The 45,092-nt window shown below is 72.8% G+C and carries 40 protein-coding genes and 1 CRISPR repeat array; of the genes, 19 read left to right on the forward strand and 21 right to left on the reverse strand.

Translation table 11 applies throughout. The annotated features are described in order from the left end of the window. Positions 1-44: 44 nt before the first annotated feature. Positions 45-865: direct repeats of the CRISPR family, unit length 28 nt; unit sequence GTCGGCCCCGCGCTCGCGGGGATTGCTC. A gap of 124 nt (positions 866-989) precedes the next feature. Both ACFVU9_RS34855 and ACFVU9_RS34860 read right to left on the reverse strand, forming a co-directional pair. Next, complete coding sequence (locus ACFVU9_RS34855; protein ID WP_387600464.1) at positions 990-1,529, reverse strand: hypothetical protein; 540 nt, start codon at positions 1,527-1,529, stop codon at positions 990-992. Then, complete coding sequence (locus ACFVU9_RS34860; RefSeq protein ID WP_387600467.1) at positions 1,526-2,686, reverse strand: helix-turn-helix domain-containing protein; 1,161 nt, start codon at positions 2,684-2,686, stop codon at positions 1,526-1,528. Before ACFVU9_RS34860 ends, ACFVU9_RS34855 begins: the two co-directional genes overlap by 4 nt. A 1,230-nt stretch (positions 2,687-3,916) precedes the next feature. On the opposite strand from ACFVU9_RS34860, the gene ACFVU9_RS34865 reads away from it, so the two are divergent. Together ACFVU9_RS34865 and ACFVU9_RS34870 are read left to right on the forward strand one after the other, a co-directional pair. Further along, positions 3,917-4,468: a MarR family winged helix-turn-helix transcriptional regulator gene (locus ACFVU9_RS34865; protein ID WP_387600470.1), complete on the forward strand. Its 552-nt coding sequence runs from the start codon at positions 3,917-3,919 to the stop codon at positions 4,466-4,468. A gap of 51 nt (positions 4,469-4,519) precedes the next feature. Continuing rightward, complete coding sequence (locus tag ACFVU9_RS34870; protein ID WP_387600472.1) at positions 4,520-5,608, forward strand: BTAD domain-containing putative transcriptional regulator; 1,089 nt, start codon at positions 4,520-4,522, stop codon at positions 5,606-5,608. 31 nt (positions 5,609-5,639) lie between these two features. On the opposite strand, the gene ACFVU9_RS34875 is transcribed toward ACFVU9_RS34870, so the two are convergent. The 11 genes from ACFVU9_RS34875 to ACFVU9_RS34925 all read right to left on the reverse strand — a co-directional run bounded on the left by ACFVU9_RS34875 (position 5,640) and on the right by ACFVU9_RS34925 (position 16,787). After that, entirely contained in the window at positions 5,640-6,692 is a 1,053-nt protein-coding gene (locus ACFVU9_RS34875) for an alpha/beta hydrolase (RefSeq protein ID WP_387600563.1), read from the reverse strand. A gap of 97 nt (positions 6,693-6,789) precedes the next feature. Continuing rightward, positions 6,790-9,324 (reverse strand): penicillin acylase family protein, encoded by a 2,535-nt coding sequence (locus tag ACFVU9_RS34880; RefSeq protein ID WP_387600475.1) that lies wholly within the window; start codon positions 9,322-9,324, stop codon positions 6,790-6,792. Between the two features lie 146 nt (positions 9,325-9,470). Next, positions 9,471-10,145 (reverse strand): cutinase family protein, encoded by a 675-nt coding sequence (locus tag ACFVU9_RS34885; protein WP_387600478.1) that lies wholly within the window; start codon positions 10,143-10,145, stop codon positions 9,471-9,473. 206 nt (positions 10,146-10,351) lie between these two features. Next, the gene (locus ACFVU9_RS34890; protein WP_387600481.1) at positions 10,352-11,692 is read right to left on the reverse strand and encodes a hypothetical protein; all 1,341 of its coding nucleotides are present in this window, start codon (positions 11,690-11,692) and stop codon (positions 10,352-10,354) included. 166 nt (positions 11,693-11,858) lie between these two features. Next, complete coding sequence (locus tag ACFVU9_RS34895) at positions 11,859-12,377, reverse strand: universal stress protein (protein WP_380440413.1); 519 nt, start codon at positions 12,375-12,377, stop codon at positions 11,859-11,861. 122 nt (positions 12,378-12,499) lie between these two features. Next, positions 12,500-13,081 carry a hypothetical protein gene (locus tag ACFVU9_RS34900; protein WP_387600483.1) on the reverse strand — a complete coding sequence of 194 codons (582 nt, stop codon included), beginning with the start codon at positions 13,079-13,081 and terminating at the stop codon, positions 12,500-12,502. A 22-nt stretch (positions 13,082-13,103) separates the two neighbouring features. Next, the gene (locus ACFVU9_RS34905) at positions 13,104-13,313 is read right to left on the reverse strand and encodes a carboxymuconolactone decarboxylase family protein (RefSeq protein WP_387600486.1); all 210 of its coding nucleotides are present in this window, start codon (positions 13,311-13,313) and stop codon (positions 13,104-13,106) included. Positions 13,314-13,414: 101 nt separating this feature from the next. After that, on the reverse strand, positions 13,415-14,095 hold the full coding sequence (locus ACFVU9_RS34910) for a CBS domain-containing protein (RefSeq protein ID WP_387600489.1): 681 nt from the start codon (positions 14,093-14,095) through the stop codon (positions 13,415-13,417). Positions 14,096-14,383: 288 nt separating this feature from the next. After that, a complete protein-coding gene (locus ACFVU9_RS34915; RefSeq protein WP_387600492.1) occupies positions 14,384-14,710 on the reverse strand; it encodes a DUF6313 family protein in 327 nt (108 codons plus the stop codon). A 545-nt stretch (positions 14,711-15,255) separates the two neighbouring features. Then, the gene (locus ACFVU9_RS34920) at positions 15,256-15,819 is read right to left on the reverse strand and encodes a peptide deformylase (RefSeq protein WP_387600495.1); all 564 of its coding nucleotides are present in this window, start codon (positions 15,817-15,819) and stop codon (positions 15,256-15,258) included. Beyond that, positions 15,816-16,787 carry a helix-turn-helix domain-containing protein gene (locus ACFVU9_RS34925; RefSeq protein WP_387600498.1) on the reverse strand — a complete coding sequence of 324 codons (972 nt, stop codon included), beginning with the start codon at positions 16,785-16,787 and terminating at the stop codon, positions 15,816-15,818. Before ACFVU9_RS34925 ends, ACFVU9_RS34920 begins: the two co-directional genes overlap by 4 nt. A 160-nt stretch (positions 16,788-16,947) precedes the next feature. On the opposite strand from ACFVU9_RS34925, the gene ACFVU9_RS34930 reads away from it, so the two are divergent. Beyond that, on the forward strand, positions 16,948-17,142 hold the full coding sequence (locus ACFVU9_RS34930; RefSeq protein WP_387600501.1) for a hypothetical protein: 195 nt from the start codon (positions 16,948-16,950) through the stop codon (positions 17,140-17,142). Between the two features lie 54 nt (positions 17,143-17,196). Continuing rightward, complete coding sequence (gene murC / locus ACFVU9_RS34935; protein ID WP_387600504.1) at positions 17,197-18,624, forward strand: UDP-N-acetylmuramate--L-alanine ligase; 1,428 nt, start codon at positions 17,197-17,199, stop codon at positions 18,622-18,624. Here murC and murF read toward each other — a convergent pair whose 3' ends face one another. After that, positions 18,625-20,013, reverse strand: a complete 1,389-nt coding sequence (gene murF / locus ACFVU9_RS34940; RefSeq protein WP_387600507.1) for a UDP-N-acetylmuramoyl-tripeptide--D-alanyl-D-alanine ligase — start codon at positions 20,011-20,013, stop codon at positions 18,625-18,627. Positions 20,014-20,524: 511 nt separating this feature from the next. Beyond that, positions 20,525-21,355: a carboxymuconolactone decarboxylase family protein gene (locus ACFVU9_RS34945; protein ID WP_387600510.1), complete on the reverse strand. Its 831-nt coding sequence runs from the start codon at positions 21,353-21,355 to the stop codon at positions 20,525-20,527. Between the two features lie 124 nt (positions 21,356-21,479). On the opposite strand from ACFVU9_RS34945, the gene ACFVU9_RS34950 reads away from it, so the two are divergent. From ACFVU9_RS34950 to ACFVU9_RS35000, 11 genes are all read left to right on the forward strand, one after another. Further along, positions 21,480-22,061: a TetR/AcrR family transcriptional regulator gene (locus ACFVU9_RS34950; protein WP_380495899.1), complete on the forward strand. Its 582-nt coding sequence runs from the start codon at positions 21,480-21,482 to the stop codon at positions 22,059-22,061. A gap of 23 nt (positions 22,062-22,084) precedes the next feature. Further along, the gene (locus tag ACFVU9_RS34955; RefSeq protein WP_387600513.1) at positions 22,085-22,528 is read left to right on the forward strand and encodes an SRPBCC family protein; all 444 of its coding nucleotides are present in this window, start codon (positions 22,085-22,087) and stop codon (positions 22,526-22,528) included. 194 nt (positions 22,529-22,722) lie between these two features. Continuing rightward, positions 22,723-23,643 carry a hypothetical protein gene (locus tag ACFVU9_RS34960; protein ID WP_387600516.1) on the forward strand — a complete coding sequence of 307 codons (921 nt, stop codon included), beginning with the start codon at positions 22,723-22,725 and terminating at the stop codon, positions 23,641-23,643. A gap of 13 nt (positions 23,644-23,656) precedes the next feature. Beyond that, positions 23,657-24,010 (forward strand): hypothetical protein, encoded by a 354-nt coding sequence (locus tag ACFVU9_RS34965; RefSeq protein ID WP_387600518.1) that lies wholly within the window; start codon positions 23,657-23,659, stop codon positions 24,008-24,010. A 390-nt stretch (positions 24,011-24,400) separates the two neighbouring features. Continuing rightward, the gene (locus ACFVU9_RS34970) at positions 24,401-25,450 is read left to right on the forward strand and encodes a 3-oxoacyl-ACP synthase III family protein (RefSeq protein WP_387600521.1); all 1,050 of its coding nucleotides are present in this window, start codon (positions 24,401-24,403) and stop codon (positions 25,448-25,450) included. Positions 25,451-25,454: 4 nt separating this feature from the next. Continuing rightward, positions 25,455-26,492, forward strand: coding sequence for a hypothetical protein (locus ACFVU9_RS34975; protein WP_387600523.1), 1,038 nt, complete (start codon positions 25,455-25,457; stop codon positions 26,490-26,492). After that, a complete protein-coding gene (locus ACFVU9_RS34980; protein WP_387600526.1) occupies positions 26,489-28,498 on the forward strand; it encodes a fatty acid CoA ligase family protein in 2,010 nt (669 codons plus the stop codon). The genes ACFVU9_RS34975 and ACFVU9_RS34980 overlap by 4 nt, the downstream gene beginning before the upstream one ends. After that, positions 28,495-29,532: an NAD-dependent epimerase/dehydratase family protein gene (locus ACFVU9_RS34985; RefSeq protein WP_387600529.1), complete on the forward strand. Its 1,038-nt coding sequence runs from the start codon at positions 28,495-28,497 to the stop codon at positions 29,530-29,532. Before ACFVU9_RS34980 ends, ACFVU9_RS34985 begins: the two co-directional genes overlap by 4 nt. A 2-nt stretch (positions 29,533-29,534) precedes the next feature. Beyond that, entirely contained in the window at positions 29,535-32,636 is a 3,102-nt protein-coding gene (locus ACFVU9_RS34990; protein ID WP_387600566.1) for a non-ribosomal peptide synthetase, read from the forward strand. After that, positions 32,633-33,316 (forward strand): formyltransferase family protein, encoded by a 684-nt coding sequence (locus ACFVU9_RS34995; RefSeq protein ID WP_387600532.1) that lies wholly within the window; start codon positions 32,633-32,635, stop codon positions 33,314-33,316. The genes ACFVU9_RS34990 and ACFVU9_RS34995 overlap by 4 nt, the downstream gene beginning before the upstream one ends. Positions 33,317-33,445: 129 nt before the next feature. Continuing rightward, complete coding sequence (locus tag ACFVU9_RS35000) at positions 33,446-34,096, forward strand: hypothetical protein (protein WP_387600535.1); 651 nt, start codon at positions 33,446-33,448, stop codon at positions 34,094-34,096. Between the two features lie 7 nt (positions 34,097-34,103). On the opposite strand, the gene ACFVU9_RS35005 is transcribed toward ACFVU9_RS35000, so the two are convergent. After that, positions 34,104-34,595, reverse strand: a complete 492-nt coding sequence (locus ACFVU9_RS35005; protein WP_380440464.1) for a hypothetical protein — start codon at positions 34,593-34,595, stop codon at positions 34,104-34,106. Between the two features lie 211 nt (positions 34,596-34,806). Then, positions 34,807-35,637, reverse strand: coding sequence for an SAM-dependent methyltransferase (locus ACFVU9_RS35010; protein ID WP_387600537.1), 831 nt, complete (start codon positions 35,635-35,637; stop codon positions 34,807-34,809). A gap of 137 nt (positions 35,638-35,774) precedes the next feature. Between ACFVU9_RS35010 and ACFVU9_RS35015 the strand changes: the two genes are divergently transcribed. Further along, a complete protein-coding gene (locus tag ACFVU9_RS35015; protein ID WP_387600540.1) occupies positions 35,775-36,635 on the forward strand; it encodes a DUF1906 domain-containing protein in 861 nt (286 codons plus the stop codon). Between the two features lie 46 nt (positions 36,636-36,681). Then, entirely contained in the window at positions 36,682-37,359 is a 678-nt protein-coding gene (locus tag ACFVU9_RS35020) for a CPCC family cysteine-rich protein (protein ID WP_387600542.1), read from the forward strand. An 8-nt stretch (positions 37,360-37,367) separates the two neighbouring features. Here the strand turns inward: ACFVU9_RS35020 and ACFVU9_RS35025 are convergent, their stop codons facing one another. Further along, positions 37,368-38,423: a CU044_5270 family protein gene (locus tag ACFVU9_RS35025; protein WP_387600545.1), complete on the reverse strand. Its 1,056-nt coding sequence runs from the start codon at positions 38,421-38,423 to the stop codon at positions 37,368-37,370. Beyond that, entirely contained in the window at positions 38,420-39,085 is a 666-nt protein-coding gene (locus ACFVU9_RS35030; protein ID WP_387600548.1) for an RNA polymerase sigma factor, read from the reverse strand. Before ACFVU9_RS35030 ends, ACFVU9_RS35025 begins: the two co-directional genes overlap by 4 nt. A 301-nt stretch (positions 39,086-39,386) precedes the next feature. Between ACFVU9_RS35030 and ACFVU9_RS35035 the strand changes: the two genes are divergently transcribed. Then, the gene (locus ACFVU9_RS35035) at positions 39,387-39,938 is read left to right on the forward strand and encodes a hypothetical protein (RefSeq protein WP_387600551.1); all 552 of its coding nucleotides are present in this window, start codon (positions 39,387-39,389) and stop codon (positions 39,936-39,938) included. A gap of 76 nt (positions 39,939-40,014) precedes the next feature. Here ACFVU9_RS35035 and ACFVU9_RS35040 read toward each other — a convergent pair whose 3' ends face one another. After that, on the reverse strand, positions 40,015-41,328 hold the full coding sequence (locus tag ACFVU9_RS35040) for a diaminopimelate decarboxylase (protein ID WP_387600554.1): 1,314 nt from the start codon (positions 41,326-41,328) through the stop codon (positions 40,015-40,017). Between the two features lie 382 nt (positions 41,329-41,710). Between ACFVU9_RS35040 and ACFVU9_RS35045 the strand changes: the two genes are divergently transcribed. Next, positions 41,711-43,354, forward strand: a complete 1,644-nt coding sequence (locus ACFVU9_RS35045) for an IS200/IS605 family accessory protein TnpB-related protein (RefSeq protein ID WP_387600557.1) — start codon at positions 41,711-41,713, stop codon at positions 43,352-43,354. On the opposite strand, the gene ACFVU9_RS35050 is transcribed toward ACFVU9_RS35045, so the two are convergent. Then, positions 43,318-44,940 carry a PucR family transcriptional regulator gene (locus ACFVU9_RS35050; RefSeq protein ID WP_387600560.1) on the reverse strand — a complete coding sequence of 541 codons (1,623 nt, stop codon included), beginning with the start codon at positions 44,938-44,940 and terminating at the stop codon, positions 43,318-43,320. The two genes, ACFVU9_RS35045 and ACFVU9_RS35050, sit on opposite strands and share 37 nt — an antisense overlap. Positions 44,941-45,092: the final 152 nt, after the last annotated feature.

The raw sequence follows: 45,092 nt of genomic DNA on the forward strand, positions 1-45,092 counted from the left end.
GGGGATTGCTCCCCCTCCAGGAAGCCCGGCTCACGGCTACAGTTGTCGGCCCCGCGCTCGCGGGGATTGCTCTCCAGGGGGCTCCGATCTTCGCCTTGATCTCGCGTCGGCCCCGCGCTCGCGGGGATTGCTCCACGTAGTCGATGCCGGTGTCCTCCAGGAAGACGTCGGCCCCGCGCTCGCGGGGATTGCTCCTCCAAGTCCCTGCTGGGGGCAGGACTTGCGATGTCGGCCCCGCGCTCGCGGGGATTGCTCGAGGAGCCCATGGCCGCGAAGGTGACCGCAAGCGTCGGCCCCGCGCTCGCGGGGATTGCTCCTTCGTCCGCCCGCCGGGCGGCAACGTCAAGGCGTCGGCCCCGCGCTCGCGGGGATTGCTCGAGTTCCTGGCAATCGACAGGACGTCAAGGATCGTCGGCCCCGCGCTCGCGGGGATTGCTCCCCGCATCTCGTCCTATTCGACGAGGTCCATGCGTCGGCCCCGCGCTCGCGGGGATTGCTCCCCCGGCGCCGCCCATCCCCGCTACCACCCCGCGTCGGCCCCGCGCTCGCGGGGATTGCTCGCCGATGGGGCAACCCCTGGGCCTTCCGCACCCGTCGGCCCCGCGCTCGCGGGGATTGCTCTGGATTCGCGGGAGCGACCCGGCCGGCCTGAACGTCGGCCCCGCGCTCGCGGGGATTGCTCCCGGTTCGTCCAGATCTACAAGAACGGATCGCTGTCGGCCCCGCGCTCGCGGGGATTGCTCCGGGGCCAGACGGCGCCCGGCAGCGCGCTCGCAGTCGGCCCCGCGCTCGCGGGGATTGCTCCGGCCTGCCCGTCGAGGCCCCGCGCACCGGCGTGTCGGCCCCGCGCTCGCGGGGGTTGCTCCCTCCGGCTGTCGGCCACTGCTCGACGATCGACCTGCATAACAGATCCCGCGTGTTCATCGACCACGTCCGGTGAACACGCGGGATCAGCCGGGGAAGGCATCGGACGGGGCACAGCAGCACGATCAGAGTGCCAGGTGGTGCGGACTCGACGGCAGTCGCACGTTGTTGCCCCCGTCAACCATCTGACGCAGGAGGTTGTAGCCCGCCTGGGCCGACAGGTAGCGGCTCGCACAGAGCGACTCCATGACCCCTGTCGTATCGACGGTGGTGATGCCGCGGCGCGTGGCGAAGCTCGTCGAGTGCCGATCGTCGCTTATCCAGATCGCGCCCTTGAAGTCCGGATCCGTCATGAGCAGGTGGAGCGTCTGGGCCTCGCCGAGGTTCTTGCGCGGCTCGTCCGGCGAGGCGCCGAGTCGACCGACACGGATGTCTTCAACTGCGGCAGCATCCGCGATCTCGATCGGCGGACCTAGGAAGTGTTCGAGGTCCTGCACTTTCATGCGGCGTAGCTCGAACACCATCCGGGTAGCGTCGTGGGTCTCTCGCCAGACGGATTCCACCCAGCGTCCCCGACGTTCCAGGTAGATCTCCAGGAGATCGATCCTGCCGACCGATCCGTAGTTGCAGATCACGGTGGTGTCGGGGAAGCAGAAGGTGCTCATGGGCTGAACGCGATCTCCGTTCCGGAATCGGACGGCATCGGCGACGTCTGCGCGGGCTCGGGCGGAGCGGGCTCAAGGATATCCAGGAGCTCGTCCGGATCGAGGCTGAGGAGGGTCGCCAGCGGTCGGACGGTAATGTCACCCCGAGCATATGCCTTAACTGCCAAGCGAGTTAGCGCTCGTGGATGCCAACCACCGTTGCTCGCTTCAGCGTTGAGCATGTGCTGATCAAACGCGTCGGCGGCGTGCGCACAGTCAACCGTTGATGTCGCTCCCCACTCTCGTAGTTGAGCTGTGGTGAGCAGCCCAAGCACCTTCAGCCGCGTTGCCATTGCACTCGGAGAGACCTTGAAGTGCCAGGCCATCCGCAGGACATCGACCCGCTTGGGCGAAGCGCCGGCTTCGGACAGGATGGCTTCTGTCGGCATGAGGAACTCTGCAGCGAAAGCGTTCGCCTGTACTTCCCTGGCGTCGGCGGTCCGACCGGGCTGGACTTTCTCCACGACGGCGTCGTCGTAGGCGTCGCGAGCGAGGATGTGCCCGAGCTCGTGCGCTAGCGTGAATCGCTGACGGGTCCACACCCGGGTCTGTGTGACGAGGATCAGGTGAAAGAGCTCGGTCGACCACGACAGGCCGTCCAGCTTGTCCGGCAACGCGGTGGAGGCGATCACCACGTCAAAGGCCTGCTCGAAGTCCGCCGCTAGTTCCCGAGTGGAGCGACCCCACGGCTCGCGTGGGAGAGCCTTAGTCGCCGCACGGGCCAGGTCGTTGCCACGTTCGACACTGGTGCCGACCTGGTTCGGCTCGAGAAGGGGTGAAAGTGGCAACGTGTATCCGATGCGGTGCAGGCCATCGATGACCTGCTCGTACCGGCTGAGAATGGCACGTACATCAGCAGTGTTGTGATCGACCTCGATGGACTTCCGGGCAGCTGTTCCTACAGCCGTACGCGGCTCGACACCGCGGAGAAGCCAGTCGATGGTTGTCCCACCGTACTCAGCGATCAATGCCAGTTCAAGGGACGTAAACCGCCGTGTTCCCTTGAGGGATTTTGACAGCTTGTCCGGGGAGATTCCAATGCGCGCGGCCACGACGGATTGGCTCTCACCCGCTGTGCCGATGACGTAACGAACGCGCTCAATCAGTTCGGCATCCATGCTGTGACCGTACCGCCGAGTTGCGATTCTCGCAATCGGCCTGCCACGGATGTGATCTGGGATTCACCTGCTCGGGCCAGCATGCACCAGCGAAACACTGGCAATCACCCTGACCTGCGGAAAAGCCACCCAACATTCGTCACTGGCCAACCCGACTGGACACAGAAACCAACCAGAGCCGCAACGACCCACCACCGCTGCCCAGAAACCGACCAAACAAACACTGCACGCCGTTGCCGCACGACAAGCGTCGCCTGTACCAGGCGAACCGCTACTCCCTCCAGTGCCAGGACGATGCTGCAGGCGCCAGCGGGCTTCGGCCCCGCGACACCCCTAGTCATCACCGGTCAGAAGGTGTCAGCCTTGCACACAGGGCTGCTCCCCCAGGCAGCGGCTGGCCGGCACCCGTCGGGAGCTGGCCCCGTACGCTCGGAAGCTGCTCGTCGGGTCGGCTGGAGTGGATACCGAACGTGGGTCGGCCCGCGCATGCATGGATTGCTACTTGAGCCCGAAGCCGTCGATGCTGGTCGCGTCGTCAGGCCCGTACTCGAGGGGATTGCCTGAAGGAGTTTGGTGAGACAATCACGTTGTTCTTTTCGGTCCCGCGCTAGCGGGGATTGCTCCCCCAGGTCACAGCCGTTACAGGTGCCGGTACGGTGGGCCCCGCGCTCGCGGGGATTGCTCCAGGCTCCACAGGGCCGCGCAGGCGGCCATCGCGTCGGCCCCGCGTTCGCGGGGTTGCTCCCCGGAGTACCGCTGACCCACGCTGGTCGAGACGTCGGCCCCGCGCTCGCGAGGATTGCTCCTCGCCCCCGGCGGCGTGATCGTGGCGCCCGTCGTCGGCCCCGCGCTCGCGGGGATTGCTCCCTGGTCGCGGGGACGATCACCGTGCCATCCTGTCGGCCCCGCCCTCGCGGGGATTGCTCCAGCTGGATCGGGGTCCTGTGCGCCCGGAAGTAGTCGGCCCCGCGCTCGCGGGGGTTGCTCCGTCAGCCAGCTGAGGCTCTGCATAGCCGAAGCGTCGGCCCCGCGCTCGCGGGGATTGCTCCAGCATCTCGGCGAGGTCGAGCCCGGCCGCGATGTCGGCCCCGCGCCCGCGGGGATTGCTCGGCATCCACGTTCGGCTGGATCGGCGCCCGGCCGTCAGCCCCGCGCCCGCGGGGATTGCTCTCATCATGGCCGTCATGGCGCTGGTTGCGGCGAGTCGGCCCCGCACTCGCGGGGATTGCTATGGCCCTGACTGGCATCACCACCGCCCGCTCGGGCATCTACCTGCTGCGCGCGCTCGCCGAGGCCGAGGACGCCAGCCGGGTCACCGACCTCGCCCACCGCCTCATGGTCAAGTCCTCCCACGTCACCCGGCAGATCGACCGCCTCCAGGGCCAGCGGCTGGTGGCCCGCACCCAGGACCCGACGGACCGCCGGGCCCGCCAGGTCGAACTCACCCCCGAGGGACACGCCGTGCTCGACCGGCTGAAACAGGCCAACATCACCGGCCTGGCCGACGCACTGGACGGCGTCCCCGACCCGGACGTCGCCGCCACCGTCAGCGTGCTACGCCACCTGATCGACCGGTACGTCCAGCGGGCGCGCGCCACCATGCACACCGAGGACGGCACACCCGCCCTGCCCGGGCAGGACTGCCGAGACCTGCGATCAGGACGGGACGGCCAGGCGGCGCTGCTCCTTCACCGGTCCGCCGCCGCGGAAGGCACGTCTCGGGATCATGCACCCGGTTACCCCGGATCGTTCCGGATTACGTGGCGGTCACTGCCCCACTAGCTTGTCGACGCCGTCCGCCCGAGCGGCCGGCCCGGAGTCCAGGGAGCAGCGATGTCGATGACCGTCACCGCCGGCCGGCCGAGCGCCGCCGTGCTCGGGCAGCAGCAACTCGACCGGCGGGAGCGTGAGGTGCTGCACGCGGTCGGCTGCGGGCTGCGGGACGACGAGATCGCCGCGGCGCTGGCCGTCCCCGAGGAGGTCGTGGCCGGGCACCTCGCGCGGATCCTGGCCAAGCTCGGGCTGCGGGACCGGGCCGCCGCCATCGTCCACGCCTTCGACTGCGGGCTCGTCTCCCCCGGCCGCGGCCCCCGCACGCGGGAGGCGGGCCCGGTGCTGCGCAGTGGCGGCGCCGCGCGGGCGGGCGGGCCGCGGGTGCGGATCTCCGTGCTCGGGCCGCTGCGGGCCTGGCAGGACGGGCGCCCGCTGAACCTGGGGCACCTGCGCCAGCAGGCCGTGCTCGCGGCGCTGGCGCTGCGCGGCGGACGGACGGTCAGCCGCCAGGAGCTCCTGGACGGTGTCTGGGGCCAGGAGCCGCCGGTGACCAACGTGGTGCCGGTCTACGTCTACCGGCTGCGCAAGGCGCTGCGCCTGGGAGACGGCCCGGACCAGGTGATCGAGCACGACCGCTGCGGCTACCGGCTCGTCCCCGGCGCGGCCGACGTGGACCTGGCGCGCATGGAGGACCTGGTCGCCGGGGCGAGGAGCGCCCACCGGGCGGGCGACACGGCCGAGGCGGTGCGCCTGTGCGCGCGGGCGCTGGACCTCTTCCGCGGCGAGCTCCTGGCCGGGCTGCCCGGTCCGCTCGCCGAGCTGGAACGGGTGCGGCTCACCGAGCGCCGGATCGCCGTCGCGCAGCGCAAGTCGGAGTGGCAGCTGCGGCTGGGCCGGCCCGCCGAGGCGGTGGCCGAGCTGTTCGCGCTGTCCGCGGAGCACCCGCTGAACGAGCCGGTGGCCGCGATGCTGATGCGCGCGCTGTACCGCGGCGGCCGGCAGGCCGACGCGCTGGCCGTGTTCGCCCGCGCCTGCCGGCACCTGGCCGACGACCTGGGTGTCGCGCCGAGCCGGATGCTGCGGCGCACCCACCAGATGATCCTGCACGGGGACGAGGCCGGCCTCGGTCTCACCACCGTCGTGCGGTGAGACCGAGGCCTTCAGCGGTTCCGTACGGCCGTCAGGAGGCGAACGCCCGCTCCAGGCGCGGGATCAGGTCGCGCAGGTCCTGCTCCCAGCAGTAGCCGTTGTGGCCGCCGTTGCACTGGGTGCCCCAGGCGGAGCCGTCGCCGTAGTCGACGTAGTAGTACGGCATGCCCAGGGCGTCCATGCGGTCCTTGACGTGCTTGGACGCGCCCTCCAGCCAGAACTCCAGGTCGGTGGGCACCCCGCGGCCGTTGCCGACGTAGACGGAGACGCCGACACCGGCGAGCTTGTCCATGTGCTGCGACGGGTCGACCGCGTTCCAGCGCCAGTCCACGTTGAACACCGGGTAGGGCGAGCCGAACAGGGCGTCGCTGTCCACACCGGGCTTGTAGGGGTCGTTGTTCGGGTCGCAGAACCCGGACGCCGAGGCGCAGACCACGCCCTGCGCGTCGACGAGCGTGGCGACGGCGGCCAGCCGCAGGTCCATGGAGTCGGCGGACAGGTCGATGTCGCCCGACAGGGAGGCGGTCTGGCTGAACAGGTCGGGGCGGTCCTGGGCGTAGTGGAAGGCTCCGAACCCGCCCATGGAGACGCCGGCGATCGCCCTGGCCTTCTTGGTGGCGAGGGTGCGCAGGTTCGCGTCGATGAACGGGATCACCTGGTTGAGGTGGAAGTTCTCCCAGTTCTGGGCGCCGAGCACGGTGTTCTGGTTGAGCCAGTTGGCGTACCAGCCGCGGGGGCCGCCGTCCGGGATGACGGTGATCATCGCGTTGGAGGTGGTCAGCGCGGGGTAGTTCTGCTGGATCGGGTCGTCGGGCGAGCCGTGCAGGAAGTACAGCACGGGGTAGCGCCTGGCGGGGTCGTCGTAGTAGCCGCTCGGCAGGATGATCTTGATGTGGTGCTTGCCGGTGACCTCGGGCGTGGTGACGGTGAGGTAGAAGTTGGTGGGTCCGCCGACGGTCGTGTCGACCTGGGTCAGGCCGAAGCCGTCCGCCATCCGGGGCGGCCCCGCGGGGGCCGGCTGGGCCGCCTGGGCCGGGACGGCCGTGGCGGCCGTCCCGACGAATCCGACGACGGCGGCCAGCAGGGCCACCACCGTTCGCCAGCGGGTGGGTTTCTTCGTCACGGTGTTGTTCCCCCTCGTGTGTGGTGTGGTGCGGTGTGGTGCGGTGTACGGCGCGGTCTCAGTCGAGGACCTTGACCTCCAGGGCCGGTGAGGCCGCGATCTGGTCCTCGGTGTACCGTTCCGTCACCCACTGGCCCGCCGAGAACAGCCGGGTCTGGTCGGCGTAGTGCGGCGAGTTGGGGTTGGCGGACTGGGAGTAGGTCAGCACCGAGGCGGACTGCGGCGGGCCGTCGGCGGTGAACAGCGTCTGCTGGATGAAGCTGGAGCCGAAGGTGATGTCCAGCTTGCCGTCGACCATGCCGGGGGTGACCACGTTCAGCACGCCCAGTTCGTGGATCGAGCCGTGGATTGGGATCTGCTCGCCGTTGCGGGTGATCTTCTGGACGTCCCCCAGCCGCGCGTTCAGCGCGATGCCGGAGTTGCGCAGCGCGAGGACCGCGCGGGCGAGCGAGTTGCGGACGGCGTCGTTGCCGGGGTCCAGCGAATTGGGCGTGTGCACCGGGTCCTTGGGGTCGAAGGGCACCCGCCAGGGCAGCTTGTCGGGCGTCTGCCCGTTCGTCAGGTAGGCCCAGAAGTTCTCGAACAGCCACGAACCCCGGCTGTCCGCCGTGTACTTGTGGTCCCAGGCGGCCAGGATCGGGCAGGCCTCGCTGATGTTGACGAGGTTGCCGTCGACCAGGACGAGCCCGAACAGGGTGTTCTGGCACGCCGTCACCGTGGCGTTGAGGGCGAGGTCGGCGGCCCTGCTGTTGTCGGCGAACAGCAGTTGGCGCATGTTCTCCGGGGTGAAGCCCCGGCCCGGCAGGCCGTCGGTGCCGTTGATCCGGTTCTGCGCGGTCAGGATCAGCTCCTGGGTTCGCAGCGAGCGGGGTGCGGCGGTGTCGCCCATGACGCGCGGGAAGGCCAGCGGCTGCTCGGGGTTGGCGAGCCAGGCGCTGTCGTTGGCGTTGCCGGCGAAGTCGGAGCGGATCAGGCGGGGCTGTTTGTGCGGGTCCAGCAGGCCGGGCGCGACCGCGTTCGGGTCGTCGGGCCAGTCGCACTCGCTGCGCTTGCCGTCGAAGATGGAGATCGGCGGGATGTTGGGCAGCTTCAGGGGCTGGTTGAACAGCAGTTGGCCGGTCAGGGTGAGGCAGGACTGCGCGTGGGCGTCGGTGATGTTCGGGGCGGCCTGGATGTCGGCGTAGAGGGCGTTGCCCTTGCGGTCGGCGGCGACGGTGTTGAAGAAGGGGACGCCCTCGGTGGTCTCCAGGGCGCTGACGACGTCGTTGACGTCCTTGGCCTGGTCGAGGTGGAGCCACGTGTTCAGGGCCCGCAGGTTGTCCATGTTGGCGTCGCGCACCGCATGGGCGCTCACCACCCAGGGCAGCGGGATTCCCTGCATGGAGGTGGTGACGGGCCCGTAGCGGGTGGACCACAGCGTGCGGGTGACCCGGCCGACGGTGCCGTCCGCGTTCAGCACGTCGACGCCGACCTGCTGGGAGGTCATGGGCTGCCAGGCGCCGTCCACCAGGTAGTTGGTCGGGTGCAGCGGGTCCACCTGCACGTCGAACAGGCCGAACGGGGCGACGGTGGCGACGGTGTGGCTCCAGGCGACGTCGTCGGTGTGCCCGATGTTCACGGCGGGCAGGCCGAGCAGGCTGGCTCCGGAGACGTTGAACCGGCCCGGGATGGTGAGCTGGCTCTGCCACATCCGGTTCTTGCCCTGCCAGGGGAAGTGCGGGTTGGCGAGGAGCATGCCGGTACCGGTGCCCGCGGCCACGCCCTGCGCGCCGACGGCCAGGGCGTTGCTGCCCATGCTGCCCTCGCTGCGGGCGGCGGCCATCGCGTCGGCGATCTTCGCCGCGGTCTCCTCGGGCGAGGCCTGCGGAGCGGCGGTCTGCGGCGCGGCCTCCCGCGGAGCGGCCTCCTGCTGTCCGGCCTTCGCCCGTGGTGCGGCGGCCTGCGGTGCCGCCGATGCTCCCGGGGGTGCGGCGTTGACCTCGCCGTCCAGCAGCGGGTCGGCGACGCCCATGATGATCTCGGCGTGCGCGTGCCGGTAGACGTCGAGTTCGGTGATCGGGCGCACCCAGGCCGCGCCGCGGCAGGCCGGGTCGGAGATGTTGTTGACGCCGGTCTCGGCGAGGTAGCGGTTGTACCCCTTCACGTAGCCGCGGATGGCATCCTTGACCTCCGGCTCCGGCCCGTTGGGGGCGGGCTGGTCGATCAGCCGCTCCACCACCCGGTTGTCGTTGATCCGCTGGAAGTACAGGTCGCTGTTGAGGTTGGTGGTGGTGTTCTGCTTCTCGCCGGGGCTCGTCCTGCCGTCGGGGCCCAGGTAGCGGGAGCGCTGGGCGTTGACCATCAGGTAGGTGTCGGCCAGGGTGCAGATGTTGTCCTTGGCCGCGGCGTACCCGTAGCCCTCGCCCAGGCCGCCCAGGGTCGAGGCGATGATGTGCGGGATCCCGTACTCGGTGTACCGGATCGTCGGCCTGTCCGGCCCCGGCGCTGCGTCGGGTGTGCCGGCGGGTGCCTTGGCGACCGCCATCGTGCCCAGCAGGGCCGCCGCGGCCATGAGCGCCACCGGCAGCCGCATCGTCGATCTCCTCCGTGCCATCGGGCCGTCCTCTCCCCTGCGTTCCCGTGCTTCTGTCTGGACACGGTCACGCTAGGGAGGGGCGATGAAATCCCGGTGACGGGGGCGGCCGCCCGGCGGACTGCCGGGCGGCCGAAGGGTGGTGCGTGCCGTGCGCGTCCGCGCGCCTACCAGGAGGCGGGGTGCCAGACGCCGTTGTACCACTCCTCGTTGGCGCTGTCGTTGTGGTGGTCCATGTCGCGGTCCACGTTGTAGTTGTTGACGTGGTTGGCCGGGTAGGTCCAGATGCCGGCCGACTCGTCGCAGACGTAGTCCCAGTTGCAGATCGTCTTGACCGGCACGTTGCCGAAGTTGCGGTCGGCGCCGGCGAGCGGGTAGCCGATGAGGCCGCCGAACGGCACCGCCCCGCCGTTGGCCCCGGGCGGGCCCTGGCGCTTGGGGTCCGATACGAGGATGGCGTTGACGTTGTCGAAGGTCCGCCAGTTCTCGCTGACCCAGACGTGCACGACCCCGGCGCCCAGGGAGTACCCGGCCATCTTGACGTGCTGGCCCGGACACGCGGCACGCTGGTCGCGCACCAGCCGGTTCAGCTCGTTGACGCCCGCGCGCGTGCTCGCGCCGTTCGGGATGTCGGTGGGATACCCGACGTGCTGCTGGATGTTGCCGCGGAAGCCGTCGTCCCACCACTTGCTGCCGGTGCCGCCGACGACGATCGTGTAGGTGCCCTCGCACGGGGCGGTCACGCGCGTCGTGGCGGCCTGGGCCACGGTGCCCTGGGCCGCCGTCAGCCCGGTGGTCATCAGGAGTCCGGCCGCGGCGGCCGCGATCCTTCGTGCTCGCATTCGCTTCTCCCCACGCAGTGGGCCGACGCGTCCGCTCTCCGGTGTGGTGCGGTGCGCTGGGCGGTCGGCCGAGGTGTCCGGACGACAGTGACAGCGGGCGATGACATCGTGATGAAGCCCGTGGTGGGTGGTCGTTCGTACAGCTCCCGGCGCGGGGAGGTGCCGGTCCGCCAGAGAACGCCGGTCCGTCAGGGAGCGCCGGTGCGTCAGGAAGTACTGTCGGCCAGGTGGTCGAGGGCCTGGCCGATGAGGGGCTCGTGCCGGTGCGGGGCCAGCCGTTCGCGGTAGCGGAGGGCGATGCCGGGCGGGAGGACCCCGGTGACGTCGATGGCGTGGTGGACGGTCGTGGCGGCGGGGCCCAACTCTCCGAGGGCGAGGTGCGCGTCGAGTGTGTACAGCAGGGCCAGGGGCGTGTAGGGGGACGGCGGGGCGGCGGACGCCGGGGGCCGGGGGTGCGTCAGCGGGCCGAAGTACGGCTGGGCCCGGCGGGGGCGGCCGAGGTGGAGCCAGGCGGTGGCGCGGGCGACGGGCAGGTAGCGCTCGTGCAGGTCGAACTCGGCGGAGGGGTCGGGCGGGTGGCGGTCGTCGGGGGTGCCGGCCACGGCTTCCGCCCGGTCCAGCGCCCGCGCGCAGGCCTCGCCCTCCCCCAGGCGGGCAAGGGCGATCGCCTCCTTGAGGTGGAGCCCGGCCGAGCCGCCCGGCGCGGGGTGCGGGTCGGCGAGGCGGGCGGCCCGCACGACGGCCAGGGCGTCGGCCGCGTCACCGGCGATGATGTGACGGTTGGCGAGCTGCGCGAGGGCGGCCGACACGCACCCGGTGTCCCCCGCGGCGGCGGCCGCGCGGACGGCGGCGAGGTTGTGGCGCTCGGCCCTGGGCTCCTGGCCGAGGGTACTGGCGAGCCACGCGCAGACCAGGGCCGTGCGGGAGACGAGCCGCAGGAGCCGGCGGGCGGTGGGCCCGTCGTAGCCGGTGGTGGTCACCAGGTGGACGGCCAGGCGGTGTTCGGCGAGCGCAGCGGCGTACAGCGCGCCCAGCGGGACGAGCGTGCCGTTCTCGTGCTGTTCGAGGGCGGCCGTCCTGGCCTCGGTCCACTGCAGGCGCTCCTCGCACAGGGGCGGGCCCTCGCGGCCCGGGGCGCGGCCGGATCCGGGCCCGGCGGCGCCGAGCAGGGCCAGTGTGCGCGTGAGCCGGGCGGCGAGCGCGGGGCCCTGCAGGGCGAAGGCGGACCAGCGGTCCTCCGCGGACGGCCGCCGGCCGTCGTGGGGCGTGCCGGTACCGCCCTCGGCCGCCTCCGCTCCCGCCAGGTGCAGCCAGTGCGGCCAGCCGAGGCGGCGGACCTCGCCGGCCGGGACACCGTGGATGCGCGCCATGGCGAGCTGGGCGGAGCGTTCGGGGACGATCCGCCCCGCCTCCCAGCGCGACACCTTCTCCCGGCGGGCAGCCATCTGCCCCAGGCCCAGGTCGGCGTGGGCCCGGGCCACCAGACCGGCGTACTCGGCCTGGGACACGCCCATCGCCGTCCGCAGCAACGTGAGGGGATGCGCCATGGCGGGACGAACCTCGCAGGAGCCGGGGCCACACCGGCTCGCGGGTGGGGGAACCCCGGCTCCGGGAACCGCTCCCCATCCTAGGCGCGGAGCATGCCGGGCGCGGTGCCCGCCGGGCGGCGCGGAGCTTCCCGGGCGCGGAGCTCGCCGGACGGCGCGGCGCCCGTCAGGCGGCGACGAGCTCGCGCAGGTCGATGCCGCGGTGCAGGGCGCGCAGGTCGTCGAGCAGACCGGACGGCGGCACGGCGAGCACGCCGCAGCGCGCCCGGTTGAGGCAGTGGCGGGTGACGGAGCCGGGCAGCAGCCGGCGCAGCCTGCCGCGCGCGCCGCCCTGGCGGCCGGTGCTGACCACCAGCAGGTCGCCCGGGCGCTCTGCCAGCCCGGTCAGGACGGGCCCGGCCTGACCGCGGACCACCATCGGTTCCACCGGCACGCCGATCGGCAGGCCGCCGAAGGCCTCCTCCAGCGCGCGGTCCAGGCGGGTGCGGGCGGCGTCCTCCCACTCGCGCAGCAGCGGCGGGCAGGGCTGCGCACGGTAGTTGCGCTCGCCGCCGACGGGGGTCCAGGCGAGCACCGGCACGAGGACGGCGCCCCGGGCCCGGGCCTCGGCCGCCGCGCGGTGCAGGGCGGTCAGGCTGTGCAGCGAGCCGTTCACTCCGACGATGACGCGTGCGCCGTACGACATGATCCTTCGCTTTCCCGTGTCAATCCCGCTTGATGTCTGCGATTACATTGACACAGTCCCGCATCGACCTGCAAATGCAAGGTATAAACTGAATCCTTCCTTTCATCTCCCGGTCATGCCCTTCACGCTTCCCGCACCTCCTGGAGCAGCCCCCAGGTGAAGTCCGCGGTGTACGCGCGCACGCGCCCGTCCTCGTCCGGGACGCCGAAGTCCAGCTGGAAGCGGGTGGGGGCGCCGCCCTCGCGCGGCACGGCGGGCGGGAAGGCGGTGGCGACGTCGCCGACCACGCAGCTCCAGGGCGCCAGGTCGGCGGGGGTGCGCAGCTCGGGCGCCGGGGTGCCGGCGGCGCGCACCAGCCACTCGTTGAGCAGCGGGGCGCCGGCGTCGGCCGGGCCGAGCAGGATCTCGAAGCGCAGGCCGGGCCAGAGCGGCAGCTCCCACTGCCGCGCGGTGCAGGCGAGGTCCCCGATCGGCCGCGCCACGCTCGCCCCGGGCGGTCCGAGGACGGCGGTGTAGCGGGCGGCGCCGCGCGGGAAGCCGGGCGCGCGGACCATCGCCTGCCAGCGCTTGTTCGCCTCGCGCATCCCGGCCCGGGTGGCCCCGAGCCGCCGGACCGCGTCCTCGACCAGGTCGGGGTGGTAGTCGGCCATCCTGCGCAGCAGCACCAGCTGGAACTCGGTCGCGCCGAAGCCGTTGATCGCCATGCCCGCAGGCTACGTCGGGCGCCTACTGCCCCGTCCGGCCCGCCGCGTCGCGCTCGGCGAACACCTCGCGGGCGGCCGCGATCCCGTTGAGCGCGGCCGGGAAGCCCGCGTAGACGGCCATCTGGGTGATCGTCTCGACCGCCTCCTGCCGGGTGCCGCCGACGTTGAGGAGGCCGTGCAGGTGGACCCGCAGCTGCGGTCCTGCGGTGCCGAGCGCGGTGCAGGCGGCCACGGTGGCTGCGCTGGCTGGGCGCAAGTTATGGCGGCCACGGCGGTGAGCTTGCTCATGTTACCGAGCTCGCCCTGGGGCCGCGCAGTAGGTGTCGGAGGGCGTCACGGACGCACGTACACCGAGGCCATGAAGTCCAGGATTTGGGCATCCGTGAGGCGTGAGCCTCCACGATGGGCCACTGCAAGATCGGCTTCGCTGATCATGCCAACCAGTTTGCCGTTGTCGATCACCGGGACTCGGCGAATCTGGTATTGCTCCATCCTCCTCAGAACCATCTCGATCTGGTCGTCTGCGTGAACGGCGTGCGCCGCTCCGGCCGCCTCGGCGGTTGTCATCGTCGAGGGATCTTTCCCTAGAGCGACGCATTTGATGATGATGTCACGCTCGGTGATAATCGCTTGGAGGCGTCCACTGGAGTCGCAGACGGGCAGGGCGCTCACGCCCTTCTCCGCCATCATCTCGGCAGCCTCGGAGAGCGTCGCCGTTTCGGCAATGCACGCAGAGCGACTGTGCATGATGTCGCGAGCGGTCATGCTCCTACCCCTGGGTGCCGTCGCTTCGCGGTCCGAATCCTGGCGATGCGCCTCCGTGGGGGCCGTACCGCGGGACGGGAATCGCTCTCGAAGATCATCGATCTGCCTCTCGCTCGGCGCCCCCACGTCGGCGTTCTCGGCCATGGCACGGGAAAGCTCATCCACCACTTTCTGATCGATGTCAGGGCGGTTGGCAACCAGCAGGTCACGCATGATCTCTTGATTCGATCGCTTGCCACGGTCTTTCATGCACTTCACCTTCCCTGACGATCAAGGCGGAAACCTCACGTTACCTTGGGTAGCCACAGAATCCGTCCTTGGCATCGAGCCAGAGGCTCTCCTGCGCCGCCCACTCGGCCAGCTCAAGCTTCCGCGCTTTCGACTTTCCCTCCATGTCACTGGACTCCTTTAAGAAGTGCAGGACAGTTAGCCGCCAGTGCTCACTCGCCTCCGGCCAGTCACCGCCGTGCACCTTCACGAAGTCGGTCGCAAACAGTCTGCCGTCCCCACCGCCTCTGTGTACATCCGCCAAGGTCCTCATGGTCCACCCTCGTGCAGGCTAGGTGCATTCTCGTGTAGCTCCCGAGCGACCTTGCCGGTCGGATTCTCGTGGCGGTCACTGATCTGCCTGCTAACGATGTAGCCGACTACGCCGGCGATGAAGGCCGGTACAACGAGCCAGCCCAGGACGGACAGCGGCCAGGTGACGGCTGGCCATCCTGCATTCCTGGCGGAGCTCCGGCCAACGAGGATCTCCCAGGCATCGCCAAAGCCGATCACGAATCCAGAGATCATAAAAGGAATTAAGACGATCAGGATCCATTTCCAAGACTTGAACAAAAGCCAGTACGGAAGCCTGTCCATAAGGGCTTCCTTCTCGTCCTTCCAGCACCTCAGACTCGCCAGCCGTGATCTGCTGTCAGTAGTAAGGGGAGGAGGTTCCCCAGGTGCCATATCGTCCACCTCCTGGACATCGCCCACGCACGTCTAGATCTCGACCCCACGCGTGGCACGTGGCCCCTGATATCAGTCTGAACCTCTTATCGGCTCCGCCTCGGGATTCGGGCGAGCGCGCCCAGCTTCGAGCCGCACAGAACCTTCGGAAGGGATCCCCCGCCACGCCAGATTCGATACCTCACCTGAGGCCGTGGAGTTGGCCGCTGTCACCCAGCAGGGCCATGGGTACGCAGTGGCAGCCAACTGCGGTCGAACTCAGGCGCGCCACCAAACATCACGGATTCAAGATCTGGCCTTGCCTCGACTGCCTGCCTTGGCATGTAGAGGCCGTCCGCGACGACGGCAGAATCTTCGTCCGAGGGGGGCGAGCTGTAGACTGCTTGGCTCTCCAGGAACTGGTGAATGGGCAGCCGAACCGGCGTCTCCATGCCGCTGCAGGTACGTGATCGGCCTCAGTAGCTCCAGGTGGAGCCGGTGCCGCGGTACTCCTCGACCGGGATCGGGTGCACGTCGGAGCGCATGCGGTCGGTGTAGAGCATGCCGTCGAGGTGGTCGATCTCGTGGGCGATGAGGCGGGCGAGGCCGAACGCGTACGGCACCGTGGTCACGGTGCCATCGAGGGCTGCGGCGGTGACGTCCATCCGCAGGGGTCGCGGGACCATGCCGCGGACGTCGAAGAAGCTGAGGCAGCCCTCGTACTGTTCGTCGGTCTCGTCGGAGACGGCGGTGACCTTCGGGTTGAGCAGGATGATCGGCTCCGCGCCGGGGGTGGGTGGCAGGACGATCGCGGCGGCGCGGGGGATTCCGATCTGCGGGGCGGCGAGGCCCATGCCCTTGGCGAAGGAGTGCACGCGGCCGATCCGGTCGACGGCGGTGAACAGTTCGTCGATCACGGCCTGCGCGGTGGCCCGTTCGGTCGGTAGGTCGAAGGGCTCCGCCTGCCGGTTGAGGATGGGGGTGCCCTGCTGGATGACGCCGAGGGACTGCATCTGCTGGCTGGGCCGCACCTCGATCACCTGGTCTCCTTGGTCTGTTGCTGGTTGTTGGCGGTGGCGCGGAAGCGCCATTCGAGGCGGAAGCGGGCGTGCAGCGGCGGGCTGTCGGTGGCCCAGGCGAAGTGCCGGCGCTCGCCGTCGTCGTGGCGGCTGACGGCGGTGCGGAGCGGCACGGCCTCGGCGGTCATGGAGGTCTCGGTGCCCCACACCACCGGGTCGAGGGCGGCGGGGAAGTCGAGGCGTACGGCGAGGTGTTCGGTGGGCAGGCGGACGGCGCGCTGGAACCAGTGGCCCCACTTGTCGGCGCCGACGCTGTAGGCGTACTCGATCCAGGTGGCGTCGCCCGGGTAGAGCGGGAAGCGGCCGTGCTCGTTGTCGAACAGGAGCCAGACCTCCTTGAACGCGTCGCGGTCGTGCTTGGCCTGCCACCGCATGTCCTCGCCCTGGCACGAGGCACTGAGCGCCAGTTCGTCCCAGGTCAGTGGGTGCTCACGGTAGTGGGCGTTGGAGCGCTCGGGTTCGCCGGGGTAGCGGTCGACGGCGATGCGGATGAGGTAGCGGGTGACGGGCTCGGTGCCGGTGTTCCGTAGCCGACGGCGCATGGTCAACCGGTAGGTGCATCCGTCGAATTGGAGCGCGGCTTCGTCGTGCTCGACCACAAGTGCGGAGCCGGAGGCGTACGGCTGCTCGGAACGGCGCGGCGCCGGCGGTGTGGTCGGTGTGCGGCTGCGGGAGCGGGCGGCGTCGTAGTCGAGCCAGCGCCGCCAGATGGCTTTCCCGGCGTTGAGGGTCTCGTCGGCGAGGCGGGCGAACTCCTCGGTGGGCTTGTGGCGGCCGGACTCGATGTGGCTGACGTACGAGGGGTCGAAGCCCATCTTCCCGGCCAGCCCGCGCTTGGAGAGGCCGCGCACCTCCCGCCAGTGGGCGACTTCGGCGGCGAACGCCTCCATGGCCTGGTCGACCGCGTCGTGGTCGGCCCTCGTCTCCATCCGCTCCGCCCCCAGTGAGTGATGAATGAACCGTGAGTGACCTTAGCTCACCATCCCGTCACGATCCTGCCTCCGGCTGTCATTACCCCATCGGACGCGAACTTCCAGCGCCCGGCCGGCACCAGCCGTCCATCTTCCTTTCTGCCGCGAGGAGTTAGCCGTGTACGAGTCCCCGTCCCGCCACCGAGGCCGGCACCGCGATCCCGTCGGCGCGTTCCTCGGTGTCCTGTGGGCGGTCGGCAACGCGGTGGTGATCGTCCTGCTCGGCGTCATCGTGCACAACGACTTCGACACGGCCCGAATCGGTGCTCGCCCGGCCGCCTACCCGGCGCCGAACGACGACACCCGCGCGTAGCGCCCTTCCACCGATCGCCCACCACGGGCTGGACTCCGAACTGGAGCGCACAGCATGGAAACCAGGAACGTGATCGTCCCCGTCCACGACGGACCCATCGACCTCGCCCGCCCGCACTTCGTGGGCATCGGCGGTGCCGGCATGTCGGCGGTCGCCCGCCTGCTGCTGGAGCGCGGCAGCCGGGTCTCCGGCTCCGACACCAGCGACACCGCCGCCCTGCGTGCGTTGGAGGATGCCGGCGCCTGCGTCTTCGTCGGGCACACCGCCGCCAACCTGCCCGCCGACGCCACCGTCCTCGTGTGGTCCAGCGCGGTGACGCCGAGCAACCCCGAGGTCGCCGCCGCCCGCCGCTGCGGCATCCCGGTGGTGCACCGCTCGGACGTGCTCGCCCACCTGATCGCCGGCGCCGAACGGTCCGTCGCCGTCGCCGGCACCCACGGCAAGACCATGACCACCGCCATCCTCAGCGCCGCCCTCGCCCACCTCGACCCGTCGTACTCCATCGGCGGCGCCCCCGTCGGCCGCCCCAACGCCCATCACGGCACCGGCGGCCTCCTGATCGCCGAGGCGGACGAGAGCGACCGCACCGCAGGCCGTTACCACCCGCAGGTCGCCGTCGTCCTGAACGTGGACGACGACCACCCCGAGCAGTACGTCGACCTGAACGACGTCCTCGACACCATCGAGCGCCTGGCCCGCAACAGCTCCGTGCTGGTCGTCTCCGCCGACGACCCGGGAGCCCGGCTGCTGGCCGAGCGCCTTCAGCTCGCCCCCGGCCCGCGCGTGGTGACCGTGGGCGAGAGCCGGGGCGCGGACGTGCGCGTGATGCGCGTCCTGTGGGACGGGCAGGCCAGTCACGTCACCGTGCAGGACACCGACGGGGCCCGGCACCAGTTCATCCTGGCCGTCCCAGGCCGCCACAACGCGATGAACGCCGCCGCCGCGTTCGCCGCCGGCCGCGTGCTCGGAGCCGAGCCCGTCGACCTGGTGGGCGGTATCAACGCCTTCCAGGGCGTCCAGCGCAGGCTCACCATCACCGGTCGGCGCGGCGGGATCACGGTGCTGGACTCCTACGCCCACCACCCGAGCGAGATCACCGCCGACCTGGCCGCCGCCAGGATGCTCACCGAGGGCCGGGTGATCGCGGTGTTCGAGCCGACCGGCTGGACCCGCACCGCCGCCCTCGGCGAGGAGATGGGCCGCCGGCTCGCGGCGGCCGACGAGGTCGTCCTCCTCGACGTGCACGCCACGGTCGAGTCACCGCTGACGGGGGTCAGCACTGCGCCGATCGCCGCGCAGGTCGTCGCCCACGGCGGCCGGGCCCACACCGCGGGAGACGGGCGCGACGTGGCGGACGTGGTGGCCGAGCTGGTCGAGCCCGGCGACTTGGTGATGACGATGGGCACCGGGACGGCCGGTCGCGTCGGACGGGCGGTCCTGCTGCGGCTGGCCGAGACCCCGGTGGCGGTCCCGGCCAGGTAGTCAGCGTGCAGCGTCGGGCTTGGCGAGCCGCATCGCGGTGTCCTCCAGCCCGACGCTGTGGGAGCCCTTGATCAGCACCACGTCTCCGGGCTTGAGGTAGGTCAGCAGCAGGTCGAGAGCGGCGTCCCGGTCCGGCACCAGCGTGCCGTTGACGCCGCCCTCCACCGCCCAGGTGTGCACCAGCCGGGCCTCCCAGTCGCCGACCGCGATCAGGTCGGTGATCCCGCTACGGGCAACGAGGCGGCCCAGCTCCGCGTGGTGGGCCTCGGACTCCTCGCCCAGCTCCCGCATCTCGCCCAGCACCGCCACCGTCCTCCGCCCGCCGCCCGCGATGGCGGTGAGCGCGGACAGGGCGACGGCCATCGAATCGGGGTTCGCATTGAACGCGTCGTTGATCACCGTCACGCCGTCCGTCCGTTCGGTGACGTCCATCCGGCCCGGCGTCAGCTGCCGGGCACCGCTCAGCGCCTCCGCCGCCTGCCGCACGCTCGCGCCCAGGCCGATCGCCACCGCGGCGGCGGCCGTCGCGTTGGACACGTGGTGGGCGCCGTGCAGCCCCAGCTTCACGGGGGCGCTGTCGCCCCGGTACGTGAGGGTGAACGACGGCCGGCCCGCGGCGTCCAGCTCGACATCGAGGGCCCGTACGTCCCCGGCGTGCACCCCGAAGGTCAGGACCGGCGCGACCGTGCGCGGTGCCATCGACATGACGTACGGGTCGTCGGCGTTGAGCACCGCCAGGCCGTCGGCGGGCAGGGCCTCGACGAGTTCGCCCTTCGCGACGGCGATCGACTCCTTCCCGCCGCCGAACTCGCCTACGTGCGCGGTCCCGACGTTCAGCACCAGGCCGACCTTCGGCGGGACGATCCCCGTCAGGTACTTGATGTGCCCGGCGCCGCGCGCCCCCATCTCCAACACCAGCAGCCGGGTGCTCTCGTCCGCCCGGAACACGGTCAGCGGCAGGCCGATCTCACCGTTGAACGACAGCGGCGTGGCCACCGTCGTGTCCATGGTCTGCAGCACCTGGGCCAGCAGGTCCTTGGTGCTGGTCTTCCCGGCCGAGCCGGTCAGCCCGATCACCGTCGGCGCGTTCAGCCGTGCCAGCACCGCGCGGGCCAGGGCGCCCATCGCGTCCTGCACGTCCGGCACCACGACCGCCGGCACCCCGACCGGCCGTACCGCCAGCACCGCCACCGCACCCGCGGCCACGGCGGCCCCAGCGAACTGGTGCCCGTCGGTGTGCTCACCGGGCAGCGCGATGAACAGCGCCCCTGGCTCGACCAGCCGCGAGTCGATCACGCCGGGCCGGTCCACCACCGCGCCCGGGTCGGGGGCGTCGTGCAGGGCACCCCCGACGGCCTCGGCGATCTCTTGCAAGGTCATGGGGACCACGGTGGCTCCACTCCATCGACACCCGCCCCGGCCCGGGGCGTCCTTCCCGTCGACGCTATCGGCTCGCCCGGCCCCTGCCCGAAGTCCCACGCATTCCGAACCAGACTGTGACAAAAGGAAGATGGGCATGTCTGCTGAACGTCGTATCGCGCTCGTCACCGGCGGCCGTTCCGGTGAGCGCGACCGCTCGCTGATCTCCGGCGAGGCCGTCCGCGAGTCACTGGTCCGCCGGCACCTGGCGCACGTCGTGCTCGACCCGACCGACAAGGACTTCACCGACCGCGTCCGCGAGACGGACATGGCCTTCCTGGCCATCGCCGGCCAGTGGGCCGAGGACGGCAAGCTCCAGGGCCTCCTCGACAGCCTCGGCGTCCCGTACACCGGCTCCGGGGTGCCGGCCAGCGCGATGGCGATGCACAAGCCGACCGCGAAGACCGGAAAGCATGGGCTGATGCAGCCGCCCCCGTCCCCGAAGCTGTTGATCGCCATATGCGCAGGCTACGTCGGACGCCTACTGCCCCGTCCGGCCTGCTGCGTCGCGCTCGGCGAACACCTCGCGGGCGGCCGCGATCCCGTTGAGCGCGGCCGGGAAGCCCGCGTAGACGGCCATCTGGGTGATCGTCTCGACCGCCTCCTGCCGGGTGCCGCCGACGTTGAGGAGGCCGTGCAGGTGGACCCGCAGCTGCGGTCCTGCGGTGCCGAGCGCGGTGCAGGCGGCCACGGTGGCCAGTTCACGGGTCTTCAGGTCGAGGGCGGGGCGGGAGTAGACGTCGGCGAAGGCGAAGTCGACGATGTGGTCGGCCAGGGCGGGGGCGATGTCCGCGAGCGCGGCGACGACGCGCTCCCCGGCCTCCCCGTCGACCCGCTCCAGCGCGGCGAGCCCGCGCTCGTGCCGCTCGCGCAGCGTCTCCGCGCCGTCGGCCTCGCTGCGGACGGGGGTGAAGTCGAGCCCCGGCCGGGCGGCGAAGGCGGCCTTCGCGACGGCGATGCCGTTGAGCGCCGCCGGAAAGCCGGCGTAGACGGCCACGTGGAGGACCGTCTCGACGATGGCGGACGGCTCGACGCCGACGTTGAGGGCGCCGTCGATGTGGAAGCGCAGCTGCGGGGCGGCGGTGCCGAGGGCGGTGAGGGCGGCGACGTTGACGAGCTGGCGCTGGGCGAGGGTGAGGCCGGGGCGGGTGTACACGTCGCCGTAGCCGAACTCGACGGTCAGCCGGGCGAGGTCGGGGGCGATGCCGGCGAGGCCGTCCAGGACTCCGGCGCCCTCGGGGCCGGCGACCTCGTGCAGGAGGGCCAGTCCGCGGGCGTGGCGGTCGGTGGACGGGGTGGCGGGAGCGGTCACGGGGGACTCCTTGGGTTTCCAGATTGGCGTTACGAAACGTTTCGTAACGTCGATGAGGCTAGAGCGGTCCCGCGCCGACTGTCAAAACGAAACGTAACGTCACGTCTGGGCTAGACTCCGGACCATGAGCCCCCAGCCGAACCCCGAACGCCGTAGCGAACGCGCCCGCCGTGCCGTCCTGGACGCCGTCTTCGAGGTGGCCGCGGCCAAGGGGTACGGCAAGACCACCATCGAGGCCGTCGCCGCGACCGCGGGCGTCGGCAAGCCGACCATCTACCGCTGGTGGCCCTCCAAGGGCGCGATCGCCCTGGACGCCGTCAACGACCGGATCGGCGACTCGATGGACTTCCCCGACACCGGGGACGTCGCCGCCGACCTCACCGCCCAGCTCACCGCCGTGGCCGCCATGCTCACCGGCGACACCGGCACGCTCTACCGCGGCATCATCGCCGAGGCCCAGAGCGACCCCGCCCTGGCCGCCGCCCTGCGCGCCACCTTCCTCGAACCCCGCATCGAGCGGTGCGTGCGCCGCCTCGACACCGCCGTCGCCGCCGGCCAGCTCCGCGCCGACCTGCCCACCCGCACGATGGTCGACATCCTCTACGCCCCGGTCTACTACCGCGTCCTGCTGGGCGCCGGCCCCGAGGAGACGCTGCGCAGCCCCCTCCTCGTCACGCCGGTCCTGGAAGGCCTGCGCCCGGCCTGACGCCTGCCCACTAGAGTGGCGGAATGGCCCGATTCGTCCTGACTCGTCGTTGCCCGCTGCCGCCGCAGGAATGCTGGGCGCGGCTCACCGACTGGCCCCGGCACGGGGACCGGGTGCCGCTCACGCGTGTGCGGGCCGTGCGGGGCGGCGGGCGGGAGACCGGGGACGTCGTCCTGGCGCGAACCGGGCTGGGGCCGCTGGGTTTTGACGACCCGATGGAGATCGTCGCATTGGATGCCCCCGGGGACGGTCTGCCCGGGCTGTGTCGGCTGGAGAAACGCGGGCGCGTGGTGCGCGGCCACGCCGAGCTGCGGGTGCGCGTGACGGGGGCGGGCAGCGAGGCCGTGTGGGAGGAGGAGCTGCGGATCGCCGGCCTGCCCCGCCTGTTCGACCCGCTGGTGGCCGCCGCCGGGCGGGCCGTGTTCGGGCGGGTGCTGGACCACCTGCTCGCCCCGGCCACGGGGTGAGGCGTCCCGGCCCCACCGCGCGCGTGCCCGTGCGGCGTTGAACCGCTGGGACGACATCCGCCCGGGCCGCCGCGCGGCGGGGTTCCGGCCCGTGACGGGACGTGTAGAAACGGCTGCACCTGGCCGGGCGGCGGACGCTTCGCGGTCGCCGCCCGAAGCCCCAAGCCACTCCTCGCTCAAGGAGACCCGGACGCATGCTGAGAATCACCGCCGACGTCTACTCCGGCCGGCCCGACCCCGTCGCGGACATCACCGATGAGGCGCAGGCACGCGCGGCTCTTCGGGATCTGACGCGGGACCGGACGCTGTTCACCGGCTCCCGGCCCTCCGAACCGCTGACGGGCGGTCTGGGCCTGCGCGGGTTCTGGCTGGAGACCTTCGACGACGGGCTCGCGCGCGACTTCGACGTGGACTCGCGCCTCTACGTCCCGGTGGGACCGCAGGCGCCCGCCGGGCGCGTCGCGGAGGTCGCCGAGCGGCTGATCACCATCGCGGACTGGAGCCAGGCCCCCGACACGTTCGCCGGAGCGACGCCGCCGCTCGACGCGTCCTTCCGGGAGTTCCTGCTCGGGCAGCTGTCGGGCAGCAGCGGGATCTCCGCGCAGGACGGGGTCGAGCCGGCCGGCGGCGCGCGCGAGGAGCGCCCCGCGGTCACCTGCACGATCGAGCTCGGGGCGTTCAACCCCGGGTTCTGGAACAACGACCCGACCGTCCAGGCCGGCAACAACTGCTACAACTACGCCAGCAACTGGCGCACGAACACCTTCGCGCAGCCCGGTCGCGGCTGCGGCAGCATGTACACGCGGATCGACTGCGGCGAGATGACCCGCGCGGCGCTGTGCGACGGCATGCACCACCGGTTCGACTGCTTCCCCGACGGTGAGAAGCCGCGCTTCCTCGTCGCCCTGGTCGTCATCCCCGGCGGCGGCGACTTCCACTGGTACCGCAAGCAGAAGGAGGGCTTCTGGGGCCACAAGCCGGGCGGGACGGCGGCCCGCAACTACGACAACAGCGGGAACGTGATCTACGACCCGGAGACGGCCGACCGCGGGCCCTACACGATCTTCTGCGGCTACTTTTACGGGTGCAACAGCCAGCGGCAGAGGATCCGCTGAAGGACGGTCACCGGTGATCGTCGAGGTGGACCTCTACAGCGGGCGGCCCAACCCCCGCTTCCCCCTGGAGCCCGCCGCGGCAGGCGAGTTGGCGCGCCGGATCGAGGCGCTGGCACCTGCGGCCGGAGGCGGGCGGCCGCGCGACGGGCTCGGTTACCGGGGACTGCGGGTGCGGACCGGCCCGGACGACGACGACGCCGCCGAGATCGTCGTGTCCGGCGGACTGGTGACCCTGCACGGCCCGGACGGGCCGCCGCGCCGCCTGGAGGACGCGGGGCGAGAGCTGGAGCGGTGGCTGCTTGACGTGGGCACCGGGAGGCTGGACCCCGAGGTCCTCGCGACGGTCCGTCAGGACCTCGCGCGATAGCGGCGGGGCGGGATATCCGGGAAAAAGAGGGCCATGGTCCCTTCCGGATCACCCGTCCCGCCCTTCGGATCGGCCATCGGACGGCCACAACCATCCGTACAGAGAGGATGGTTGTGCCCTCGCGCGAACGCGGCCGGAAATAGCGGGTGGCGATCGTCACATGCCCATGAGGCCCGGTCGCTTTGCGTAATGCGATAGTCTCCGACGGTGATTGGCGCGCTCGCGTCACGTAGCGGCACTCCCCTGACCTGGGAGAAGTCCGCGAAGTAGCCATGGGCACATCGGGTCCAGGCGTGCATGAAGGTCGTCGCGGGGTGATGTCGAATCACCTCGCGTGATTTTACGTGCCTTTAATCACCCGGACCCGCGCTGGAAAGAAAGAAGGGTGTCGTGAACAAGACTCGGTTAGAAGCCATCGGGGCCTACCTCCCCACGACGGTGATGAGCACCGGGGAACTCCTCGGCCGCCTGGAGAAGGCGCCGGAGTTCGACCTCGTGAAGATCACCGGGACGACGGAGCGGCGGGTGGCGGACGACACCGCGCACGACCCCGAGGACAGCCTGACGATGGCCGTGGCCGCCGCCCGGGACTGCCTGGAACGCTCCCGCCACGCGCCGGACGGCATCGACGCCGTGATCTCCTGCTCCATCAGCCGCATGGCCGACGGCGGACGCCTGCAGTTCGAGCCCTCCTTCGCGCACCGCATCGCCGAGGAGATCGGCGCGCACGACGCCCTGCGCTTCGACGTCTCCAACGCCTGTGCCGGCATGATGACCGGCGTCCTCCTGCTGGACCGGATGATCCGCGCCGGCACGGTGCGCAACGGCCTGGTCCTGAGCGGGGAGCAGATCACCCCCATCGCCTTCACCGCCGCGCGCGAGATGGAGGACAGCAGGGACCCCCAGTTCGCGTCGATGTCCGTCGGGGACTCCGCCGTCGCGCTGGTGATGGACCGCGCGACCGACGACCGCGACGTGATCCACGACATCGAGCTGATGACGTGTTCGGAGTACTCGCACCTGTGCCTCGGCATGCCCAGCGACGGCACCGGCGGCATGGCCATGTACACCAACAACAAGGAGATGCACGCCGAGGACCGGCTCTCGCTGTGGCCGGCCTTCCACGGGGACAAACTCGCCGAACAGGGGCGTCAATTCGCCGACGAAGGCTACGACTTCGTCATCCAGCACCAGGTCGGCACCCGGTTCGTGGACTTCATGAACGCCACCGGCGCGAGCCGCTTCGGCGCGCCCATGCCGCCGTCCCTGTCGGTCGTCGACCGGCTGGCGAACACCGCCACCACCTCGCACTACCTGGTGCTGCACCAGGCGCTCGCCGAGGGCCGCATACCCGGGGGGTCGAAGGTGCTGATGGTGCCCGCCGCCTCGGGTGTCGTGACCGGCTTCCTGTCCGCGACCGTCTCCTCCCTGGAGGTGTGACCCCATGGCCACCGTCATAACCTCGGCCGCGCTCGCCCCGGCCGACGGCTCCGGCAGCTCCATCGGCCACGCGGCCGCGGCCGGCCGCGCCTGCCTGGAGCGGGCCGGGCTCGCCTCCGCCGACGTCGACGTCCTGATCAACGTCGGCGTCTACCGCGACTCCAACATCGTCGAGCCGTCCGTCGCCGCGCTCATCCAGAAGCGCCTGGGCATCAACCTCGACTACCTGCGCTCCCCCGAGCGGCGGGCCGCGTTCTCCTTCGACCTCATGAACGGGGCCTGCGGCGTGCTCAACGCCGTCCAGGCGGCCGACGCCCTGCTCGCCACCGGCGGCGCCCGCCGGGTCATGGTGGTCTGCGCCGACACCCACCCGTCGTCGGACGCCTCCCGCGCCGGCACGCCCGCCTTCCCGTACGCGAGCACCGGGGCGGCCCTGCTGCTCGAACGCACCGACGACGGACGCGGCTTCGGCCGGGTGCACCACCGCTCCCTGCCCGGCGGGCACGGGGTCAACGGCTACCTGCCGCTGCCCGACGTCGGCGCCAGCGGGCGCAGCAGCATCGTCGTGGAGCGCGACGGCGACGCCCTGGACCGGATGCTCGACCTCGCCGCCGACGCCGTGCGCACCGTCCTGAGCGCCGAGGACGGCACCGGGGACGGCACCGAGGACGGCCGCGCGCGCCTCGCCCTCGACCGCACCCTGCTCGTCACCTCGCAGCCCTCCCCCGGGTTCGCCGCGCGCCTGGCCAAGCGCCTGGGCCTGGCCGCCGACGCCGCCGTCACCGTCGAGGGCGTCCACGGCGACCCGCACACCTCCGCGCTCGTCCACGGCTACCTCCAGGCCCTGGACACCGGCCGGCTCGCCGGACACGACCAGGTGCTCTTCCTCGCCGTCGGCGCCGGGCTCACCTCGGCGGCCTCGCTCTACCGCCTGACCGCCCCCGGCACGGACGGCGTCGACGGCAGCAGCAGCGGCAGCGGCAGCGGCAGCGGCAGCGACGGTACCGGTACCGGCAGCGGCGACGGGGGGACCGTCCGATGACGCCCGCCCCCTCCCTCCCCCGCGAGCAACACGCCTACCCCGCACGGCTGTTCGCCGACCACGCCGCCCGCACCCCCGATACGGCCGCGCTCGTCCACCCCGACGCGGACCGCACCGAAGCGGACGGCCGCGCCGCCTACACCACCGTCGGCTACGCCGAACTCGCCGCCACCGTCGCGGCCTGCGCCGCCGGCCTGGAGGCGCACGGCATCCGCCGCGGCACCCGCACGGCCCTGCTGGTACCGCCCGGCGGCGACCTGCTGACGCTCGTCCTCGCCATGCTGCACGTGGGCGCCGTCCCCGTCGTCGTGGACCCCGGCATGGGCCTGGAGCGCATGCTCGACTGCCTGCGGCGCGTGCGCGTGGAGGCCTTCATCGGCGTCCCGAAGGCCCAGGTGCTGCGCCGGCTGCGCCCGCGCGCCTTCGCCGGCGTGCGCAGCTCCGTCACGGTGGGCGGCCCGGACGGCACCGCGCTGCGCAGGCTGATCGCCGCCGGCGCCGGCCGGACCCCGCTGGCCCCCGCGCTCACCGGCCCGGACGACCTCGCGCTCATCGGCTACACCACCGGCAGCACCGGTCCGGCCAAGCCGGTCGAGGTCACCGCCGGCATGCTGCTGGCGATGGCGCGGGGCAGTGAGGAGGCCCACTTCACGGACGACGAACGGACCACCCTGGTCACCATGCCGCTCATGGGCGTGTTCGACCTGGTGGCCGGGCGGACCGTGGTCGTGCCGAGGATGGACATGGCCCGGGTCGGCGCCGCCGACCCCGCGTCGCTGGCCGACGCCGTGCGGCGCTTCGGGGTGGACGCGATGTTCGCCTCCCCCGCGCTGCTGGCCCCGCTCGCCGCCCACCTGGCCGCGACCGGCGCCCCGGTGCCCTCGCTGCGCCTGGTCATCTCCGGCGGCGCCCCGGTGAGCCCCGCGCTGCTGGCCGGGCTGCGCGCCGTCCTGCCCGGCGAGGCACGCGTGTTCAGCACCTACGGGGCGACCGAGGCCCTGCCCATGGCGCTGCTGGAGAGCCGCGAGGCCCTGGCCGCGGGGAGCGCCGCCGGGACCGCGGACGGGAGCACCGGCTCACCGGCCGCGGGGCCGGCCGCCGGACTCGGCGTCTGCCTGGGCCGCCCGGCGCCGGGCATGGCGGTGCGCACCGTCGCGATCGGCGACGACCCGCTGCCCCGCTGGACGCCCGGCCTGGCCGTGCCGCCCGGCGAGATGGGCGAGATCGTGGTGAGCGGACGGGCCGTCAGCCCCCGCTACTTCCGCGCGGAGCGGGCCGACGCCGACCACAAGATCCAGGACGGTGACACCCGCTGGCACCGCACCGGTGACGTCGGATGGATCGACGAGCAGGGCCGGATCTGGTTCTGCGGGCGCAAGAGCCAGCGGGTGCGGACCCCCGAGGGCGACCTGCACACGGTGCGCTGCGAGGGTGTCTTCAACGCCCACCCGCGGGTGCGGCGCACCGCGCTGGTCGGCGTCGGGCCGCGCGGGCGCCGGCGGCCGGTGCTGTGCGTGGAGCTGGCGCCGGGCACCGGCCGGGAGCAGTGGCCGCGCATCGAGGAGGAGCTGCGCGCCCTCGGGGCGGACCACCCGATGACGAAGCCCGTCGCGGACTTCCTGGTGCACCCGGCGTTCCCGGTCGACGTGCGCCACAACGCCAAGATCCGCCGGGAGCTGCTGGCCGGCTGGGCCGGGGACCGGCTCACCGGCGGCCGGCGCCCCAGCGCCGCGGACCTGGCGCTGCGCGCGGTGCCGCTGGCCGGCTGGGCGTACCTGGCCGCGTGGCCGCTGCTGCCCTGGGAGCACCCGGTGCTCACCGCGCTGTGGTGGGTGGACGCCTTCCTGAGCGTCGTCGTCCACGCGGCGCAGATACCGGCCGCGCTGCGGGCCGAGCAGGAACGCGCCACCGCCCGCAGGCCGTCGGCCACCGCCGCCCTCACGATGCTCTTCGGGGCGACGTGGTGGCGCCGGGCCCGCGCCGGCGCGAAGGGCGGCGCGTCGTGAAGGTCCTGGTGACGGGCGCGTCCGGATTCCTGGGCAGCCACATCGTCGACGCCTGCCTGCGAGCCGGCGACGAGGTCCGCGTGCTGGTGCGCGAGGGCAGCGACCTCGGCCACCTGCGCACCGTGGCGGGCGTCGAGTTCGCCTTCGGCGACCTGCGGGACCAGGCCTCGCTCAGGGCGGCGGCGGACGGCGTCGACGCGGTGCACCACAGCGCCGCCCGGGTCACCGACCGGGGCACCCGGGCCCGGTTCTACGCCGAGAACGTCGACGGCACCCGGCGGCTGATGACCGCCGCCCGCGACGCCGGGGCCCGGCGGTTCGTCTTCATCGGCAGCCCCAGCGCGCTGATGGGCGTGCGCGACGGCGACCGGCTCGGCATCGACGAGAGCGAGCCCTACCCGCGGCGCTTCCTCAACCTGTACTCGGAGACCAAGGCCGCCGCCGAACGCCTCGTCCTGGCCGCCGACCGGCCGGACTTCACCACCGTCGCACTGCGCCCGCGCGCCGTGTGGGGCCCGCGCGACCACTCCGGGTTCATGCCGCGCCTGCTGGCGAAGATGATGGCCGGGCGCCTGCCCGACCTCTCCGGCGGCCGGCCCGTCCTCGCCTCGCTGTGCCACTGCGACAACGCCGCCGCGGCGAGCGTGCGCGCCGCCCGGGCCCCCGGGGTGGGCGGCCGGGCCTATTTCGTCGCGGACCCGGAGCCGGTGGAGGTGTGGAGCACCCTGGCCGCCCTCGCCGAGCGCTTCGGCGGCACGCCCCCGACCCGGCGGGTCCCCCTCCCGGTGCTGAAGGCCGCCGCCTTCGCCGCGGACCTGCTCTGGAAGCTGCCCCCGCTCGCCGAACGCACCTCCCCGCCCCTGTCCCGCTACTCGCTGGCCCTGCTGACCCGGTCCGCCACGTACGACACCTCGGCGGCGCGCCGCGACCTGGGCGCGCCGGTGGTGGACCACGCGACCGGGATGGCCCGGCTGGCCGCCTGGATCGAGGAGATCGGCGGCGTCGACGAGTTCACCAGGAAGGTGAAGCCTTGACCGTGCACCACTCCACCTCCGGCTTCCGGCGGCCCGTCTCGCCCACCGAGTGGTCCTACCTCGCCGCCGCGCGCCTCGGCGAGCTGATGGTGATCCAGCTCGTGGTCGAGGGCGCCGGGCGGATCGACGCCCGGGCACTGGCCGGGGCCGTGGCACGGGCCTCGCGGGCCTGCCCCGGCTCCCGGGTCGTGCGGCGCGGGCGGACGTGGCACGACGGCGGGGTGCCGGCCCGGGTCGTGGCCGTCGACGCGCCCGCCTTCGACCGCGCCGCGCTGACCGGACTGCCCGAGCTGACCGGCCACCTGGCGCAGGCCGAGGACTCCCCGGCCTGCGAGGTGCTGCTCCTCACCGGGGAAGCCACCGGAGAACCCGCCGGGAAAGCCGCCGGAGAACCCGCCGTCGAGCCGACCACCGTCGTCTTCCGCGCCGCGCACGCGGTGATGGACCTCAAGGGCCTGCAGACCTGGGCCGCCGAGGTCTTCCGCGCCCTGCGGGGCGAGCCCGCGCAGGACGCCGCGGACCCGCTGACCGACCACCGGCTGCTGGCCGCGCTCGGCCGCAGCGGGCAGCGCCCCCGCCTCGGGCTCGACCAGCGCTCGCCGCTGGGCGGCCCGGCGGGCCCGGTCGCCGTGTGGCGCCGGCGGACCGTGCCGGGCCGGGCCCCGGCGGCGGCCGCACGGGTCTCGGCGGCGCTCGCCGGGGCCGTCGGCGCCCCGGCCCGGATCATGGTGCCGGTCGACCTGCGCCGGCACGTGCGGGCCGCGTCCGCCACGGCCAACCTCACCCTGCCCGTGTTCCTCGACGTGCCGCCCGGCCAGGACCCGGACACCGTCCACCGGCGGCTGCTGGACGCCCTCGCCGAGCGGCGGGAACTGGCCACCGGCACCGAGGCGGCGCTCGCCCGGCTCCCGCTGCCGGCGGCCGCCGCCCTCGTCCGCGCCTCCAGGGCCGCGGAACTGGCCCGGCACCGCCACCTCGCCTCGGCGATCGTCTCGCACGCCGGCCGGCTGGACCCCGCGGAGTTCGGCACCGAAGCCTTCACCGCGACGACCGCCTACGCGCTGCCCGTCCACGCGCCCCTGGTGCCGTTCAGCGTCGTGCTGCTCGAACTGCCCGGCCACACCGAGCTGGTGGTCTCCGCCCGGGGCGCCGCGGACGTGGGCGAGCGCTGCGACGCGCTGATCGACCGCATCGCCGAGGCGCTCACGACCGGCGAACCGGCCACTGCTCCACGGCAGTTGCAACCGGGCGCCGCCGAACGGCTCCTCGCCCCGGGCCCCGAGGGGCTGCCGCCGCTGGACACCACCGTCGTCCAACTGTTCCGCGCACAGGCCGCCCGCTCCCCACAGGCCACCGCCGTGACCGGCGACTGCGCGCACTGGCCGTACGACGAACTCGACCGGCGCTCGGACGCCGTCTGCGCCGCACTGCTCGCGCGGGGCGTGCGGCGCGGCGAGGTCGTCGGGGTCCTCGCCGACCGCACGGCGTACGGGCTCGCGGGCGTGTGGGGCGTCCTCAAGGCGGGCGCGGCGTTCCTGCCCGTCGACGTCCGCAACCCGGCGCGCCGCGTCGCGGAGCTGCTGGGCGACGCGCGGGCCCGGTACTGCCTCGCGGAGGCCGCCTGGGCGGGCCTCGCCGAGGACTTCGACGGAACGTCGATTCCCTTGGAGAGCACGGCAGACAGCCCGATCGACGACCAGGCGCGCGAGACGGTCGCCGCCGCCGCGCCGGGCCCGGACGACCTCGCCTACGTCATCTACACCTCCGGCTCCACCGGCCGCCCCAAGGGCGTGCAGGTCGAGCACCGGAGCCTGGTCAACGCCGTCGGCTGGCTGGCCCCGCTCATGCGCTGCGACGAACGCACCCGCGCCGCCTACTCCTTCTCCCCCGGCTTCGACCTGTCCCTGATGCAGATCTTCCCGCCGCTGCTGCACGGCGGCGCGGTCGTGCCGGTGCCCGGCGAGCTCGACCACCTCAAGCTCCGCGACATGTACGAGGGCCGGCTCGCCAACACCCTGTCGCTCACCCCCACCCACCTCGGCCTCGCCGCCCGCCTCGGCATCCGCCCGGCCGGCATCCGCGCCCTGCAGCTCGGCGGGGAGAACCTCACCGCGGCCACCGCCCGCCGGGCGCGCGAGGACTTCGGCCCGCACTGCCTCATCGTCAACGCCTACGGCCCCACCGAGGCCACGCTCGCCTGCACCGTCGCCGTCGTCGAGGACGGCATCACCCGCGGCTCGGCGCCGATCGGCGTCCCCGTGCACCGCACCGGCGTGAGCGTGCTGGACGACCAGCGGCGCGAAGTCCCCGACGGCCGGACCGGCGAGCTCTACGTCACCGGCGCACAGCTCGCCCGCGGCTACCTCGGCCGCCCCGACCTCACCGCCGAACGCTTCGTCCGCCTGCCCGACGGCCGCCGCGCCTACCGGACCGGCGACCTCGTGCTGCGCCTGCCCGACGGGCAGCTGGAGTACGCGGGCCGCGTCGACGACCAGGTGAAGATCCGCGGCCACCGGGTGGAACCCGCCGAGGTCGAAACGGCGCTGACCGCACTGGCGGACATCGCCCAGGCCGCCGTGGTCGCCCGCGGCCGGACCGGGGACGTGCGGGCCCTGTGCGCGTTCGTCGTCCTCGCCCGGGACGCCCGCGCCGCCGCCTTCGACGAGGGCGCCGTCCGGGCCGAGCTCGCCCGGACGCTGCCCCCGCACCTGGTGCCCACGGTGGTGCGCGTCCTGCCCGCGCTGCCGGAGACCGCCAGCGGCAAGACCGACCGCAAGGCGCTGCCGGACCCCTTCGGCGACGCCACCGCACCGGCAGGGCCGGGCGACGACCGGGGCGTGGCGGCCGTGACCGCGCGGATCTGGTCGCGCGTCCTGCGCTGCGAGGCCGCGGCCCTCGACGACTCGTCCGACTTCCACGCGCTGGGCGGCGATTCGCTCGCCGTGCTGGAGATGCTGTCGGCCCTCGGCGAGGAACTGCTCGGCGGGCAGCTGCCCGGCGGCTCGGCCGAACGGCGGCTGCTGGACCGGCTCGGACCGCTCAGCGACGGGCTCACCCTGGGCCGCGTCGTCACCGCCGTCGACACCGTACGGAGCGAGGCATGATCTTCGTCGGCGAGGGCGCGCTGCTGTGGCGCGCCGTACGGCACACCCTGGACAGCGGGCTGCCGGTGGACCTGGTCTGCGGCCCGGCCGCGGACGGCGGCGCGGCACCGCCCGGCGTCCGCCACCTCGCCGCCACGGACGTCAACACGGTCGCGGACGAGCTGGCGGCGGCCTGCACGGACGGGCTGGTCTGGTCGGTCAACAACCGGATGATCTTCCGCGCCCCGGTGCTGTCCACCGGCCTGCGCGTCCTCAACGTCCACCACGGCCCCCTCCCGGCCTACCGCGGGATGCCCGAAGTCGCCCTGGTGTACGCCATGCTGGACGGCGAGACGGAGTTCGCCGCCACGCTCCACCGCGTCGACGAGGGCATCGACACCGGCCCCGTCCTGGCCCGCGAGCCCTACCCGATCGGCGCCGAGGAGCCGTACCACGTGGTGATGCGCCGGGGCCTGCAGGTCTGCCACCGGCTCTTCGAACGGTGCCTGCCGCTCGCCGCGGCCGACCCCGACTGGCCCGGCGACCCCGGTGCCTCCGTGGGGGCGGGGGACGGCGGCTACTACGGCCGCACGGCACTGGCCCGCCTCCCCCTTTGGCGTGAGCATCCTGAGTACGCCCGCGCCACCGACCTGGGCTTCCTCGCCGGCTACCTCCCCGAACTCGCCGAAGCCCTGGGCTGACGGCCGGGCCGTGCATCCGGCGGGCGGCCCGGACGGGGCGTCAGTGTGCCCCGCCGGCGGGTGTGGGCGGATTCGGCGGCGCGGCGGCGGGCGGGTGAGTACGGTAGGGGTCAGGGGAGGAACGTGCTGATGACGGTGGACACTTGTACCGCGAAGGGTCGCCGGGCGGCTGCGGCTGCGGTGCTCGCCCTGGGGGTGGCGGGCGTGCTCGCGGGGTGTTCCTCGGGCGGCGGCTCGACGGGCGCTCAGGCCGCTCCTTCGGCGAGTGCTCCGGCGAGTGTCCCGGTTCAGGCCGCACCGGCCCCCGTCACTGGCGCTCCGAGCGCTCCGGCGGCCACGGTCGCCACCGGCGCGAAGCCCGTCGGCAGCCGTCCCGCCGACCCGTGCTCGGTCCTGACGAACGACCAGGTCACCCGGGCCCTGGCCGCCTCGGTCCCGCTCCGCGCGGAGGGCGCGTCGACCGAGGTGGCGTGGGGCTGCACCTGGGGCTCCCGTCAGTCCTTCGTGAGCGTCAAGGAGCTGGACGCGACCCGGTTCACGGCCGTGACCACCAACAACCGGTCCACCTCGTCCCCGGTGCCCGGGGTCGGGGACGACGCCGTCCTGCTCAAGAACAAGGAGGACGGCGGGATGCCGAAGGTCGTCTTCACCCTCGCCGGCCACCACTACAGCATCGAGGCCGTGGCCGACCGCCGCGAGCTCGGCGCCGCCAACGCCGCCCAGGAGGCCGCCGTCGAACAGCAGCTGGCCGCCACCGCGGCCAAGGCGCTGGCGGGCTGACCGGCCCTCACTCCTCTTCCTCCTCCTCGGCCCTGGACAGGGCGTCGGCGATCAGGCGGGTGGCGAAGTCGTGGTCACCGCCGGACATCCGGTTGACGTGCTCGGCGAGCAGGGCGACCATCGCCTCCAGCGGGTTCATCTCGGCGTCCGTCCACGGCCCGTACTGCGCGCGCCAGAGGTTGGGGCTCAGGCCGCTGCCCGCGGCGATCAGCAGGCCCGCCATGGTGGGGATGACCTCGGGACTGAACGTCCTCGGCATCATCCGCATCGTCGACACGAGGGTCGGCACGATGTGTTCGACGACGTCCTTGTCGTGCTCCTCGCAGACCGTCCGCATCCAGCTCATGTACATGTACACGAGCGTGCACGCGCCGTCCAGCAGCTCGGCGAACTCTGCGGGGCCCAGCGACGCGGCGAACTCGTCGAGCATGCGCTGGCGTTCGGGGTCCGCCCCGGTCCGGCCGTCGTAGATCGCCTTGAGCCGGGAGTCGATCACCATGAGCGCCGTGCTCACGTCACCGACGGGCGCGAACTGGGGGTCACAGGGCGAGGGCGACGATGACACGGGACTCCTTGTGCAAGGGCCAGGACCGGTGCGCGGCAGGACAGTTCGTAGGGTAGGCGGACCGCCCGGGTCCGGTCCGGCGAACCACCGCTCCCCCGGCGCGGGGCTCGCGGCGCGCGCCGGGCGTGCGGGCCGGGGAGCCGGGTCAGCCGGCCGTGTGCTGCCGCACCGCCTCGATGAACCCCCCGGTGGACGGCCCGGACAGGGGGCGGCCGTAGCTGTCCGCGATCTGGTCCAGGGCGGTGAGCCCGGCCGTCCAGCCGTGCCGGTCGAGCCAGTGGTGGGTGTCGGGGCCCAGGCCGCCGCGCCACAGGCCGGTGACGTGGGCGAGCGCCGGGTCGTGCGGGGTGCGGCTCACGTCCCGGCCCCGCTCCAGCAGCAGCCGGCTGCCCGGGGCCGCCAGGGCGGCGACGGCCGTGAACAGGCCGGCCGCCTCCTCGGCCGTGAAGTAGACCAGCAGTCCCTCCGCGAGCCACGCCGAGCGCCGCGCCGGGTCGAAGCCGGCCGCGACCAGGCGCTCGGGCCAGCGCGGGTCCAGCAGGTCGGCCGGCAGGGCGGTGCGGTGGCCGACGGGTACGGCGCCCGCGTCGTCCAGGACCGTCTGCTTGAAGTCCAGCACCGGGTCCAGGTCGAGCTCGAACACCCGGGTGCCGGCCGGCCAGTCGAGCCGGTAGGCGCGCGTGTCGAGGCCCGCCGCGAGCAGCACGACCTGCTCCGCCCCGTCCGCGGCGGCCGCGAGGAGACGGTCGTCGTAGAAGCGGGTGCGCAGGATGCCGTGCGCGACCAGGCCCTTGGCCAGCCCGCTGAGCCCGGGACGGGAGGCGGCCGCCTCCATTCCGGCGGCGGTGACGAACGCGGTGGCGTACGGGTCGACGAACAGCGCGTCGGGCCGGGCGCTCTCGTAGGCGCGCACCCTGGCGACGGACAGCGCGGTGCGGGACACCGGGCTCAGGGCCTGGGGAGTATCGGAGGTCATGCCGTGCAATCTAGCCGCCCGCCCGGAGCCGCTCCGGGGCCTTTTCGGCCCCGGCGGTGTCCCGATTGCGGGTGAACGGGCGCGGCGTGTCGGCCCGGTAACGCAGCGGATGCCCGGCGGGCCGCTAGGACAGGTGGATGCGCCTTCCGTCCCTGGCCGCGCTCCCCGCGGCGGCCGTGCTCCTCATGCTCCCCGGCACCGCCCACGGGCTCGCCCCCGTGGCGGCCGCGGAACCGTCGGTCTCCCGCCCGTCTCCTCTCGCCGCGCCGCTGCCGGAGTACCGGTTCACCGGCGCCGGGTTCGACGCCTGCACGGCCCCGCCGCTGGAGGCCCTGTCCGTGTGGCGCACCGCCTCGCCGTACGGCGCGGTGAACATCTACAGCAGCGGTCGCCAGCGCCGCTGCGCGCAGCCGCGGCTGACGCCGCAGTGGGTCACCGAGGCCCGCGCGATGGGCTGGAAGCTGGTGCCCACGCACGTCGGGCTCCAGGCGCCGTGCGCCGAACGCGCGGACAAGCCGCTGCGGATCGATCCGGCCCGGGCCGAGGAACAGGGCGGGCAGGAAGCCGACGAGGCCGCGGCGGCCCTGCGGACACTGGGCCTGGGCGCCGGCAGCCCCGTCTACCTCGACATGGAGGCCTACCCCGCCGACGACGCCGAGTGCAGCCGCGCGGTCGTCGACTTCACCGTCGGCTGGACCGAGGCCCTGCACGCCGCCGGCTACCGGTCCGGCTTCTACTCCAGCCTGAACTCCGGCATCGCCGACATCGTCGACGCCGCCCGCAGCGGCCGCGCCCCCCTGCCCGACGCCCTCTGGTACGCCCGCTGGGACCGCAACCCCACGACCACCGGCCTGCCCGACGACCTGTGGACCGGCCACCACCGCATCCACCAGTACCGCGGCAGCGCCGACGAGACCTACGGCGGCGTGACCCTCAGCATCGACCCCGACCAGCTCGACGGCCCGGTGGCGGGCGGCTTCCGGGGTGAGGACGGCTGAGAAAACCCGGTCGCTACCGCGCTGGGGAACGGACGACACTGGCCGGATGGATACCCGTCGTCCCTGCCCCTGCTGCGGCCACCTCGTCTTCGACGCCGAGGACGGCTGGCCCGGCTCGTTCGCGGTCTGCCCGGTCTGCTTCTGGGAGGACGACCGGGTGCAGATCCGGTGGCCGTTCACCCCGGGCGGCGCGAACCGGGTCTCGCTCGTCGAGGCGCAGCGGAACTTCCGCGCCTACGGGGCCTGTGACCAGCGGGAGCGGCACTTCGTGCGCCCGGCGGCCGAGGACGAGCCGCTCGACGCCGCCTGGCGGCCGGTCGACCCGCTGACGGACCGGTTCGAGGAGTGGGACGGCGGGCGCGGGCGGCCCTGGCCGGAGGACAGGTCGGTGCTGTGCTGGTGGCTCCCGTCGTTCTGGGGCTGTCCGGAGGAGCCCGATGCGCCGCCGGCCCGGCGGGTGGTCATCGACGTGGGTCCGGTGCGCGACGTGCGGGGCCTGCACGCCGTCCTGAAGCGGGAGCTCGGGTTCCCGTCGTTCTACGGTATGGACTGGGACGCGTTCTGGGACGCGGTCACCGGGCTCGTCGTGATGCCGCGTGAGCTGGTCTTCACGGGGTGGGCGGAGCTCGAAGGCACCACCCCCGTGGGTGCCTCCGAGCTGCGCCGGCTGCTCGGGCGGTTCGGGACGACATCGCCGGGCTTCAGCGTCTCGTACCGCCCGTAGGTTCCTGGTCAGTTGGCCGGTTCGGCCTCCGGCTTGTCGACGATGGCCGTGGTGAGGATGGCTGAGGCGTAGTCGTAGCCCTTGCCGTTGCCGGCGCCCGGGGACGGGGTGCCGGCGGGCGGGAGGCCGTCGGGGCCGGCGGGCGGGAGGTCGGAGAGGAGGACCTCGTGCACGCCGAGGAAGGCGCCGGTGGTCTTGTCGAAGACCAGGGCCACGCGCATGGTGCCGTTGGTGCCGACCACCGCGACGCCGTGGCGGCCGGCCGCGTCCGCCTCGTCGGCGACGACGGCCGTGCCGGGGATCTTCGCGGCCGCCTCCATGAGCGCGGCGGCGACGGCGGGCGGTGCCGCGATGTTCTGGAAGATCATCTGGACGTCCCCGAAGGCGAACTGGTTGTACAGCTTCGGCGTCATCGGCATGCCCGCCACCATCTTGGAGCGGTCGGCGGAGAGCAGTTGCTTCAGGAGCTGTTGCGGGTCGGTGGGCAGGGAGGCGACGAACTCGTAGGTCGGGGCGGAGAAGCCCGCCGTTCGCGGGGCCCCGGAGGCGGTCGAGAGCATGGCGGGCCAGTCGGTCCGTCCGCCGCCCATCGTCGGATCCAGGATCAGGCCCTGGGACCTGCCGTCGACCGACATCCACGACTTGCGCTCGTGCTTGGTCTCGCGGGCGCCGTCCTGGATCTCGCGCCGGTAGACGAACTGGGCGCCCTTGGCGCCGGGGTCGGGGCTGCTCGCGGCGGCCTTCGCGGCGCGGGCGAGCAGGCCCGCGGGGTCGGTCGGCTCCGGGAGCGGGGTGGCGGTGGGGCTGGCACTGGGGCTGGGGGCGGACGAGGCCGACGGGGCCGGGGCCGCCGGGGCGGCGTCGCCGTGGTGGCGGTCCGGGACGGCCAGGGTGACGGCCGCCAGCGCGCCGACCGCCAGCGGGGAGGCGACCAGCCACACCAGCCTGCGCCGCGGCTTCGGTGCCTTCGTCTCGGCGGCGATCTCACTCATCAGGTGCTCCTTCAGAAACCGTTGGCGGTCGGCGGGGAGCAGCTCGGGCGAGTTGTTCGGCGAGTTGTTCATCGGATTTCCTCCTGCAACTCCTGCAACTCCTGCGACTCCCGCAGCGACCGGGCGGCTTCGAAGCCGCCGACCCGTACCTGTCCGGTGGCGGGAGCGGGTTCCCGGCGGTTTGCCGGCTCGTTGAGTTCGGTCTCGGCGAGGGTGCGCAGCCGGGTGCGTGCCCGGGACAGGCGCGAGCGGACGGTGCCGACCGGGACGCCGAGGGCCTCGGCCGCCGACGCGTAGTCGAGCCCGACCCACACGCAGAGGCGGAACACTTCGCGTTCGGACCGGCGTAGTTCTGGCAACGCGCGTCGTACGGCGGCGAGTTGGGCGCTGTCGTCGATGCGGGAGACGAGTTCGTCGGCGAAGTCCGGCACGGCCTCGCGTTCGGCGAGGCGGGCCATCGCGGCGCGGTGGCGGCGGGCGGCCCGGGCGGTGTTGCGCAGGACGTTGGTGGCGATGCCGAAGATCCAGGGGCGCAGGTCGTCGTCACCGTCGTGCAGTTTGGCGCGCAGGCGCCAGGCCTCCAGGAAGGTCAGCGACACCGCGTCCTCGGCGGCCGCCCAGTCTCCGAGGGTGCGCAGCGCGTAGCCGTACACGGCTTGGGCGTGTGCGTCGAAGACCTCGCCGAGCGCGGCCTGGTCGCCGGCGCGCAGGCGCGCTCGTTGTGACAGTTCCATGTCCCTCCCTGTCCGCGGGCTGCGCGGGGTTCCGTGTGAGCCGCGTCACTCGCGTGTGGCCGGCGGGGGCTCGGCGTCGATTCTCCGGTGGTGCTGCGGGGATTTCGGAAATCGGGGGCCTCGGGTGCGGGCGGAACGGGGTCGCGCGGGGGTACGCGGGCCGCGTGTACGGACTTGTACGGGATACGGGACCTCACCGGGCCGCTCCCGGCAGGCTTGGGGCGTCGGGGCGGGACAGGACTGCGCCCCGGCGGGCGACATGGCAATCCGACTCGTGATCCGACGTGAAAGGCGGGCTCACATGCGGTCCATGCTCCAACGGGTGTCCGGCGCGGCCAGGCGCCGCAGCCTCGCGCTGATCGGCGCCCTCGCGGTCTCCGTCGCGATGGTCGCTTCCGCGACTCCGGCCAGTGCGACGATCGGGTGCACCGGCGGCGACGGCTGCAACCACCAGACGACGATCTACATGGACGGCGGCAACTACACGCCCTACCACGAGTGGTGGGGGCCGTTCACCGTCCTGAAGATGCAGGGGGACGGGAACCTGGTCCTCTACTGCACCAGCAACGGCGAGCCGAAGTGGTCCACCGGGACGGTCAACTCCAACACGACCTGGGTGAACTTCGAAGGCGGGTCGGGCGGGGGCAGCATGGTGATCTGGACGAACCAGGGGCCGTCGGGCAACGTCGCCCTGTGGTCGTCGCTGACCAAGCCCCCCACCCACAGCACGCGCGGCACGCAGGCGATCGTCCAGGCCGACGGCAACTTCGTCATCTACGACGGCTCCGGCAACGCCCTGTGGGCGTCGAACACCTACCGCCGCTGTCCGGGCACCGAAGGCTACTGGGGCTGACCCGGCCGGTCGGCCGTTCACAGGGGCGCCGTCACCTCGCGGTTCGAGGTGGCGGCGCCCCAGTGCGTCCGGCGGGTCAGCGGACGATGGGCAGCAGGTCGTCGGTGGTCTGGGCGGGGCGCAGGAGTTCGAAGTGCACGGTGCCGTCGGGGTCGACGGTGAAGCCGTGGACGGCGGGTTCGGGCAGGCTGTTGTACTGGAAGTGGGTGGTCGCGTAGTACGCGCCGGTGTCGAGGAGGGCGACGAGGTCGCCGGGTTCCAGGAGGGGCAGCGGCCGGGCGCGGGCGACGAGGTCGCCGGCGAAGCAGCAGGGCCCGGCGATGTCCTGGGGGACGGGGTCGCCGTGCTTGGCGGCGCCGGAGGGGTGGTGGGCGGTGATGCGCAGCGGCCAGGCTTCGGGCATGAAGACGGTGCGGGTGGCGACCTGGGCGCCGGCGTGGGTGAGGGCGATGTGCCGGCCGCCGGCGGTCTTGGTGTACTCGACGTGGGCGGCGATGAAGCCGTTCTTGGCGAGCAGGGAGCGGCCGAACTCGGTGACCACCCGGAATCCGCCGCCGAACAGGGCGGGGGCGTGGGCGCGCAGCCGGTCCGCGTAGGCGGTGTAGGTGGGGTCGGTGGTGTCGTCGGTGAAGTTGACGGGCAGTCCGCCGCCGATGTCGATGCCGGTGATCCGGCGTCGTCCGAGTGCGTCGTTGACGTGTTCGGCGAAGGCGACGGCCTTGGCGACGCCGTCGGCCATGAGGTCCAGGGGGCAGCCCTGGGAGCCGACGTGGACGTGGATCCAGGTGAGCCAGGGGTGTGCGCGGTAGGCGGCGAGGAGGCGTTCGGCGTTGCCGTCGTCGGCGAGCGGGATGCCGAACTTGGAGGTGGCGGTGGCGGTGGACATCGCGCCGATCGTGCCGCCGCCGATCTGCGGGTTGATCCTGATGCCGAGGCGGGAGCGGGAGGGGCGGGTGCGCAGGAGGGCGTCGACACGGTCGAGTTCCTGCCAGTTGTCGATGTTGACCGCGGCGCCGAGTTCCAGGGCGCGGGCGAGTTCGCCGCGGGTCTTGGCCGGGGAGTCGTAGACGATCCGCGCGGGGTCGAAGCCGGCCGCGAGCGCCTGGGCGAACTCGCCGGGGCTGGCGACCTCGCAGCCCATGCCGAGGTGGCGCAGCCGTTCGAGGAGCGGGACGAGGCAGTTGGCCTTGGCAGCGAAGGTGTGCAGCGCGTGGACGGAGTCGGGGAAGGCCCGGTGCAGGGCGGTGACGCTCGCCTCGACGCCGTCGAGGTCGACGAAGGCGGCGAGCAGGGCCTGTTCGGGGTCGAGGAGTTTGCGCTGGACGGCTTCCCGCAGGACGCGTTCGCGGCGGGCGGCCGAGGGGTGGTCGGGTGACTGTCGGATGGTCATGGTGCCCTGCTCCGCTGGGTGTCGTCGGTGGGGCCCGGGAGGGTTCGCGGGGGCCTGGGTCCAGGCTGCCGGGCGCCGGGGGGCCGTGTCTTCGTCCCACGGCGCGGATGTGCGGGGTGCGGGCCGTGTCGTGGCCGGGGGCGGCGGGCGGGCGGTCGCCCCTTTGGTGCGGGGCGAGGGCCCGGGGGCGGTTTCTTCGTGCCGTGCGACGGAGTCGGCGGGGCGGGGCTCAGCGCCGGGGGTTGTGAACTGCTGGGGATCGAGGTCGTTTTCGTGCACGTGGGTGTCCATGAGTTCGTTTTCGATCATGGCTTGTTGGACCGGTGAAGCGACTGTCGGTGGCCTGTGCCAGGGTGGTGGCACTGACGGAGAGGGGGATGGCGTGACCGGGCCGGGGAAGCCGCTGCGGCGGATCGACGCGCCGTTCGTTTCCCTTGGCCCGTCGGGTGTGACGGTCCGTGACCGTCTCAAGGGCCTCACCCCCGAGAACGAGAAGGTGCTGCGGCTGGTCGGCGGGCACCTCGGTTCGCTGGCGTCGCGTGACCTCAAGGCGCGCTGCGCTGACGGCCTGGAGCACGGCAACCAGACGTGGGCCACGCGCAAACGTGACCTGACCGTGCAGTCGTCGTCGCGCTGGGCCGGGAGCATCACCAAGGCCACGCACGACCAGTGGGCGCTGTCGCGTCGCGGGCAGGCCGCGCACCTGGACTCCCTGGACACCGGCATCCGCACGATCTCCCACCGCCTGTCGCTGCCGCTGGTCGAGAGGGGCAGCAGGCGACAGCCGGGCGGATACCGGTCCAAGCACGAATGGTTCGTCAAGACCCGGCGCCTGCACGTCCTTGAGGAGCGACGCGCGGCTGTCGCCGCCGACCGCGACAACGGCATCGTGCACGTGGTACGCGGCGGCCGGAAACTGCTCAACACCCGGCACAACCTCGACACCGCGCAGCTCACCGAGCAGCAATGGCGGGAACGCTGGGAGACGGCGCGCCGGTTCCTGTCGGCTGACGGGGAGTCCGGCAAGCGGTTCGGCAACGAGACGATCCGCGTCACCCCCGACGGCGAAGTGTCGATCAAGCTGCCCGCCCCGCTCGCCGACCTGGCGAACGCCAGGCACGGCCGGTACGTCCTCACCGCGAAGGTGACATTCCCGCACCGGGGCACCGAGTGGGCCGACCGCATCGAGGCCAACCGGGCGGTGGCATACCGCATCCACCTGGACGTGGACCGGGGCCGCTGGTACCTGGACGCCTCATGGACCCGCCCCGTCGTGAAGACCATGCCGCTGGAGGCGGCCCGCGCGGCCGGGATGGTCGGGGTGGACACCAACGCCGACCACTTCGCCTGCTGGCACCTCGATACGCACGGCAACCCGGTCGGCGACCCCCAGCGGTTCCCCTACGACCTGACCGGCACCGCCACCCACCGCGACGCCCAGATCCGCCACGCCATCACCCAACTCCTCCACTGGGCCAAGCGCTGCGGCATGAGAGCGATTGGCCTGGAGAACCTGGACTTCACCGCCGAGACCACCCGCGAGAAGCACGGCCGCCGCAAGCGCTTCCGCCAGCTCCTCTCCGGCATCCCCACCGGGAAACTCCGTGCCCGCCTCGTCTCCATGGCCGCCGAGCTCGACCTGGTCATCGTCGCCGTGGACCCCGCCTACACCTCCCGGTGGGGCGCGCAGCACTGGCAGAAGCCGCTCGCGACGCCAACCCGTAAGACCACCCGACACGACAGCGCCGCTGTCGCGATCGGGCGACGCGCCCTCGGACACCCGATCCGGCGACGGACGGCACCGCCCCACGACGACCAGAGCGATCGTCGCGGGCATCGGACCGCCCAGGCCGGACCAGGCATCCGGGGGCGCGAGGAAACCCGCCACCCCGCCACGGACCGTGCACACGATGCACGCGCCCGGGCGGGGACCACGAGAACGCGGGCGACCAGCCGGGCATCCAACACCGTTCGGGATGCACGCAGTGATCAGACCTGGGTCCAAGACCCACTTCTGCTCACTTGATTGGAACGGTCGTCCAGGTCGATGCCGCAGACCTTCTTCACCTTCTCCAGGCGGTAGCGGAAGGTGCCGGCGGGCACGTTGAGGGCGCGTGCGGCCTTGGCGCCGTCCCGGGAGTGGTCCAGGTAGGCGCGCAGCGTGTCGAGCAGCACGTGTTCGCCGGTGCGGGTGGTGTGTGCGCGCAGCCGTTCGACAGAGCTGTCGGCCGGCGGCACGGCGTCGCGCAGCGCGTCCAGGGCGTGCAGCAGGGCGACGGTGTCGGGCAGGTCCGCCACGGAGGCGAAGGCCCGGGCGGCGGCCTGGGCGGAGCGGGCGAAGAGCAGGGCGCGCAGGGCGAGGTCGGCGGTGCGGCGGGATTCCGCTGCCAGGTCGAGTCGGTCCCGGACCTCGCCGATGCCGATGCGCACGGGGTGGGCGGGGTCCTGGGACAGTTCCCGTGCGAGGGAGTCGGCGAGGCGGGTGAGCTGTGCGGCGGCCCGTCGCGGGTCCCGGTCCAGGCCGCCGAGCAGGACCCGGGCGCCGTCGCGGGAGGCCGTGGCGAGCGCGTGGTGGCCCTGTCCCGTGCAGTGTCCGGCCGCCGTGCGGGCGAGCCGGCCGTCGGTGTCAGGGCTCTCGGGTGTGGCGGCGATGGCCAGTACGGCGCACGGCTGCGCCGGGGGCAGCCCGGTGCGGGCCGGTGCGTCGGCCGAGCCCCGGCCGTCCAGCAGGGCTCGGGCGGCTTCCAGGACCTGCTCGCGCTGTCCGGCGCGGCGCACCCGGTCGTGCAGGAGGTGGGCGGCGGCGACGCGGGCGGCGGCCTGGAGGGCGTCGGAGACGGTGGGCGGCAGGGGGCGGTCGGTCGGTGCGACCCAGATCGAGCCGAGGATCTCCTCGCCGGCGCGGACCGCGATGGCCGCGCGCTCGGGGACGTCCCCGAGCGGGCGGCGGTGGAGCGCGCCCGGGGTGGTGCGCAGCCGGTGGAAGAAGCCGTTCTTGCGCATCGCCTCCACGCGGTCGGGCGGTACCCGGTGGGTGAGGATCGTGTCCCGGCGGATGTCGTCGACGTCCTTGTTGTTCGAGGAGTAGGCGAGCACGCGGGAGTGCGGGCTCTCGATGGTCACCGCCCCGCCCACCAGGGGGGCCAGCGCCTCGGCGAGCGCGTCCAGGTCGCCGAGCGGCACGGTGGTGGCCTCCGGTTCGCCGGCCACCTCCAGTGCGGCGCGCAGGGCCGCGATCAGCTGCGCCCAGTCGACCCAGCTGTGGCGGAAGAGCAGTGCCGCCCCGGCCTCGGCCGCGGCGGCGCGCAGCGCGCCGTTCGGCGGGCCGGCGCCCTCGTCGCGGAAGACGACGCCCGCGGCGCCGTCGCGTCCGGCCGCCCGGACCAGGGCGAGGGCCTGCTCGGAGCGGGGATCGACGCGGACGGCGACGAGCAGGTCGCCGCGGCCGGCGCCCGGTTCGGGCCGGTCGAAGACGTCGAGGCCGAGGACGGGAACGTCCTGCCCCAGCGGGGCGAGACACAGCTCGACCACCGCCTCCGTCAGGAGCAGCAGCCCGTGCAGCGTCCGTTCGGGTGCCGTGGTGCCGGTCGACGTCGACGGCTGCTCCGGCATGGGCCGCCCCTCCCCCGCGGTGCGTGGCCGCCGGCCCGGGCCGGGCCGGCGTGCTGGGCGGACTAGGTTCTGTACGGCGGATCTTGTGACCGTCGCATGATCGGCTCGTTGTACTGGTCATGGGGCGGGGAGATCTGAGCAAGGACGAGTGG

The organism is Kitasatospora sp. NPDC057936, from assembly GCF_042887525.1.
GTDB lineage: Bacteria > Actinomycetota > Actinomycetes > Streptomycetales > Streptomycetaceae > Kitasatospora.

What these genes read in the sequence shown, in the direction of transcription:
- ACFVU9_RS34855 (WP_387600464.1), bottom strand. Translation starts at nt 1,529, where the DNA reads ATGAGCACCTTCTGCTTCCCCGACACCACCGTGATCTGCAACTACGGA.
- ACFVU9_RS34860 (WP_387600467.1), bottom strand. Translation starts at nt 2,686, where the DNA reads ATGGATGCCGAACTGATTGAGCGCGTTCGTTACGTCATCGGCACAGCG.
- ACFVU9_RS34865 (WP_387600470.1), top strand. Translation starts at nt 3,917, where the DNA reads ATGGCCCTGACTGGCATCACCACCGCCCGCTCGGGCATCTACCTGCTG.
- ACFVU9_RS34870 (WP_387600472.1), top strand. Translation starts at nt 4,520, where the DNA reads ATGTCGATGACCGTCACCGCCGGCCGGCCGAGCGCCGCCGTGCTCGGG.
- ACFVU9_RS34880 (WP_387600475.1), bottom strand. Translation starts at nt 9,324, where the DNA reads ATGGCACGGAGGAGATCGACGATGCGGCTGCCGGTGGCGCTCATGGCC.
- ACFVU9_RS34885 (WP_387600478.1), bottom strand. Translation starts at nt 10,145, where the DNA reads ATGCGAGCACGAAGGATCGCGGCCGCCGCGGCCGGACTCCTGATGACC.
- ACFVU9_RS34890 (WP_387600481.1), bottom strand. Translation starts at nt 11,692, where the DNA reads ATGGCGCATCCCCTCACGTTGCTGCGGACGGCGATGGGCGTGTCCCAG.
- ACFVU9_RS34895 (WP_380440413.1), bottom strand. Translation starts at nt 12,377, where the DNA reads ATGTCGTACGGCGCACGCGTCATCGTCGGAGTGAACGGCTCGCTGCAC.
- ACFVU9_RS34900 (WP_387600483.1), bottom strand. Translation starts at nt 13,081, where the DNA reads ATGGCGATCAACGGCTTCGGCGCGACCGAGTTCCAGCTGGTGCTGCTG.
- ACFVU9_RS34910 (WP_387600489.1), bottom strand. Translation starts at nt 14,095, where the DNA reads ATGAAAGACCGTGGCAAGCGATCGAATCAAGAGATCATGCGTGACCTG.
- ACFVU9_RS34915 (WP_387600492.1), bottom strand. Translation starts at nt 14,710, where the DNA reads ATGGACAGGCTTCCGTACTGGCTTTTGTTCAAGTCTTGGAAATGGATC.
- ACFVU9_RS34925 (WP_387600498.1), bottom strand. Translation starts at nt 16,787, where the DNA reads ATGGAGACGAGGGCCGACCACGACGCGGTCGACCAGGCCATGGAGGCG.
- murC (WP_387600504.1), top strand. Translation starts at nt 17,197, where the DNA reads ATGGAAACCAGGAACGTGATCGTCCCCGTCCACGACGGACCCATCGAC.
- ACFVU9_RS34950 (WP_380495899.1), top strand. Translation starts at nt 21,480, where the DNA reads ATGAGCCCCCAGCCGAACCCCGAACGCCGTAGCGAACGCGCCCGCCGT.
- ACFVU9_RS34955 (WP_387600513.1), top strand. Translation starts at nt 22,085, where the DNA reads ATGGCCCGATTCGTCCTGACTCGTCGTTGCCCGCTGCCGCCGCAGGAA.
- ACFVU9_RS34960 (WP_387600516.1), top strand. Translation starts at nt 22,723, where the DNA reads ATGCTGAGAATCACCGCCGACGTCTACTCCGGCCGGCCCGACCCCGTC.
- ACFVU9_RS34975 (WP_387600523.1), top strand. Translation starts at nt 25,455, where the DNA reads ATGGCCACCGTCATAACCTCGGCCGCGCTCGCCCCGGCCGACGGCTCC.
- ACFVU9_RS34980 (WP_387600526.1), top strand. Translation starts at nt 26,489, where the DNA reads ATGACGCCCGCCCCCTCCCTCCCCCGCGAGCAACACGCCTACCCCGCA.
- ACFVU9_RS34995 (WP_387600532.1), top strand. Translation starts at nt 32,633, where the DNA reads ATGATCTTCGTCGGCGAGGGCGCGCTGCTGTGGCGCGCCGTACGGCAC.
- ACFVU9_RS35000 (WP_387600535.1), top strand. Translation starts at nt 33,446, where the DNA reads ATGACGGTGGACACTTGTACCGCGAAGGGTCGCCGGGCGGCTGCGGCT.
- ACFVU9_RS35005 (WP_380440464.1), bottom strand. Translation starts at nt 34,595, where the DNA reads ATGGTGATCGACTCCCGGCTCAAGGCGATCTACGACGGCCGGACCGGG.
- ACFVU9_RS35010 (WP_387600537.1), bottom strand. Translation starts at nt 35,637, where the DNA reads ATGACCTCCGATACTCCCCAGGCCCTGAGCCCGGTGTCCCGCACCGCG.
- ACFVU9_RS35015 (WP_387600540.1), top strand. Translation starts at nt 35,775, where the DNA reads ATGCGCCTTCCGTCCCTGGCCGCGCTCCCCGCGGCGGCCGTGCTCCTC.
- ACFVU9_RS35020 (WP_387600542.1), top strand. Translation starts at nt 36,682, where the DNA reads ATGGATACCCGTCGTCCCTGCCCCTGCTGCGGCCACCTCGTCTTCGAC.
- ACFVU9_RS35025 (WP_387600545.1), bottom strand. Translation starts at nt 38,423, where the DNA reads ATGAACAACTCGCCGAACAACTCGCCCGAGCTGCTCCCCGCCGACCGC.
- ACFVU9_RS35030 (WP_387600548.1), bottom strand. Translation starts at nt 39,085, where the DNA reads ATGGAACTGTCACAACGAGCGCGCCTGCGCGCCGGCGACCAGGCCGCG.
- ACFVU9_RS35035 (WP_387600551.1), top strand. Translation starts at nt 39,387, where the DNA reads ATGCGGTCCATGCTCCAACGGGTGTCCGGCGCGGCCAGGCGCCGCAGC.
- ACFVU9_RS35040 (WP_387600554.1), bottom strand. Translation starts at nt 41,328, where the DNA reads ATGACCATCCGACAGTCACCCGACCACCCCTCGGCCGCCCGCCGCGAA.
- ACFVU9_RS35050 (WP_387600560.1), bottom strand. Translation starts at nt 44,940, where the DNA reads ATGCCGGAGCAGCCGTCGACGTCGACCGGCACCACGGCACCCGAACGG.